This window comes from Streptomyces sp. NPDC051561 (assembly GCF_044454195.1).
Taxonomy (GTDB): Bacteria; Actinomycetota; Actinomycetes; order Streptomycetales; family Streptomycetaceae; genus Streptomyces.
In genome coordinates this window covers 115,344-171,465 of record NZ_JBITDM010000010.1, presented here as the reverse complement: position 1 = coordinate 171,465, position 56,122 = coordinate 115,344, and the positions used below count along the sequence as shown (strand labels likewise).

Here is a 56,122-nt window from a genome sequence, read left to right as displayed (position 1 = left end):
CACCAACGCCCCGGCCGACCCGCGCCCCGCCCGTCCCCCCGCGTGCAGCACCTCGTCGTCGGGGTGCGCGAAGAAACTCACCAAAGTTGCCGTGCGACCCGAGTGAACCAGTAGGCCCCCGATTCACGTCATCAAAGGTGGAAGCTTTACGCGGACCCTACGCAGGCGGCGCGCACCACGCAGACCACGTGGACCGCATCGACCAAAGTCACCGCAAGGCCGACCTTCGGCCGATACCTCCCGGAGCACCCGAAACCTAGGCTCCTGAAGGACACCGCACCACCAACGACCAACACACGGGGGAACGCAGAGATGAGCCGGCTACCGAATACGACCGTCCTGGGTTACCCCCGCGCCCGGCTGCTGCGCATCCTGCTCGGCTTCCCCGCCCTCGGCCTCGCCCTCGGCTTCGCGCTGCCGCCGCTGGCCCGTTGGCTGGACGGGGCCTCGATGCTGCCGCTGCGCGATGTGCTGGCGTTCGTCGGCGACATGGAGTCGGCCTGGCAGACGGTGGCGTTCGCGCTGGCGGCGACGCTGATCGGGCTGCTCGCGGCGTTCGTGGCGGTCGCCGACTCGGTGAAGGTGACGCTGACCGAGGACACCCTGAACGTCGAGTTCGGCGACCGGCAGAAGCCGTTGTCGCTGCGCCGCGAGCGGGTCGCCGCCGTCTTCGTCGAGGGCAAGGACCTGGTCGTACTGGACTCGGCGGGCCGCCCGCTCGCCCTGGCCCCGCACCGCGCCTCCCGCACCGCTCTGGCCCGCGCCTTCCGCGCCCACGGCTACCCGTGGCACGACTCGCGCGCGGAGTCCGGCGGCTTCGACACGGCCGGCACCCCGCTCGCGACGTCCGCGATGGCGTCGGCGACGTCACCCCTGGCCTCGTCCTCGTCGGCCGCGCTCCCGCTGAAGACCGCCGTCTCGGCCTGATCCGTCCGAAGCGCCGACCGGCCACCGGGGCCCCACTCCATCGCACGGAGTCGGGGCCCCGCCCCGTCACCACGCCGCGTCAGCCCTCCCCGCCCCGTAGCCGCACCCCGTCAGCCCTGCCCGCCGTACCCCCGCGCCCACTCCCGCACCAGTGACTCGAACTCCCTGGCCGCCGCGCTCAGATAGGCCGACTCGCGGCGCAGCAGTGCGGCTGTGCGCACCGGAGGCGCAGGCTCCACGGGCATCTGCCGCAGCCGGTCCTGGCCCGCCGCGATGGGTTCCGGGAGGACGGTCGCCAGGCCGCCCCGGCCCACCACCTCCATCAGCACACTGAGCGAGTTCGCCGCTACCGCGATGCCGGGACGCACCCCGTGCTGTTCGAAGTAGGCGTCCAGCTGTCGTCTGGTGGCGAAGTCGTCGCTCAGCAGAGCGAGTTGGCGCTTGCCGAGCTCCGCGACCGGAACCGCAGTCTCCCGTCCGGCCCACTCATGCCCCGCCCCCACCACCAGCACCAGCGCCTCCTCGAAGAGCGGCACCGCCTCCACCCCGGCCGCCCCCCGCTCCCCCGCGAACGCGATGCCCACATCCAGCCGGTCCGCGAGGAGTTCGGCCTCGATCCGGTCCTGGGTCATTTCGCGTACGTCGAGCTGGATGCCGGGGTGGCGGGCATGGAACTCCGCCACCAGCGGCCCCACCAGATACGTGGTGAACGTCGGCGTCATCGCCACCCGCAGCGTCCCGCGCGACAGGTCACCCACGTCCAGCACCGCCCGCTCGCCGGCCGCCAGGTCCTGGAGCGCCCTGCGTGCGTACGCCGCGTACGCCTCACCGGCGTCGGTGAGCCGCACCGACCTGCCCGTGCGGTCCAGCAGCTGCACCTTCAGCGCCTTCTCCAGCTGCTTGACCTGCTGGGAGAGGGTCGGCTGCGAGATGTGCAGGGCCTCGGCGGCGCGGGTGAAGTTGGCGTGCTCGGCGACGGCGAGCAGATAGCGGAGGTGCCGGAGTTCCAGAGCCATGACCTGACTATAGATGACATCGATAGCACCTATCCGAAGCAGCTCTTGGACGCTATACATCCAGCTCATGCATGGTGGAACACGTCGGACAACAGCCCGGCGGAACGGTTCACCGGCCGCAGCCCCCTGCGGTCAGTCGCAGGCAGGAGTGGTCCCATGCAGGAGATCGCAGCAGGAGTCGAGCGCTTCCGGCGCGAGGCCTTCCCACCCAGGGAGGAGCTGTTCCAGCGGCTGGCCACCACCCACACACCCGACGCCCTGTTCATCGGCTGCTCGGACGCCCGGGTGGTACCGGAACTGATCACCCAGCGGGAACCCGGTGAGCTGTTCGTCATCCGTACGGCGGGGAACCTCGTCCCGCCGCACGGCCAGGGCGCGGACGGCATCGCCGCCAGCATCGAGTACGCCGTGAACGCCCTCGGCGTCCGCGACGTCATCGTCTGCGGCCACTCCGCCTGCGGGGCCATGACCGCACTCGCCTCCGGCACCGACATGTCCCACCTCCCCGTCACCGCCTCCTGGCTGCGGCACGCCGACGCCTCCCGCGCCCGGCTGGACGCCACCGGACCCGAGGACGGCGACCGCCTCTCCACCCTCATCCACCACAACGTCACCACCCAGCTGACCAACCTGCGCACCCACCCCTCGGTGGCCCGCGCCCTGGCCCGCCGGGAACTGACCCTGCACGGCTGGGTCTACGACATCGGTTCCGGCCGCATCACCACCGTCGACACCGAAACCGGCGCCACCGCCCGGCTCGCGTAATCCCCGCACCCAAAACCCCCACCACACACGAAACCCCACCACACAAAGGGCCTCTCCCCATGAACAACCTCCACGCCCAGGCCGACCAGTCCACCCGCCAGCAGCTCACCCTCACCGCCATCGAGGCCAAGACCCGCCGTGACCTGTCCTGGAAGGAGATCGCCGAGCCCACCGGCCTCTCGGTCGCCTTCGTCACCGCCGCCCTGCTCGGCCAGCACCCGCTGCCGGCCGACGCCGCCCGCACCGTCGCGGACCTCCTGGGCCTCGACGACGACGCCGTACTGCTGCTCCAGACCGTCCCGATGCGCGGAAGCATCGTCGGCAACGGCGGCATCCCCACCGACCCGACCATCTACCGCTTCTACGAGATGCTCCAGGTGTACGGCACCACGCTGAAGGCACTGGTCCACGAGGAGTTCGGCGACGGCATCATCTCCGCCATCAACTTCCGTCTGGACGTCAAGAAGGTGGCCGACCCCGAGGGCGGCGAGCGCGCCGTCATCACCCTGGACGGCAAGTACCTCCCCACCAAGCCGTTCTAGTCGCACCCTCACCCCCACGAGCGGCGTTTCACGTGAAACACGACGTTTCACGTGAAACATCGCCGCTCATCCCCGCACCCCAACTCCGGGAGCCGACCGTGGACTTCGCACAACGCACCATCGACCTCGCCCGCGCCAATGTCGCCGAGGGCGGGCGCCCCTTCGCCACCGTGATCGTCCGCGACGGCGAGATCATCGCCGAGAGCGGCAACCAGGTCGCGCAGACCAATGACCCCACCGCCCACGCCGAGATCCTGGCCATCCGCGAGGCCTGTACCAAGCTGGGCACCGAGCACCTCACGGACTGCACGATCTACATCCTGGCCCTGCCGTGCCCGATGTGCCTGGGAGCGCTCTACTACACCTCGCCCGCCGAGGTGGTCTTCCTGACCACCCGCGACGCCTACGAGCCGTTCTACGTGGACGACCGCAAGTACTTCGAACTCGACACCTTCTACGGCGAGTTCGCCAAGCCGTGGCAGGAGCGCCGGCTGCCGATGCGGCACGAGGAGCGCGCGGAAGCGGTCGACGTCTACCGCGACTGGAACTCCCGTAACGGCGGCGAGCGCCGCGTCCCGGGCATGCCGACCGCCTGAGCACCCGTGCCCGAACCCCGGACGGTCACGAGCACCCACCGGTCACGAGCAACTCACCGGGCGCCCGCCCACCCCACGTCCGAGGCCGGAACCCGTCACTGCGGGTCCCGGCCTCCGCCGTGCACGACCGGCACACCCGACCGCCGGGCATGGCCGCCGCGCCCGCTACTGCCCCGCGTGCGCCCTGCGCACCGCCGCCAGGTCGATCTTCTGCATCGTGTACATCGCCTGAGTGGCCCGCGTCGCCGCCGCCTGGTCCTCGTCACCGATCAGGTCGATCAGCTCGACGGGCGTCACCTGCCAGGACACCCCGAACTTGTCCTTGAGCCAGCCGCACTGGCTCTCCTGGCCACCGTTCTCGGTGAGCCGGGACCAGTAGTGGTCGACCTCCGCCTGGTCCGCGCAATCGATCTGGAACGACACCGCCTCGCTGAACGTGAACATCGGCCCGCCGTTCAGCGCGACGAACTTCTGTCCGTTGATCTCGAACTCGACCGTCACCACCGACCCAACGGGCCCGGGGCCGGCCTCGTTGTACCGCAGGACGCGGCCGCGCCCGGAGTCCTTGAAGACGGACAGATAGAAGTCCACCGCCTCCTCGGCCCGGCCGTCGAACCACAGACAGGTGGTGAATCCGCGTGTGCTCATGAAGTGCTCCTCACCGGAAGGGACTGCTTCGCCTGCTGCACATGGAGACCCCCGCCGCCCCCGAAACTCATCGCCGCCGCCGCGACGTACCGAAAATCGACCGGCTGATCTCCCGCCCCAGCTGCGTCCCGATCGACCGCGCGAGCGACTTGAACATCCCGCTTCCCACCACCTGCTCCACCAACGACGGATCGTCCTTCTCCGGTGCCGCCGCCACCTCGGGCGCCGCCTCCACCACCGGTGTCTGCAACTTCTCGTACGCCGACTCCCGGTCCACCGCGTCCGCGTAGCGCCCGTACAGCAGCGATGACTTGACCGCCCGGTCCAGCGCCTCGTCCCCCACCGGACCCATCAGCGACTCCGGCGCCCGCAACCTGGTCGCCGCCACCGGCGTCGGTGCCCCCTTCTCGCTCAGCACGGTGATCACCGCCTCGCCCGTGCCCAGCCCGGTCAGCACCTCCTCCAGGTCGTACGGCGAGTGCGGAAAGGTCTTCACGGTCGCCCGCAGCGCCTTCGCATCGTCCGGCGTGAACGCCCTCAGCGCGTGCTGCACCCGGTTTCCGAGCTGCGCCAGCACATCCACCGGCACGTCCTTCGGCACCTGCGTCACGAAGAACACCCCGACCCCCTTGGACCGGATCAGCCGCACCGTCTGCGTGATCGACTCCAGGAATGCCTTCGAGGCCCCGTTGAACAACAGATGCGCCTCGTCGAAGAAGAACACCAGCTTCGGCCGGTCCAGATCCCCGACCTCCGGCAGATCGTTGAACAGATCCGCCAGCAGCCACATCAGAAACGTCGAGAACAGCTGCGGTTTCTGCTGCACGGCGGCCAGCTCCAGCACCGACACCAGCCCCCGCCCGTCCGGCGCCTGCCGCAGGAACTCGCTCGTGTCGAACTCCGGCTCCCCGAAGAACTCCCCCGCCCCCTGCTGCTCGAAGGCGGTCAGCGCCCGCAGGATCACCCCGGCCGTCACCGACGAGAGCCCGCCGATCCCCTTCAGCTCCGGCTTCCCCACGTCCGAGGTCAGAAAGGCCACCACCGCCCGCAGATCCTTCAGATCCACCAGCTCCAGACCCTTGGAGTCCGCGTAGTGGAAGATCAGCCCGAGCGACTGCTCCTGCGTCTGGTTGAGCTGGAGAACCTTCGACAGCAGTACGGGACCGAAGCTGGTGACCGACGCCCTGAGCGGGATTCCGGGCCCGATCCCGCCGAGTGCGTAGAACTCGCACGGGAAGCCCTTGCCCTGCCACTCCTGCCCGACGGCCGCCGCCCGCTCCCGTACCTTCTCGTTCTCCTCGCCCGGCGCCGAGATCCCCGACACATCACCCTTGATGTCGGCCAGAAACACCGGCACACCCTGCGCTGACAGCTGTTCGGCGATCAGCTGGAGGGTCTTGGTCTTTCCGGTGCCGGTCGCGCCCGCGACCAGGCCGTGCCGGTTGAGCATGGAGAGCGGAATGCGGATCTGCGACTCGGGCAGACAGACCCCGTCCCACAGCAGCGCACCAAGATCCAGGGCGGGGCCTTCGAAGGCATACCCGCCCGCAATCGTCGTCGCGGCGTCACTCATGTCACCGGAGGGGGTACTTCCGCTCATCGTTTGCTCCCGTTCTGGCGCTGAATACGACCTTTGCATCCCTGCTTCATGGCTGCGCCCGGAGCCCCTTCCCCGGTAGGCTTTCCGTGTGATCTTCAAGCGCATCGGAAACGGCCGGCCGTACCCCGACCACGGCCGGGAAAGCACCCGGCAGTGGGCGGATGTCGCGCCGCGCCCGGTCCGCCTCGATCAGCTCGTCACCACCAAGGGCCAGCTGGACCTAGAGACCCTCCTCGCCGAGGACTCCACGTTCTACGGCGATCTCTTCGCGCACGTCGTGAAGTGGCAGGGCGACCTCTATCTGGAGGACGGACTGCACCGCGCGGTCCGCGCCGCCCTCCAGCAACGCCAGGTGCTGCACGCACGCGTCCTCGAACTGGGCTGACCTGCCCGTCCGTCCCGGACGGGTTGCTGACCTGCCGGTCCTTCTCGGACGGGTTAACACCTCAATGCCCCATTGACCCTTTCGGGTTGGGCATGGCCGGTCATTGACCCATTCGTTGATCATTTAGTACGCAATGCCGCCGGTCGGCACTACGCTGCGCCCATGAGCATGCTGACTCCCCCCGGCATGGGCGGAAAGTACCGCATCACGGGTAACGCCTATCCCCGGATGCGCCGCCCCCGTAGCCGCCGCCGGATCATCCTTCTGGTGGTGGCCTCCGTGGCTGCCCTGGGCCTGATCGGCTGGGGAACGATGCAGCTCATCGACGTCTTCACCGGCGGCGAGAAGAAGGCCGTGGCCGGCGGAAAGCACCCCGACTGCAAGCCTGCGGGGACCCCCGCGGCGGTACCCGGGAAGAAGCTCCCCAAGCCGTCCGCGATCAAGGTCAACGTCTACAACGCGACCGCCCGCAGCGGCCTCGCCAAGCAGGTCGCCGACGAGCTGAAGAAGCGCGGCTTCACGGTGGTGCAGTCGACCAACGCGCCCAAGGAGTACGACAAGAAGGTAAAGGCCGCCGCCCTGCTGGTCGGCGCCCCCAAGTCGCTCGACACCCAGCTCCCCGTGCTCGGCACCCAGCTGAAGGGCGCCGAGAAGAAGGCAGACGCCCGCGCGGGCCAGGACGTCGACCTGATCATCGGCGACGCCTTCAAGTCCCTGGACGCCAAGAAGGACGCGGACACGGCCCTGGCCACCCTGGCCAAGCCCGCACCCGCGCCCTCCGGCGACAAGTGCTGAGTACCGCTCCCGCCTGACTACTCCGCGGTGCCGTACATCCGGTCGCCCGCGTCACCCAGACCCGGCACGATGTAGCCCTTGTCGTTGAGCCGCTCGTCGACCGAGGCGGTCACCACGGTGACCGGCGTGCCGGCCAGCTCGCGCTCCATGACCTCGACGCCCTCCGGCGCGGCGAGAAGCACGACCGCGGTGACGTCGTCCGCACCACGCTTGATGAGCTCCTTGATGGCCGCGACCAGGGTGCCGCCGGTGGCGAGCATCGGGTCCAGGACGTACACCTGGCGGCCGGAGAGGTCCTCGGGCATCCGGGTCGCGTAGGTCTCAGCCTGGAGGGTCTCCTCGTTGCGGATCATGCCGAGGAAGCCCACTTCGGCGGTCGGCAGCAGCCGGACCATGCCGTCGAGCATGCCCAGACCGGCCCGCAGGATCGGCACCACCAGGGGGCGCGGGTAGGACAGCTTGACGCCCGTGGTCGGGGTGACCGGCGTCTCGATGTCGACCTGCTCGGTGCGCACGTCCCGGGTGGCCTCGTACGCGAGCAGGGTGACCAGCTCGTCGGCGAGGCGACGGAAAGTCGGGGAATCGGTGCGCTTGTCGCGCAGCGTGGTGAGTTTGTGCGCCACCAGCGGGTGGTCAACAACGTGTATCCGCATGTTTCAACAGTAACCGGGCGGGGCGTCCGGCCGCCTGCCGCGGGCCCTCCGGGGTACCGGGGGCCACACCCGGGTCGCCTGCGGTCGCATCATCCCGGTTCCCGGAGGGAAGGTGAAGACGTACCAATCCCGCCTCATCAGGACGGTGCGGCCGATGACGCAGCAGCCAGAACAGGACACCTCCGGGCAGCGGTCCGAGGAGAGTGACGCGGCCCGCAGGCGCCGACGCGCCCAGTTCCTGCGCGAACTGAACGAGGCCAAGGAGCTGCGCGACCGCGTCCAGCCGAGGCGGGCCAGGGCGGCCCGAATGCGCCAGCAGATGCGGATGCGGACCTTCCGCTGGTAGCCGTCACCACCCTTCCCGGACACCGCCGGACAGTCCATGCTTCGGACCGATGCACGACGCAAGAGCGGAAGACCTCTCGCTCGGCCCAGGTTTCTGCCACGATTCCGAGTGGGCGGGGCCGAGCGGAGCACCGCTGAATCGTCACACCTCTGATCAGTGGGAGAGTCACGGTGTACATCGCCGCACTGCTCGCGCGCACCGAAGACGGTTGGCAAGCGAGCGACACAGAGCTCGACGACGTGGAGACCCTGTCGGATCTCGTCGAACTGGCCCGGGAGGGCTCGGTGGACGAAGACACGGTCCTCGTCTTCATCGAGCAGGAGGACGCCTGGTTCGGCGTCGTCCGCACGGAGGACCTGGAGGACCCGCGGATCTACGTCTCCGACGCAGCCGCTGCGGCCCGCTCCAGCTACGGAGAGATCCTCACCAACGAACTGCTCGGCGGGAACGACGACGACCCCTCCGCCGACCTGGACTCGCTGGACCTCGACGGCACCGAGGACGGCGAGAGCGAGACGTCCGACCCCGACGAGGACGGCGACAGCCTGAGCGGCGGCCTCGCGGGCGACACCGGCACGACGGCCTCCGCCGCGGCGGGCCCGGTCGGCGACCGGCAGATCCTGGACGACCTGGGCATGACCGAGAAGCAACTCCTGGGGCTCGGCAGTGATGCACTGTCCGAGATCGCGGACGCACTGGGCGCCGCGGAAATCCTGGAGGCAGTGCGCTAGTGCACGACCCGCAAGATCCGAATCACCCGCAGGACCCGCAGGACCCGCAGGACCCGCAGGAAATGGTGCGCACCTACGACCTCGTACGGGAGCCATGGCAGCCCGCCATGGCCCTCGCCCTGGCCGAGGCGGCCGCCGCGGCACTGGCCGGCGACGTGCCGGTCGGCGCCGTGCTGCTGTCCCCGGCCGGGGAGGTGCTCGCCCTCGCCCACAACGAACGAGAACTGCACGGCGACCCGACCGCGCACGCCGAGGTACTGGCGATCCGCCGGGCCGCCGAAAAGCTCGGGGAATGGCGGCTGACCGGCTGCACCCTGGTCGTCACCCTCGAACCGTGCGTGATGTGCGCGGGCGCTCTCGTCCAGTCCCGTGTCGGTCGTCTGGTCTACGGCGCCCGCGACGAGAAGGCGGGCGCGGCGGGCTCCCTCTGGGATCTCGTACGGGACCGGCGGCTCAACCACCGCCCCGAGGTGATCGCGGGCGTACGCGAGGAGGAGTGCGCGGCGCAGCTGACCGCGTTCTTCCGGGACCGGTAGCCACGTCGGGCCCGGTCCGGCCCCGACCGGCACTTATCGGTTTCGGAGCACTGCCTCCGGTGGGCTAGACTCTGTCTCGGTAGCGTGTCCGAGTGGCCTAAGGAGCACGCCTCGAAAGCGTGTGATGGTGCAAGCTATCCGTGGGTTCAAATCCCACCGCTACCGCTCTTGAGCAGTACGAACGTGAAGCCCCGCCCCGCAAGGGACGGGGCTTCCGTCGTTCCCGGACCAGGCGTCCGCCACCCTCGGCCACGCAGCCCTCGGCCACGCAGCCCGGTGAACCGCAGCCATGTGAACCGCGGAAAGCCAGAAGCCCCGGCCTTGGGGGAGGCCGGGGCTTCTGGTGGTCAGGGATGCGGAGAAAAGCTGAGGACGGGGGAAGCGGCATCGGGGGGACAAGCCGCTTCCCCCGATGAGAACGGGCCTCAAAGTCCGTGCCGCAGTCAGGGGAATTGCGCGGCGCGGACCCCGCAGTGAGGCCCTGTTCCTCGCCCGGTGGATTCCTGCCAGATCCCTCCGGGCTCATGGACAATCCTGCTCCTGCCCGAGCCCCGCCGACCACGCCAAAGGGCCCGCATGGAGGGGTCCTTGGTCCTTAAAGACGAAGTGAAGTTCTCCGTAAGAACTCGCTGGGTGATCGCGTACGCCCACTTGAGTTGCCCGGTCGTACGGTTAGACTCTCGCGACTGCTCGGCGGACCACAGGGGAGGGTCTGGGCGTGGACATCAAAAAGGCCATTCTCTACATTTTGATCGTTTTCGTGCTCTACACGATCATCGTCTCCCCCGAGAAGGCGGCAAATATGGTCGGGCTAGGCTTCCAGGGCCTGTCCGACGCGGCCCGGGGCATCGGCACGTTCATGACCAATCTCGTGAATTGACCGAGCTTTTGCACTGAGCAACAGGGCCGCCTCCCTTCCCCAAGGAGTGCCCCGTGATCCGCCATCTGGTCCTCTTCAAGCTCAATGAGGGCGTCGACCGCGACGAACCGCGCGTCCAGGCCGCCGCGAAGGCCTTCTTCGAGCTCGGTGACCTCGTCCCGGAGCTGGAGTTCTGGGAGTGCGCCTGGAACATCACGGACCGCCCGATCGCCTACGACTTCGCCATCAACTCGGCCGTCGCGGACGCCGATTCGCTGAAGTCCTACATCGAGCACCCGGCCCACCAGGCGGCCGCCGGACAGTGGCGCGAGTTCGCCACCTGGATCATCGCGGACTACCCCTTCTAGCCCCTCCTCAGGCTTCTTCCGTACGGGAGAAACGCCCGGCCCCGCATCTCATGGATGCGGGGTTTTTGTATTCCTATGCCCCAACTTGCCCTCAACACGGCGCTATACGGTGCTTGCACACAGTGCACATGTCTTGTGATGCTATGACCGCTTTTGACGGATCAATGAAGCGAAGTGTCCACGTAACGACCGAAAAAGGGGTGGCGTGACTGTGCCGGCCAGTACTGCTCCGCAAGCGCCGCCCTCCCAGGGGAAGTCCCCGGAGGGGCACTCCACAGGGATTCCGACCGCCACAGGGGCCCCCGGAACCACACCCGGGACCCCTCCCGGCGGGACCCCCGCCGGGACCGCGGAGCCCTCGCAGACCGAGACCACCCTCACCGAGACCCCCGAGCGCATCCCGGGAGCCCCCGCCGCCCGCACCCGCGGCGCCGACACCCGGGCGCTCACCCAGGTCCTCTTCGGCGAGCTCAAGCACCTCACGCCCGGCTGCCGCGAGCACGGCCGGGTGCGCGCCGCCCTCATCGAGGCCAACCTCCCCCTGGTCCGGTACGCCGCCGCCCGCTTCCGCTCCCGCAACGAGCCGATGGAGGACGTCGTCCAGGTCGGCACCATCGGCCTCATCAACGCGATCGACCGTTTCGACCCGGACCGCGGCGTCCAGTTCCCCACCTTCGCGATGCCCACCGTGGTCGGCGAGATCAAGCGGTACTTCCGCGACAACGTCCGCACCGTGCACGTCCCGCGCCGCCTCCACGAGCTGTGGGTGCAGGTCAACGGGGCCACCGAGGACCTCACCACCGCACACGGCCGCTCACCCACCACCGCCGAGATCGCCGAACGGCTGCGGATCACCGAGGACGAGGTGCTCGCCTGCATCGAGGCCGGGCGCTCGTACCACGCGACCTCGCTCGAAGCCGCCCAGGAGGGCGACGGCCTCCCCGGGCTGCTCGACCGCCTCGGCTACGAGGACCCCGCGCTGGCCGGGGTCGAGCACCGGGACCTGGTCCGCCACCTCCTCGTACAGCTTCCGGAGCGCGAGCAGCGGATTCTGATGCTGCGTTACTACAGCAATCTGACGCAGTCTCAGATCAGTGCGGAGCTGGGAGTTTCCCAGATGCATGTGTCACGGCTACTTGCCAGAAGCTTCGCGCGACTGCGATCCGCAAATCGGATCGAGGCGTAACCCTCGCGGGTGGAACCTGCGGGGGGCAGAAAAGCCGCACACCCCCTCTTTCCTGCATGTATTTGTCGACTTGGCGCTACAGCGTGTTGCCGACATGTGACATTCTGCTGGAACCGCGTTTGCAGCAGCCCCGCCGCCGGTATTCAGGGGGAGGCTGCTTCCTCCGACGGGAAGCGTCTGCCGCTACCGTCCGCGACCCTAAGAGGGGGTGGCATGTCCGTAGAACAGGGCAGTTCGAAGGTGCTCATCAAGGATGCGCCCGACATGCTCGACCGTGCTCCGGCGATCCAGATTCCGGTGCAGCCGGTTCCGGATCAGGAGGCGCCCGTACAAGCGCCGCCGATCGTCTCCCAGCCGGAGGCACTCGACACCCGCACGCTGTCCCGCTCCCTGTTCCTGCGGCTCGCCGTCCTCGAAAAGGACAGCCGGGAACGCACGTACGTCCGCGACACCCTCATCGAGCTCAATCTGCCGCTGGTGCGGTACGCCGCCGCGCGCTTCCGGTCGCGCAACGAGCCGATGGAGGACATCGTCCAGGTCGGCACCATCGGCCTGATCAAGGCGATCGACCGCTTCGACTGCCATCGCGGGGTGGAGTTCCCCACCTTCGCGATGCCAACGGTGGTCGGCGAGATCAAGCGCTTCTTCCGCGACACCTCGTGGTCGGTGCGCGTCCCGCGCCGGCTCCAGGAGCTGCGGCTCGCGCTGACCAAGGCCAGTGACGAACTGGCGCAGAAGCTGGACCGCTCGCCCACCGTGCCCGAACTCGCCGCCGTACTGGGCGTTTCCGAGGACGACGTGGTCGACGGTCTCGCGGTCGGCAACGCCTACACCGCCTCCTCGCTGGACTCGCCCTCCCCCGAGGACGACGGCGGCGAGGGCTCCCTCGCGGACCGCCTCGGCTACGAGGACACCGCGCTGGAAGGCGTCGAGTACCGCGAGTCGCTCAAGCCGCTGCTGGCCAAGCTGCCGCCGCGCGAGCGCCAGATCATCATGTTGCGCTTCTTCGCCAACATGACCCAGTCGCAGATCGGCGAGGAGGTCGGCATCTCCCAGATGCACGTCTCCCGGCTGCTCACCCGGACCCTCTCGCAGCTGCGGGAAGGCCTGATCGCCGACTGAGCAGAAGCATGGGACTTGGCGTTCTCCAGAGGCGCCAAGTCCTGCTACCCACTGGTTATTTGACGGGCCGTCAGCCAGACTGGCGCGATGCGACGTCAGCGTGTGGCAGTGGGGGCCGGTGCCGCTGTGCTGTGCCTGGGCGGCCTTCTCGCCACTCTGGGCGACGGCGGCGGCGAGGACGGCTTCGTAGCGGTGGGTGCGGCCGGAGCGGGGCCCGAGGGGGCGCCGACGCGGGCCGTACCGCCGGAGGGCGGCGTGGAGTTCGTACCACTGGACTCACCGAGGACGCCCACGTCCAACTCGCCTGCGGTCCCGGGAAGTTCAGCCCCGGGAGCATCCGCGGGCTCTTCTGCCGGCTCACCGGCCGGATCCCCGGACGGTCCTTCCGCCGGTTCAGCCGCTGGCTCATCCGCAGGTTCTTCCGTGGGTTCTTCCGCAGGCGGTACGACGCCGGGCGCGCCGCCCGGTGCCGGCGGACCCGCCACCCGTACCCCTGAGGGCGGCGCTGCGGGCGGCACCGGCGGGGCACCCGGAAGTGGCGGCAGTGCGCCCTCCACCGGTCGGCCCGCGCCCCCGCCCGAGACCGGGCCCGCTCCGAAGCCCGGGCCCGCCAGCCTCTCCGTGGGCGCGCCCGTGCGCGCGAAGGCGGACCGGCGGTGGTGCGAGAAGGTCACCGTGACGCTGCGCAATTCCGGCGGAAGCGCGGTGCGCTCGGGCACTCTGACGTTCGCGACGCACATCATCGGTGCGCTCGGCGTCGACTGGGGGACGCGTACGTCGTCCCAGCCGCTGCCCGGACCGATCGGCCCGGGCGCGGCCAGGAACGTGACGTACACAGTCTGTGTGGACGCGTGGCGGGTGCCCCTGGGGATGCACGTGGAGACCCGGAAGGTCACCGCCGCCTGGAAGTAGGGACTAACGGAGCCAGGGACATAACGGAGCCGGCGGACGTGCCGGAGCCGGCGGACGTGCCGGAGCCGGCGGACGTGCCGGAGCCGGCGGACGTGCCGGAGCCGGCGGACGTGCCGGAGCCGGCGGACGTACTAGCCGAGGGCGAGCCAGGCCACCGCGGCCAGGACGACCACGACGGCGACGATTCCGACGATCAGGCCGGTCTTCGGGCCTGACGACTGGGCCGCCGGCTGCGAGCGGCGCTGCTGCTGGGGCTGCTCCTCGTCCACGAACGCGCGGAACATCTGAGTGCTGCCCGCCGGGTCGTAGTTGCCCTCGGGACCTTGGCCTTGGGGGGCGTGGGGGTTGTGTGCCATGCGCGAGACCCTAGCGAAGGTGACCCCTCCAGCGACACCCCAGGGGCCTGCTCTCTCCTGAGCTGCGGCTTTACCCGGGGTACCCGACCGCTTGACCGGTCGATCACGGAGCCTTTTGGAATCCTTTGCCCCAGAGGCCCCAAATTAATTTGTCTGAAGCAACCATCTACTCATATGGTTGCCCTAAGCAACAAGATGCCCCGAGTGTGCAGCGGGCATGAGGTTCAAGGGCTTGAAGGTTTCAGAGGAGGTGCCGTCGTGGCCGCCAAGAGTCAGTACGAGGAACTGGCCCGTCAGCTCAGCGCCTTCGGTGCCGTGAAGAGGGGGCTGGCCCGCATTCTTCCCCTGGAGTGCCCGCCCGCTTCCGCCGCCGTACTCACCCTCCTCGACCGGAAGGGCGAGATGCGGCTCAGCGGTCTCGCCGAGCTGATGGCCATCGACATGTCGGTGACCAGCCGCCATGTCGCCCACGTCGCCGAACGCGGCTGGATCGACCGCTCGCCCGACCCGGGTGACAAGCGGTCGAGGATCCTCCGCCTCACCCCGGCCGGGAAAGCCGTCCTGGACGACCTCTCCCGGCACACCACCGATTTCCTCGCCGAGACCCTCGGCGACTGGTCCGACGACGAGGTCGGACAGTTCAACGCGATGCTCGCCCGCCTGCGCGACAGCTTCGGCGACTGCCGTTCCTGGACGCCCGTGCCGCTCGACTGCACCGCGCCGACCGCAACACCCACCGCGCCCGACGCTTCCGCGCCCGCGCCCACCACCTCGGCGCTCACGACTTCCGCTATACCCGCAACACCTGCGTAAAGGACAAGGATTCAATTGGCTACGACCACACCTACCGGTGTGCGGGGCGGCCACGCCAAGCACGGGGCGTCCGCCCCCGGCTCCGACAGTGCCGCACCAATGACACACCGCCAGATCATGGAAGCCCTCGCGGGCCTCCTGCTCGGCATGTTCGTCGCGATGCTGTCGTCGACGATCGTGTCGAACGCCCTTCCCGAGATCATCCGTGACCTCGACGGCACCCAGAGCGCCTACACCTGGGTCGTCACCGCCGCCATGCTGTCGATGGCGGTCACCACCCCCATCTGGGGCAAGATGGCGGACCTCTTCAGCAAGAAGCTGCTGGTCCAGATATCTCTGGTGATCTTCGTGCTCGGCTCGGCGCTCGCCGGCCTCTCGCACAACACCGGCGTCCTGATCACCTTCCGGGTGCTTCAGGGCATCGGTACCGGTGGTCTGGTGGCGCTCACCCAGATCATCATCGCCGCGATGATCCCGCCGCGTGAGCGCGGCCGGTACTCCGGTTACATCGGCGCCACCTTCGCGGTGGCCACCGTCGGTGGCCCGCTGCTCGGCGGCGTCATCACCGACACCGACTGGCTCGGCTGGCGCTGGTGCTTCTACGTGGGTGTGCCGTTCGCGGCCATCGCGCTGGTCATCCTGCAGAAGACGCTCCACCTGCCGGCGGTCAGCAAGCGCAAGGTCAAGATCGACTGGTTCGGCGCGTTCTTCCTGGCCGCCTCGGCCTCGCTGCTGATGATCTGGGTGACCCTCGCGGGCGACAACTACGCGTGGAACTCCTGGCAGACCTATGTGATGACGGGTGGCTCGGTCCTCCTCGGCGTCATCTTCGTGATCATCGAGTCCAAGGTCGCGGAGCCGCTGATCCCGCTGCGCTTCTTCCGCAACCGCACCATCGCGCTGACCGCGGCGGCGAGCCTGTTCGTCGGTGTCGCGATGTTCGGCTCCACGGTCTTCCTGAGCCAGTACTTCCAGCTCGCCCGGGACAAGTCGCCGACGATGTCCGGCGTCATGACCATCCCGATGATCGCCGGTCTGTTCCTCTCCTCGACGGTCTCCGGCGCGATCATCACCAAGACCGGGCGCTGGAAGGGCTTCCTGGTCGGCGGTGGCGTGGGTCTGACCGCGGGTCTGGGTCTGCTCTCCACGATCGCGTACGACACCGAGTACTGGCAGGTCGCCATCTACATGGCCGTCCTGGGCCTGGGCCTCGGCATGATGATGCAGAACCTGGTGCTGGCGACCCAGAACCAGGTCGCCCCGCAGGAGCTCGGCGCCGCCAGCTCGCTGGTCGCCTTCACCCGTACCCTCGGTGGCGCCATCGGCGTCTCCGCGCTCGGTGCGGTGCTCTCCAGCCGGATCACGCACTACGTCGAGGACGGTCTGACCGCCCTCCACATCAAGCTCCCCGGCGGCGGTGCCAGCAACGGCATCCCGGACATGGACGCGCTGCCCGCTCCGATCCGCAAGGTGATGGAGAGCGCGTACGGCGACGGTGTCGCGGACGTCTTCCTGTATGCCGCCCCCATCGCCCTGCTCGGTCTGCTGCTGGTGCTGTTCATCAAGGAGGTCGCGCTGAAGACCTCCAACGACAGCGAGATCCCCTCCGGTGCCACCGCTGAGGTTCCGGTCGGCGCTCCCGCGGTCGAGACGACCGTCGAGGGCATGGCGGGGGTCACCCCCGGCGCCGTCGAGGAAGCCCCGGCTGCGCTGCTCACCCCGCCCACCGGGCGGACCCTGCACGGATCCGTCCGTACCGCCGAGGGTGTCTCGGTGCGCGGCGCGGCGGTCACGCTGATCTCCCTCGCGGGCCGTCAGCTGGGCCGCTCGGTGGCCAGGCCCGACGGGAGCTACCAGGTGGACGCCCCGGCAGCCGGGTCGTACGTCCTGATCGCCTCGGCGGACGGCTTCCAGCCGCAGGCGTCGACCGTGACCGTCGGCGACGAGCCGATGGCGTACGACATCCTGCTCTCCGGCACCAGCGGCCTCAGCGGCGCGGTGCGCAGCGCGGCCGACGGGACCGGCGTCGTGGACGCGATGGTCATCGTGACCGATGTGCGCGGCGATGTGCTGGCGACCGGCAAGTCCGGTGAGAGCGGCGAGTTCGCCTTCGGTGAGCTGGTCCCGGGTCCGGTGACGGTGGCGGTCAACGCAGCCGGCTTCCGGCCTATGGCACTGCCGGTGGAAATCGGCGGCCAGGGTGTGACCCGCGTCGAGGCAGTCCTCGCCGCCGGTGCGCTGGTCCAGGGCACGGTCAAGGCGGGCACCGCCCGTCGGCCGCTGCCGGACGCCCGCGTCACGATCATGGACGCGGCGGGCAATGTGGTCGCCACGTCCACCACCGGTGAGGACGGCGCGTACGCCTTCACCGACCTGGACGCGGGCGAGTACACGGTCATCGCGACCGGTTACCCGCCGGTCGCGGGCAATCTGACGGTGGCGGGGCGCGGCGTGGACGCGCACGACATCGAACTCGCCCACCCGGGCGAGTAGCTGAACCTCCGGCACGGGGCGCGTTCTTGAGCGGAGGCGCGCCCGGTGCCGGGGAAACGGGGCCAGGTCCGGCGGACCGGCTCCAGGGGGGCGGCAGGCAGGGGACGGCCTGCCGCCCCCCTCTTCTCTTTTCTCATCAGTACGTACGAGAGCAGGCAGGTAGCGGTATGGGACTTCGCGCACAGGTACGGACCCGGGACGGCTGGGCCGTGCAGCACGCGGTGGTGACCGTCACCGACATGACCGGCACCCAGGTGCTGCGGGCGGCGGCCGACGGCGACGGAGTCGTCAACGACACGACCGCGCTGGCGACCGGCCCGTACACGGTCATCGTCACCGCGGTGGGCTATGCGCCGATCGCCTCGACCGCGCTGGTCACGGCCTCGGGCCGGATCGACGCGGGCAATGTGACGCTGCTGCGCCAGGGCGGTGTGGAGCTGCCGCCGCCGGGCGTGTGGACCATCGACCCGGTGCACTCGGCGGTCGGCGCGGTGGCGCAGCACCTGGGGATCTCCAGTGTGCGCGGGCGGTTCACCGAGTTCGGTGGACGGATCGAGATCTCCGAGGACGTGGCGAAGTCGCGCGTGGAGGCGGTGATCTCGGCAGCGACGATCGACACCGGCAACGGGATGCGTGACGGCCACCTGAAGTCGCCGGACTTCCTGGACGTGGAGACGTACCCCGAGATCACCTACCGGAGCACCGCACTGGTGCCGGCCGGGCCCGACCGGTGGACGGTGAAGGGCGAGCTGTCGCTGCACGGAGTGGTGCGGGAGGTCGACCTGGACCTCAGTTACCTGGGCACGGGGCCCGACCCGTGGGGCGGGGTACGGGCCGCCTTCCACGCGACCGCCGACCTGCGGCGGGACGACTTCGCGATGAACTACAACCAGGTGGTGCAGGCGGGCATCTCGGCGATCGGGGCGACGCTGCGGGTGGAGCTGGACATTCAGGCGGTGCAGGGGGAGGGGCTGCCGCAGGGGTAGCGGGGGCTGGGCTCGGGCTGGGCCTGGGATCGGGATTGGGATCGGGATTGGCCGATGTTTCACGTGAAACAGCGCTGCTGGCTTGTGGCTGGAGCCGTGTTTCACGTGAAACGGCGCAACTGCGCTGCGCCCGCTTTCAGTTGCGGTGGGCGAAAGTGCCCGGGGTCGGCGGTTGGCCGCCCGTCTGCAGGACGAGTTCGTAACAGAGATCGCGAAGCTTGAGGTTCCGGCCCTGGGAGGCCCGGCGCAGGGTGTCCAGGGCCACTCCGGCCGGGCACTTGCGACGGGCCATCACAATGCCGATCGCCTGGTCGATGACGTACCGGGACTCCATCGCGGCCCGCAGATCGTCGGCCGTCGCCGATTCCCGCTCGATGCGCTCGGCGACCGCCACGGCGCCGGCCGCCTGTTCTGAGAGGCGGCGGGCGGTCTCCCGTTCGTCCTGGAACGCCTTGGGCGTCTGGGAGTAGAGGTTGAGGGCGCCGACCGTATTGCGGCGGACCTCCGCGGTACGCGGGGCGTGGGGCGCGCGGACCGTGACCGACAGGGGGGCGGCGAAAACGGAACGGATGCCCTGGGCGGCGGCGAGCCCCGGGTAGGGGCCCCAGCGCTGCTCGCCGATGGTGTCGGCGACGTACTCCTCGACCCCGTTCTCCAGACTGCAGACGCACGGCCCCGCCTCGACCTCGTACTGCATCGCATCGAGCAGCAGTGCCTCGCTGTCGCTGCTCGCGGTGGTGACGAGGCGGCCGTTCCTGCGCATGGTCACGCTGCACGAGCTGGCACCGTCGACCGCGGACACCGCGTGCATGGTGAGTTCCTGGAGGAAGGAGTCCAGGCCCCTCCAGTCGGTAAGTGCGTCGTGCACCGTCCCGAAGTCGAATCCGATGTGTCCGTGGTCGTGGCCGTTGCCGAGGCCGTCGCCCCGGCTGATTGTGTGGCTCGGCTCCGGGCCGTTGTCGCGGCTGGTCTCGTGGCCGTTCTCGCGACCGGGGCCTGCGTCTGTCGTCTCGGTCATACCTCCGCTGGTGCCCCGGAATCGGCCGGAAACGCGACATCGTGGGGCGTGGGCGCGAGCCGCACCCCCTGGTGCTCCGCTCACGCGGGTGCGTGCGCCGAGGCGCGTACGGGTGTAATTCACTCCCTCGACCGGGCGCTTTCCCCATGCTCCAATGGAGACCCCAGGTCAGGAAGCGGCCCCACCGACTCGACGCGCAGCTGTTGCCGTCGGCATCGGACAGGTGAGCACTGTGCCCTTCCGCATGACCCCTTGCGATCTCCCTCACGCGCCGCGCCGGTGCCTGGTTCTCGTCATGCCGCGTGAAATCGACATAGCCAACATCGAAGAGCTGGACGGGGAGATGCGCAGGTCCTTGGACCTGCGGCGCGGCCGGATCGACGTACTCGTGCTGGACTTCACGGGTACGTCCTTCACGGACAGCCGTGGCGCCCGGTTTATCTCCGCGACGCTGGAGTACGCGGGGCGGTCGGGCGTCGCGGTGCGGCTGGCGGCCGGCGAGGGCAGGGGCGAGGGCGGGGCGGTGCGCCGGGTGATCACCCTGACCGGCCTCCGCCGGGACGTGCCGGTGTACGGGTCGGTGGCGGAGGCGGTCGCCGGGGTGGATGAACTGGGCTTACGGGTCGGGGGGTTCGGCGGGATCGAGGGGTGACGGGCACCGAGGAGGACGCCGGGGGCAGGCGCCGCCGCTCCCGGGCCCGCTGCTCGGCTGCTCGGCTGCTCGGCTGCTCGGCTGCTCGGCTGCTCAGCTATTCGGCTGCCCGGCTATTCGGCTATTCGGCTATTCGGCGGAGGAAGCCGCGCTCGTGGCCTCGATGCCCGCGATCAGGACGTCCAGTGCGATGCGGAAGTCGCGGTCGTACATCTCCGCGACGGTGGAGCCGCCGCGCGCCTCCATCACGGCCGTCGAGTCGCGGAACAGCTCCGTCCCCTCGACCGCCCCGGAGATCGCCCCCATCGCTTCGGCGTACAGCTCGTCCGGGGTGATTCCCGAGGCGGCCGCACGCTGGTGGAACTCGCCCTCGATGGTGGCGAATCCGTACACGAACTGGAAGACGGACGCGACCGTGCCGCCCTGTCGGTCCAAGGGCATCCCGGTCTTGCGCATCAGGCCGAGGGTGGCGCTGGAGAACTCCATCATGCGCGGCCCGATGCCGAGGAAGCGGCCCACCAGGATGCTCGCCCAGGGGTGCCTGACCAGCACCTCCCGGTAGGTCTGCGCGAGTTGGCGCAGTTGGTCGCGCCAGTCGGTTGCGGCGGCGGGGTCGGGCAGGTCGAGTTCGCCCATCACCCGGTCCACGGCGAGTTCGAGGAGGTCGTCCTTGGTCGCCACGTACCAGTAGAGCGACATCGCGGTGACCTTCAGCTCGGTCGCCAGCCGACGCATGGAGAACTTGGCCAGTCCCTCGGCGTCGAGCAGGGCGACCGTCGCGGCGGTGATCTTCTCGCGGTCGAGCCCGGCGACGGCGGGATCCGCCTTCCGGCCGGTACCCGTGCCTGTGCCGCCGCCGGCGCTGCGCGGCTTCTTCGCGTCCAGCCAAACGCTGCTCATTCCGGGCTTCTTGACGCGGTCGGCCGCCGACACCATGGGGCACACTCCTCGGTTCTGTTCGGCCCCGCCCGACACAGCCCGGATCAGTCAGTCCGGTTCCGTCAGGCGGGACGGACCGTGTTGTTCCGGTTCGTCCCGCCGATGGTATTCCGTTGGCTTCTCCGGCGGTATGGGGACGGACCCATTGACCTATCGTTCAACGATCCTCTCAGCCCGGTGCAGCAGCAGTGCCGCGAGGAGGCCGCCGACCAGGACCGCGACGGCTCCTACCAGCTGACTGGTCTCCAGGCCGGAGGCGAAGGCGTCGCGGATCTGCTCCCGCTCCGCCGGACCGCCCGCTGCCGCCATGGCCGCGGGCAGGGACACCGCGCCGACGGCGGCCGGGACAAGGCCGGCGAAGCGGGAGTTGAGCACGGCTCCCAGAACGGCGACGCCCAGGCCGTTGCCGAATTCGGCGAGGGTGCCGTTGACGCCCGCGCCGACACCGGCCTTCTCCGGCGGGATGGCGCTCATGATCGCGTTGGCCATGGCGGGCCCGGAGAACGCGATGCCCGCACCCATCACCACTAGCCCCAGCAGCATCCCCCCGTAACTCTGGCCCCCAAGCGTCGCGATGCTCGCCAGTCCGGCAGCGATCAGCGTCATACCGCTGGCGATCGTCACCGGCGTACCGAACTTGGCCAGCAGCCGTGCGCCCACGCCCAGCAGGTTGAGTACGACCACGGAGACGGCGAGCGGGGCCGTACGCAGACCTGCCTCCAACGGCTCGTATCCGAGCACGAACTGAAGGTGCTGGGTCAGCAGATAGAGCGAACCGCCCATGCCGAAGGCCACCAGGATCGAACCCGCGACGGCGCCGATGAACCGCTCGTTGCGGAAGAAGTGCATATCGAGCATCGGATACTCGATCCGCAGCTCCCACCAGACGAACGCGGCCAGCATCACGGCACCGAAACCCGCCGCGAGCAGCACCTGGCCGGACTCCCAGCCGTGCTCGGGACCGGAGATGATCGCGAAGACGACCGCCCCCATGCCGAGGGTGGAGAGCAGCGCCCCGAGCAGGTCGGGCCGGTCACCCGCCGGGTTCTTCGACTCCGGCACCAGGGCGAGCACGGCGACCAGCGCGAGCACCGCCACCGGAATGTTGATCAGGAAGATCGCGCCCCACCAGAAGTGATCGAGCATGAACCCCCCGAGCAGCGGCCCCGCGGCGAAGCCCAGCGAACTGACGGTCGACCACAGAGCGATCGCCTTCACGCGCTCGCTCTCGTCGAAGATCTGCATGATCACGGCGAGTGTGGTGGTCATCAGCAGCGCGCCGCCGACGCCCATTCCCGCGCGGGCGGCGATGAGCTGGGCGGACGACTCGGCGAGCCCGGCGACCAGTGAGCCGACGCCGAACAGTACGAGTCCGGCCGCCAGCATCTTCTTGCGCCCGTACCGGTCGGCGGAGCTGCCCGCGGTGAGCAGCAGGCCCGACTGGACGAGCGAATACGCGTTGATCATCCACTGGATGTCGGCGCTGGAGGCGTTGAGTTCGGTGGTGAGGGAGGGGATGGCGACATTCAGAACGGTGTTGTCGAGCAGCACCGTGAGCTGCGCCAGGCAGATCACGCCGAGGATCAGCCAGCGCTGCGGGTGCCCACGGGGCCGGAGGGCCTGCTGGTCGTGGGCGCCGGGACGGGGGTGCGGGTTCGTGCCAACGGCGGGCGAGGTCACGCGAAGACTCCTTTACGGTGTACAGGGTGTTCCTGTACACCGTAGAGGAGATTCTTATACACCGTAAAGGTGATTACTTGGAGAGAGGCTTCGTCAGGTCGTAGAGGGTGGTCCCACCTGCGGAAACCTTGGTGTAATTCGCCTTCACCCAGGAGGAGATGGCGCTGCTGGTGCCGCCTCCGGGGCCGGCCGTGACCAACCGGAGGCCTTCACCTCCGGTCCGGGCGGATTCGGGGCCACCGCGGTTGCCGCCGGGTCCTTCGCCGCCCTCGATGAAGTAGTGGATCTTTCCGTCACGTACGTACTGCTGGAAGGCAGCCAGGGTCGGGGAGGGGTCGCTGCCGTTGAAACCACCGATGGCCATGACGGGCTTTTGGGTGGCGAGCTGGTAGCTGGCGGCGTTCTGGGAGCCGGTGGAGGCGGCGGCCCAGGTGTAGTCGTCGGCGTTGGCCGAGATGAGGGCCTTGGCTTCGGCGTCCACTTGCTGGCCGTCGAGGAGGCCGTTCATGGGGGATTTGGGGGTGGTGGTGTTGCCGTTGGGGGACTGACCGTTGGGGGCTCCGGGGCCGTTCTGGTTGCCGCCGTTGCCGTTGTTGCCCTGGTTGCCGGGGCCGCCTTGGGGGGCGGATCCGTTGGGGGGCTGGGTGCCGCCCGGCTGCCCGCCGTTCTGGCCTCCGGGCTGGGTGCCGCCGGGGCCGCCGGCCTGTCCGGCCCCGGGGCCGCCGATCCACATTCCAGGTCCCGCTCCGCGTTCCATGCGCATGCCGCCGCCCGGGCCGCCGAAGCCGCCCCGGGTGGAGGGGCCCGCGGTGACGATGGAGCCGGTGTGGGCGGAGTTGACGGTTTGGGCCGCGTACGCGGCCGGGCCTGCCAGGGCGGTGATGAGGCCTAGGGCGGCGGCGCCCACGGCGACGTACCGTACGGGCCTTCCCTGCGCGAAGCGGCCTCGCAGCAGGCCGACGGCGAGCAGACCGACGACGGCCAGCACGCCGGTGACCAGCAGCGTGGTGCGCAGCCAGGGCAGGTGGTCGGGGGTACGGCCGAGCAGGACGTACGCCCAGTAGGCGGTGACGCCGACGGACGCGGCCAGGGTGACGGCGGCGGCCGGGGTGCGGCGTTCCTCCCAGAGGATGCTCGCGCCCATGCCGACGAGGGCGGCGACGTACGGGGCGAGGGCGACCGTGTAGTACTCGTGGAAGATGCCCGCCATGAAACTGAAGACGACGGCGGTGGCCAGCAGCGCCCCGCCCCAGACCAGGAACGCGGCCCGTGCGGTGTCGGTGCGGCGGGCCCGCCAGGTGATCACGAGGCCGGCGATCAGCAGGATCAGAGCGGCCGGGAGCAGCCAGGAGATCTGACCGCCGACGCTGGATCCGAACATACGGAGGAGCCCGGACTCGCCCCACATGCCGCCACCACCGCCACCGCCTCCGCCGCCGGGGCCTCCGCCGCCGACGCTGCCCGCTTCGTTGCCGTTGATGCGGCCGAGGCCGTTGTAGCCGAAGGTCAGCTCCAGGAAGGAGTTGGTCTGCGACCCACCGATGTACGGGCGGGAGGCGGCCGGCCACAGTTCGACGAGGGCCACCCACCAACCGGCGGAGACGATCATCGCCAGCGCGGACAGGGCGAGTTGACCGAGGCGGCGGGCGAGACCGGTCGGTGCGCAGACCGCGTACACCACGGCCAGCGGCGGCAGGATCAGGAACGCCTGGAGGGTCTTGGTCAGGAACGCGAAACCGACCGCGACCCCCGCCCACACCAGCCACTTGGTCCGGCCGTCCTCCAGTGCGCGCAGCACGAAGTAGACGGTGACGGTCATCAGGAGGGCGAGCAGCGCGTCCGGGTTGTTGAAGCGGAACATCAGCGCAGCCACCGGCGTCAGCGCCAGCACCGAACCGGCGATGAGCCCGGCGGCGTGCGAGAACCGCCGGCGTACGGCGGCGTACAGCACGGCGACCGTGCCCACGCCCATCAGCACCTCAGGAACGAGGATCTGCCAGGAGCCGAGGCCGAAGAGCCGGACGGAGAGGGCCATCGGCCACAGGGCGGCCGGGGGCTTGTCGACGGTGATGGAGTTCGCGGCGTCGGAGGAGCCGAAGAAGAACGCCTTCCAGCTCTCACTGCCGGCCTGCACGGCGGCGGAGTAGAAGGAGTTGGCGTAGCCGGAGGAGGAGAGGTTCCAGAGGTAGAGGGCGGCGGTGGCCAGGAGGAGGAGTACGAGTCCCAGGTTCAACTTGGGGATGCGGGGGCGATTCCCTGGGAGGACGGGCGGGCGATCCTCCGAGGAGGCTTGTCCACGATCCTCCGAGAGGCCGCGTCCACGATCCTCCGAGAGGCCGCGTCCACGATCCTCCGAGAGGCCGCGTCCACGATCCTCCGAGGGGGCGTGGGGATTGCCCTCCGCGGGAGCATGAGGATTGCCCTCCGCGGGGACGCGTGAACGATTCAATCGTCGGATATTCACAGCGGGTTCAGTTCCTCTCGGGCCCGGTCGGCCCTTCGGGGCTTGTCGGGGAAGACCCAGGCGCGGAGCAGCAGGAAGCGCAGGACGGTGGCGGCGAGGTTGGCGATGACGAGGACGGCGAGTTCGCTGCGGTGCGAGGCAGAGCCGGTGGCGGTGCCGAGCGCGGCCAGGGAACCGCTGGTCAGCGCCAGCCCGATGCCGAATACGACGAGCCCCTGGGCCTGCTGGCGGACGGCTCGGCCACGGCCTCGTACGCGGAAGGTGAGGCGGCGGTTGGCCGCGGTGTTGGCGATGGCGGACAGCAACAGTGCTGCCGCATTGGCGAGTTGCGGACCCGAGGCCGTCCGAGCGAGCGAGTACAGGGCGAGATAGAGCAGCGTGCTGAGTACGCCGACGCAGCAGAAGCCGATCAGCTGGCGCACCAGCCCCCTCGGTACGGCGTCGAGTTCGCGGTCACGCGGATCGTCCCCGAACGGCCTGGCCAGCCGGTCAAGCGGTAGCGCCCCGACCGTGAGCGCCCGCCCCACCCGCCACACCCCCTTGAGGTCCTCGACGGCGGTGCGGACGATCCGCACGCTGGAGTGCGGATCGTCGACCCAGTCCACCGGGACCTCGTGGATGCGCAGTCCGGCGCGTTCGGCGAGCACCAGCATCTCGGTGTCGAAGAACCACCCGGTGTCCTCGACCATCGGCAGCAACCGCCGCGCCACATCCGCCCGTATCGCCTTGAACCCGCACTGGGCGTCGCTGAAACGGGCGGAGAGGGAGGAACGGAGGACCAGGTTGTACGCCCGTGACACGAACTCGCGGCGCGGGCCGCGCACCACCCTCGACCCATTGGTCAGCCGGGTGCCGATCGCCAGGTCGGAGTGTCCGGACACCAACGGAGCGACCAGGGGGAGCAGCGCCTTGAGGTCGGTGGACAGGTCCACGTCCATGTACGCGAGTACGGGCGAGTCCGAGGCCTCCCACACGGCTCGCAGCGCCCTCCCACGCCCCTTCTGCCCCATCCGCACCGAGCGCACCTCGGGCATCTCGGCTGCCAGACCGGTGGCGATGTGCGGGGTGCGGTCGGTGCTGGCGTTGTCGGCAACGGTGATGCGGAAGGCGTAGGGGAAGTTCTGGGTGAGGTGCTCGTGGACGCGTCGTACACAGGGTTCGAGGTCGTCCTCCTCGTTGTAGACGGGGATGACGAGGTCGAGCAGGGGGGAGCCGTCGGGGCGGGGGGTCATCGGCCGACGGGCGGGGAGGGTGATGCTGTCCCGATCCCGGTCCCGGCCTTGGTCCCGGCGGTCCCAGCCCTGGACCTGGTCCTGGTCCCGATCACGGTCCCGGTCCCGGGGGTCCCGGAGGGAGCTTTCGAAGGGTGGCCTCATGGGAACGACGTTGGTCGAAGAGGCTGTTGAGGGGGTGTGGTGAGGCTGTGGGTGGGCTGTGAGGTGGGGCGGGGCGGCCGACTGCGGGGCTAGGGGTGCGGCCCGGCTCAGCGCCGCCCTACCGGAACCGCGCCGTCCGCCACATCGGCACCGGCACCCTCCCTCACATCCGCCGGCAGCCGCACCGAGAAAACCGTGCGCCCCGGCTCGCTCTCCACGCCCACGGTGCCGCCGTGCGCGCCCACCACGGCCCGGACTATGGCGAGACCCAGTCCCGTCGAGGCAACCGGCATGCCGGACGCAGCAGCTGAGCCGCCTCCACCCACCGTCGCGCCGGCCCGCGTCCGCGACACGTCACCCCGGGCGAACCTCTCGAAGACCCGTCCCACCAGCTCCGGCGCGATGCCGGGCCCGTCGTCCCGTACCTCCACGACGACCTCACGGCCGGCCTCTTCCGTACGTACACAGGCGGTGACCCGGGTTCCAGGTGGCGTGTGGGTACGGGCGTTTCCCAGGAGATTGACCAGGACCTGCTGAAGGCGGGCGGGGTCACCCCGTACGAGAACAGGCTCGTCCGGCAGCTCCAGCCGCCAGAGGTGTTCCTGCCCGGCCGCCCTGGCGTCACTCACCGCATCCACCACAAGCGGAAGGAGGTCAGTGCTCTCCCAGGAGAGCGGTGTCCCAGGCGACTTCGCGAGACCGGAACCGGAACCGGAATCACATCCGGAATCGCAACCGGAATCGGAGCCGGAATCGGAATGAGAATCAGCGCCAGGCTTCCCGGCCACCCCCTCCGCCCCCGCATCCAGCCTGGCCAGCAGCAGCAGGTCCTCCACCAACCCCGTCATCCGCGTCGCCTCCGACTCGATCCGTCCCAGCGCATGCCGGGTGTCGGGCCCGGTGGCCGCCGCCTCCCGGCCACGCCGGGTGAGCTCGGCGTAGCCCCGTATCGAAGCCAGCGGCGTACGCAGCTCATGACTGGCGTCCGCGACGAACCGGCGTACCCGCATCTCGCTCTCCTGCCGTGCCGTCAGCGCGGAACCAACGTGCCCCAGCATCCGGTTGAGTGCCGCGCCCACCTGCCCCACCTCGGTACGCGAGTCCGCCTGCGCCTGTGGCACCCGCTCGTGGAGCGCCACTTCCCCCCTGTCCAGCGGCAGTTCGGACACCCGCGTCGCGGTCGCCGCGATCCGCCGCAACGGCCGGAGAGCGGCCCCCACCAACGCATGCCCGGCCAGCCCGGCAGCCACCAGCGCCGCGAGCGTCACACAGACGACCACCACGACGAGGGTATGAACAGTCCCCTGGACCCCCTCCAGCGGAAACCCGAGGACAACGGTCCGCCCCTCAGCACTCCCGTCGGAACCAGAACCGGAACCAGAATCGGCCTCGTTACCGGAACCCGCCTCGGTTCCGGAACCAGAGCTGGACCCCTTACCGGAACCAGAATCGGAACCAACCCCAGAACCCGATCCGGAATCAACTCCGGAATCAGCCCCATCCACATACCCCAAAACCCTCCCCGCCCCAGGCCCCACCCCGGGAAACCCACCGGGCCCCCCGCCCCCGCTCCCAGTCCCGGCCAGCACCCGGTAGTCCCCGAGCCCCGGTACCGACACCGTGTGCGGCTTGCCGTCCCTGGGCACCGCCTCCAGTGCCTTCACCTGCGCCGCGTCCAGCTGCTTCAGCTGCGCCTTGTAGCGCGCACCACCCGCCGCGGCCGACTCCTCCTTCACATCCACACTGGTCACACCGGCACCGTTGCGCACACCCACGGCCTTGAGCGGGTTCCCGGGAGCGGCCACGAACTCCATCCCCCACCCGTGGTCCCGCTCCACACTCGCGTTCAGTTGGTCGTCCACCTGCCGTTCCAGGTACGACTGCAACGCGACGGACGTCACCGCTCCGACCACCACCGCCACCACCGCGACAAGCGCCACGCAGCACACCACCAGCCGCGCCCGCAACGACAGCCCACCAGCCCGAATCCGCCGCACCGGACCCTGTCGACTCATCAGTCCCCGCGCCCACCCCGGAACCGAGACCCGCACCTCACCCACCCGGCTTGATCAGATACCCGGCCCCACGCCGCGTATGGATCATCGGTGTGCGCCCCGCGTCGATCTTCTTCCTCAGGTACGAGATGTAGAGCTCGACCACATTCGCCTGGCCCCCGAAGTCGTAGTTCCACACCCGGTCCAGGATCTGCGCCTTGCTGAGCACCCGCTTCGGATTGCGCATCAGGAACCGCAGCAGCTCGAACTCGGTCGCGGTCAGCCGTATCTCTTCCTCAGCGCGCCACACCTCATGGCTGTCCTCGTCCAGCCGCAGATCCCCCACGACCAGCTCCGACGCCGACCGCACACTCGCTCCTGCCCCACCTCGCGCACCAGCCACACCAGCGCTCCGCCGGATCAGCCCGCGCAGCCGCGCCACGACCTCCTCCAGGCTGAACGGCTTGGTTACGTAGTCGTCGCCGCCCGCGGTCAGCCCCGCGATCCGGTCCTCCACCGCGTCCTTCGCCGTCAGGAACAGCACGGGCACGTCCGGCAGGTCCTCGCGCACCCGCCGCAACACGGCCAGCCCGTCCATGTCCGGCAGCATGACGTCCAGCACGACCGCGTCGGGCCGGAACTCACGCGCCCCACGCACCGCAGCCGCCCCATCGGCCGCACTGCGCGTCTGCCACCCCTCGTACCGCAGCGCCATACACAGCAGCTCGGCAAGCGGAGCCTCGTCGTCCACCACCAGGACGCGCACGCCACCGTCCTCGCCGGCCGTGCCCGCACTCACGCGCGCACCCACGCTCGCCCCGGCCGGGCCGCCCGTCCCCGCACTCACGCCCGCGCCCACCCGCGCCATCTCTGTTGTCCGCATGCGGCCAGCCTGTCCGGGGCCGGTGAGAGTGCCCTTTTCCGTTCCTGTGAATCAGCTGAGAACCGTGAGAGCCCATCGCCCGGACGAAAGGCGGAAGGACGCGGGCTCATCGGCCGGACAGGAGGACCTGAACGCACCGCCCGGACGGAGGCCTCAAGCGCTGGGCCGAGAAGAAGCACCCGGGACCGGAATAGCCGCCCGGACCACCCTGTTGCCCCCACATGACCTCCGACACCACCCCCTCCGCCCACTCCTCCACCTACGGTCGCCTCGGCATCTGGAGCGGAGCGCTCCGGGCCGCCACGCCCGCAGAGCACCTCGAACTGTCCGACGCGGTGACCGAGTTGGAGGACCTGGGATACGGAACGGTGTGGTCCGGCGGTAGCCCGTCTCTGGACGACGTCACTCCGCTTCTTGAGGCGGCCGGTCGGATCAAGGTCGCGACCGGCATCCTCAGTCTCTGGGAGCACACCGCCGAGGCGGTCGCCGCTCAGGCCGCCCGCTTCGAGGAGCAGTACCCGGGCCGCTTCGTGCTCGGCCTCGGGGTCAGCCACGGCGCCTTCGCCCCGCAGTACGCCAAGCCGTACTCGGCGATGGTCGCCTACCTGGACGCGCTCGACGCGGCCCCGGTCCCGCTGCCCGCCGGACGCCGGGTGCTGGCCGCACTCGGCCCGAAGATGCTGGATCTGGCCGCGACGCGATCGGCCGGCGCCCACCCGTACCTGGTCACCGCCGAGCACACGGCCCAGGCCCGCGCCGCACTCGGCCCCGACGCCTTCCTGGCCCCCGAACTCACCGTCGTACTGAACCCGGACCTGGACCAGGCACGCACCGTCGCCCGCACCATGCTCACCATGTACCTCCAGCTCCCCAACTACACCAACAACCTCCTCCGCCTCGGCTTCACCGAGACCGACTTCGAGGACGGCGGCAGTGACCGCCTGCTGGACACGCTCTTCGCGCTGGGCGACGCGGACCGCGTACGGGCGAAGGCCGAGGAGTTCTACGCCGCCGGCGCCGACCACCTGGCCCTCCAGGCCCTGACCTCGGCCGACCGCCACGCATCGCTGCCGCGCGAGGAGTGGCGCGAGCTGGCCAAGGCGCTGCTCTAGGCGCTGCCGCAGGCCCGGGAGGGGAGAGGCGCCACTCGCGACGGGTGGCCACCCTCACCCAGAACAACTCCGAGCACGTCGGGGGCGGGCCGCGCGGTGGCGGCGTGCCCCCGGCCTCCCCTGCCCCTCACAGCCCGAAGAGCCGCGCCCCGTTCCCGTAACAGACCGCCCGCAGCCACTCGTCCCCCAGCCCGAGCCGTTCCAGCGACTCCAGCTGGTGCAGGTATCCGTACGGAATGTTGGGAAAGTCGCTCCCCAGCAGCACCCGTTCTCCCAACTGCCCCAGCCGCCCCAACTCCTCCGTGGGGAAGGGCGCCATCCGCTCGCTGAAGTCCGTGAACGCCATCGTCGTATCGAGCCTGACCTCCGGATACCGCTCCGCCAGATCCATGAAATCGGCGTACTCCGGCATCCCCATGTGCGCGACCACCAACCGCAGCCGCGGGTGCCGCTCCAGCAGCTCCCCCATGGGCCCCGGCCCGGTGAACTTCCCCGGCATCGGCCCCGACCCGCAGTGCGTCACCACCGGAATTCCCGCCTCCGCGAGCAGCCCCCACACCCGGTCCAGCTCGCTCGCATTGGGGTCGTACGCCCCGACCTGCAAGTGCGCCTTGAAGATCCGCGTCCCGCTCTCCACTGCTTCTCGTACGTACGTCTCGGCGCCCGGCTCCGGGTAGAAGGTCGCCGTCCGCAGGCACCCCTCCACCCGCGCGGCGAATTCCGCACCCCACCTGTTCAGCCACTCGGCCATGCCCGGCTTGTGCGGATAGATCATCGAGGTGAACCCCAGCACCCCGAACTCCCGCAGCAGCGCGATCCGCCGGTCCTCTTCCAGGCGGTACGTGATCGGCCACGCGACCCCGGTCATCGGCCCGACGGCGTCGAAGTACTCCCACACCTTGGTGAGCACCCGCTCCGGCATGAAGTGCGTATGCACATCCACCAGCCCAGGAACGCCGATCCGCGCCGCGAACTCCCGTACCGCATCTGCCTCATCGCTCATCCCCGCACGCTACGTGCCCCCCACACACAAACGCACCCCTCAGAACAGCCCGTCCTGCACCCCTGCCCCGCGCCCCTCCACCCCTTTCACCGGAACCGTCACTCCACCCCCGGCATCCCCTCTCCCCAACTCCCACCCCTCCATCAACCGACTGTCCAGCACCACCACCTCGCCACCCGCCTCCAGATACACATCCGGCCCCGCCACCGCCACCACCCGCCCCGCCACACTTCCCCCAGTTACCAGTTCCCCGATCACTCCCGTCACCTCAGTCCGCCCACCCCCTCCAGCCTCTCCGCCCCTGCCGTCCCCCTGAACCGCATCCAGCCCGTACACCCCCACCAGATCCACCACCACACACGCCACCCGCTCCAGCGCCTCCGGCCACCCCATCAGCCTCACCGACCGCTCGTGCAACTCCCGCACCTCCGCAGCCCGTTCACCCGGACCCGGCAAGGCCCCCCGCACCGCCCGCTTCCGTACGTACGAGATCCGATCGGGCACCCCAAGAGCCGCCCGCAACAACTCCTCGCACCGCCGCGCCGCCATCAACGGACCCCGCCCGAGCCAGCTGAACGCCACCGCCCCCTGCTCCCGCAGCCGCGCCGCCCCACGGTCCTCCCGCGTGATGCCGACCTTCACCAGCCCCGGCCCGAACCACGCCAGATACACGGCGTACGGCCGCGGATCGTCGGCCATCGTGTCGGCCGCCACCGACCGGGACCGGTCCAACTGCGCACACTCCGCGCACTGCGCCCGCGTCGCCCGCCCCTGCGCGATCACAGCAGAAAGGGGGCACGGATTCCCCCGCACCCCCACACACCGCCGCTCCCCAACCACCCGGAAGGCAATGCTCCGGCCGTACGTCGTCACCCGGGCCGCCCCGCCCTGCCCCGGCTCCCGCACCTCACCGGACACCTCCGCCCCCCGCTCCTCCGCCCCACACTCCTTCGTCCCGAACGAAAGCGGACTGACCCGCTCCTCGCCCACCCACCGCAGCACGGGCCCCTCCTCCGGCCACCCCATGCCCGCAGTGCGCCACACCATCTCCCCGCTCACCTCTCCTGCCACTCCGACCTCCCCTGCCACTCTGGCGTCGCCACTGCTCCAGCTGCCCGGTCCAGCCCGATCAAGCCTCTTCGCCAGCCACCGAAGGGAGCTGATCAACTCACCCCGACCTGAGTACCTGCGCGCTCCCCCGCGCCCACCCGGGGCGCCATCCTGAAGCCATGAGCCCCCAAGGACGCACCCAGTCCCTTCCGCAACCGCTGCCGACCCTCATCCTCGCGGTGATCACCCTCGGCACCTGGGCAGCCTGCCTCGGCTGGGACCAGACCCGCGATGCGCACCCCGACGGCTCCACCACCGGCCCCTACGAGGCCTGGCAGGTCATCGCCCTGGTCCTGGTTCTGCTGGCCCCGCTCTACTGGACGGCCTCCCGCCACCAGGTCGCCTCCGGCGTCCTGGGCACCACCCTCGGCCTCACCGCCGCAGCCTTCATCGACTGGTCCGACGACGCCAGCGGCCTCTTCCTGATCGGCACAGTGATGGTCGCCCTCGGCAGCCTTGCCGCCACCACAGCCGTCTCCACCCTGATCGCCGTCGCGACCCGGAACCGCGCGCACTCCACGGTCTGACGCCCTCGCCGAACCCACCAGGGCAACGCAAGAGGCCCCGGACGCGATGTCCGGGGCCTCTTATCAATGTGCACTCGGCAGGATTCGAACCTGCAACCTTCTGATCCGTAGTCAGATGCTCTATCCGTTAAGCTACGAGTGCTTGTCGCTGTGCTTCCGGGCCGTTTTCCGCCCCGTCGGCGTTGCAAGAAGAACATTACATGACCTGCGCCGTCATGCGAAATCCATTGCGCACACCCGGCCTGAGCTGCGAAAACACTCGGACGAGTGACGGCCGACACCGCCATCTGCGCCGCTGCGCCAACCACCCGCCGGCGGCCTCACAGCAAGATCCGAACCGGCTTCCGCCCCCGGGAACGACCGAAGCCCCGGTCCTGGTGGACCGGGGCTTCGTGTGCTGGCGGAGGCGGAGGGATTTGAACCCTCGATGGGCTTTAAGACCCAAACCGCATTAGCAGTGCGGCGCCATAGACCGGACTAGGCGACGCCTCCAGCACGACCCGAAACGCCATCGCTTGCGCGATCGCGAGTAGGTGCGTTGCAGATGATGGCACAGCATTGCGCGGTGTCACCAATCGCACCCCACGGTACTAGGCGTCGGGGCCGCAGGGCAAAGCACTTCCGACGCGAGTGCCGACCGGCCGGAAGGGGTGGCGGAGGCGGCAGGAGTGGAGGGTCTTACCCCGGGTATGCGCCAGGGGTACGTGCCTGTCGCGTCCGCTCGGGTGCGCGTTCAACAGCGCTCCGGTTGCACGTCCGGGGGCGCTCCGAGTGCGCGTTTGGGGGTGCCGCGGGCGCGCGTCCGGGATCGCCCACAAGATCCACTTAGGGCGGGTCCGATGCTCACACTCATCCGCCGTCACGCCCGTATCCCCAGCCTTTAGACTTCATCCAGTGACAACGCGCGGCCCGAGGGGAAAAATTGGGGTCGCCGGAGGGTCACCGACTGGGCAAGTTGCAGTAATCAGGGAGGAACCGTCGTCGTGAGCAGCAGGCCATCCCGAGGCGCTGCTCGCCTCGCAGCGATACTCGACGCACTTCCGGACGGGCTTGTGCTCGTCAATTGCAATGGGACTGTCGTCAACGCCAACACCATCGCGCTGGAGACCTTCGAGACTCCGGGCACCGCACTGGTCGGGCGCGGACTGCTCGACCTGTTGCCGGAGTTCGACTCCAAGCTGATTCCCGGCTCGATGCGCCGCCCGGACAACGCCGACGCGCAGGGCCGCACCAAGCCGACCCGGATGATCGCGCGGCGGACCGACGGGACCGAGTTCCCGGTCGAGGTGACCAGCGCGAACCTGGAGGACGGGCGGGACGCGTTCAGCGGCGAACGGGCGGCCGGTTCCACTTCGCTGACCGGTGACGAGCTGCTGATGCTCGTCGTTCGGGATCTTTCGGGCACCGTGGACACCGAGGCCGAGCTGGCCCGTTCGCAGCGGCAGACCGAGATGATCCTGCGGGCCGCGTCCGAGGGCGTGGTGGGGACGGACAACGACGGGCGGATCGTGCTCGCCAACCCGGCCGCCGCGCAGATCCTCGGCTTCCGGGCCAGCGACCTGGGCGGCAGGTCGCTGCACGAACTGGCCGTGCACTCGCGGGCGGACGGCACGCCGTTCCCGTACGAGGAGTCGCCGCTCGCCGACACCCTGAAGTCGGGGCGCAAGCACCGGGTGCGGGGGCAGGTGCTGTGGGCGAAGAGCGGCAAGGCCGTGCCGGTCGACATGACGACGGCGCCGGTGCGCGACGGGGAGCAACTGGTCGGCGCGGTGATGACGTTCACCGACCGCCGCCCCTACGACGAGCTGGTCGCCCAGCACGCCGAGGAGCTGGACGCGGTCGCCGCCCAGCACACCGAGGAACTGGCCACCACCCGCGAGCGGTACGACGCGGAAGTCGCGATGGGCCAGGAGCGGTACGAGGAGCTTCAGAAGCAGCACGCGGAACTGTCCGCGCGGCACGCCCAGTTGAGCGCGGTGCTCGACGGCTCGCTGCGTGGGCCGCTGCAGGAGCTGCGTGGTGAGCTGGGGACGCTGGCCGCCGACCCGGCGGGGCAGCTGTGGCCCGAGGCCAATCAGGTGCTGCACCATCTGTCCGCCGGATATGCCCGGATGACCACATTGGTCGACAACGTGCTGGGTTACCAGCGGCTGGCCGCCGGTGTTGAGCCGTTGGTCAAGGCGACGGTGCTGGTGGACGGGGTCGTCGCGGCGGCCGTGGAGGGTGCGGTCGAGCTGATCGGGCCGGGGCGCGTCCAGTTCGCCGTGCACGCACCTGCCATTGAGGCAGAGGTGGACGGCGTACGGCTGGCCACGGCGCTGGCGCACCTGGTGGCGGATGTCGCCGGGGTCGACTCGACCGGCAAGGCTCCGGCGGCGCTGGCGGCTTCGGCCGGTGGGGGTTACGTCGACTCGACGATCGTGGTGGCCGCGGCCCAGCGCGGAGAGGTCGTGCGCTTCGAGGTGCGGGGGCCCTACGCGGGCGGCGATCCGGTGCACGAGCCGATCGTGCGGGGCATCGTGCGGGCACACGGCGGGGTGCTCCAGACGCACGAGGTGCCCGGCATGAACGGCAGCGCGTATGTGCTGGAGGTGCCCCTGGGGGCGGGCTCCGGAGCGGTCCAGGCCGCTGCTTCACAGGCGGCTCCCGTCGCCGAGGAGCAGGCGGCTCCCACCCCGGGGGCGCAGGCCGCTCCCGCCCCGGGGGCGCAGGCTCCGGCGGGCGAGGGTGCTGCGGTGCCGGCTCAGCAGGGCGGCGGGCGGCGGGCCCGGCGGGCCTCCACCGACGCGTTCCTGGACAGTGGCCAAGAAGAGCACACGGGCGGTTCCGGCGAGGCGGGTGCGCCGGGCGGGGACACGCGGGGCGCCGAGACGCAGGCCGCTCCGAGCGGTCGGCGGCGGGCCAGGCGCGGTCCGGTCGAGGAGCCGCAGGAACTGATTCCGGCGCAGGGCACCGGCGAGGGTGCCGGCGGCGCGGGTGGCGGTACGGGCCGCAGGCGCGGTCGTCCGAGCCCGGCCGAGGGGCCGGAGGGCAGTAGCGACTTGGGTGCGGGCATGGGCACGGGCTCAAGTGCCGTTGTCGGTACGGAGGCTGGGGCCGGCGCGGGTGCGGGTGTGGGCGCCGGGGCAAGCAGCGGTGCGGGCACTGGTGCGGGCGCCGATGTCAGTGGCGTTGACGGCGGTACGACGGGTCCTGGCGCAGGGCTCAACGGCGGTGCGCCCGGTGCGGGTGACGGCGGGGGCGGGCAGGCTCTGGCGCTGCCCTCTCCCGCGCGGTCGGCCGAGAGCTCCGGTGAGCGGCCCGATGGCGGCGCCGAGGGGTCCGTGGTGACGGCCGGTGAGGGTGCTGCGGCCGGGCGGGCGGCACTCGGTGACACGGTGCCCCCGCAGGGAGTGCCGCAGAGCGTGCCGCCCCACGGGATTCCCGGTCAGAGCACCGAGGCGCAGGCGCCGACGGGCCGTCGTGCCCGCCGTGCGGCGAGCGCGATGCCGGCGCTGCCGCCCGCGGGTTCCCCGGACCAGGGCTCGATGAATGGGCAGGCACGGCCGGAGTCCGCTTCGGAGGCTGGTCACGGAGACGCCCAGACGCCCGGGGCCCTTCGTGCGAATGCCCCCGGAACCGCTCAGGGTGAGGGCGGTGCCCCCGCCGGGCCTCCGTTCGCCCTGCCGCAGTCCACCGCTCCCGGTGGCGGCCAGGGGGCCGCTCCCGCCGACGGCGGGCAGCCCGGCGACGACAGTTCCGGGCACGGTCAGGTGCTCGCCTCCGCGGGGGCCGTACAGCAGCGCGGTCAGAGCCAGAACCAGGGACCGAACCAAGGCACTTCGGGTGGCAGGCGGGCGCGTCGTGCGCTGGCCACCGCTCCGGCTGCAGAGGCGGAGGCTCCGCGCGGCCCGTTCGCGCTGCCGCCCGCCGAAGCGGACCGCCACCCCGGCGACGACACCCGCAACCCGTCCGGCGAGCAGCAGGCATCCTTCGCCCACGGCGGATGGCCCACGCCCTCCGCGCAAGTGGCGAACCCGGCGCAGCCGCAGCCCCTGCCTCTCCCGCAGGCGTCGCCGCACACCCAGTCGCAGCCGCTTCCGCTGCCCGCGGAGGCCACCCACTCGACCCAGGGGCGTGCCTTCAGCGTGCGGACCCTCGGGCAGGGCATGCCGTTCGCGCAGCAGATCGCGCAGCAGCAGAACCAGACCCTTGGCTCCGGGCGGCGGCGCAAGCTGGCGACCCCCTCGGAGGACGAGCGTCCGGTGGCATCGTCGCTTCCGGACGAGCCGGAGGCCCGGCCGCATCCGCACACCGGATCCCAACAGGGTTCGCCCGGACCGCAGTCGGGCACTCAGGGCGGCGCCCCACAGCCGGGTGCGACGCCCGGCCCGGCGGCCGTACAGATGCCGCACCAGCAGTTGATCTCGACGCCGTCCGAGGGTCGCGCCTATGCGATAGGCGCACCCGACGAGGGCAGCGAGGGCCCCGAGCCGCTGGACGGCCCCAACGGTGCCGTCGAGGTCGCCAACCGGCCCGTGCCGCAGCCCGTCGACGACGAACTGCCTCCGGAACCGCTGGACAACCCGCGCCGGCTGCTGGTGTGGCCCGCGCCGGACGTGTCCACGGAGCAGGCGCTCAGCGACCGCGGCTACCGGCCGGTGATCGTGCACTCCCGCGAGGAGGTGGACGCGCAGATCGCCGCCTTCCCGGCCGCGCTGTTCGTCGACCCGCTGACCGGGCCGATCACCCGTACCGCCCTCCAGTCCCTGCGCCAGGCAGCCGTGGCGGCCGAGGTTCCGGTGCTGGTCACGGCAGGCCTGGGGCAGGCGACCCGGGAGGCCGCGTACGGAGCGGACCCGGCGGTGCTCCTCAAGGCGCTCGCCCCGCGTGACAGCGAGCAACACCCGCCGAGGGTGCTGCTGATCGAGGAGCACGAAGAAATCGCGCTCGCCCTCAACGCCACCCTGGAACGGCGCGGCATGCAGGTCGCACGCGCCGCGAACGACGACGAGGCGGTGGCGCTGGCCACCCAGATGCGGCCGAACCTGGTCGTGATGGATCTGATGCTGGTACGTCGCCGGAGGGCGGGCATCGTCGACTGGCTGCGTGCCAACGGGCAGTTGAACCGGACCCCGCTGGTTGTCTACACCTCCGCCGGGCTCGACCAGGCCCAACTCCCGCGCCTCTCCTCGGGAGAGACGGTGCTCTTCCTCGCGGAGCGCTCCACCAGTTCCGAGGTGCAGGGGCGGATCGTCGACCTGCTGGCGAAGATCGGTACCAACTGACGTACGGGCATGGATGTTTCACGTGAAACGGTGCGGCGCTGTTTCACGTGAAACGGGCGGGTGAGTGTTTCACGTGAAACGCTCACCCGCCCGTTCGCATCCGGCTCCGGCCGGAACTACAGCTCGGTGACGTCCAGCTCCCCGTCCGCGTAGCTCTTGCGGATCACCTTCTTGTCGAACTTGCCGACGCTTGTCTTCGGCACCGCCGGGACAATCGCCCAGCGTTCCGGCAGCTGCCACTTGGCCACCGTTCCGGCCAGGAAGTCCCGCAGGTCGTGGTACGTCACCGTGGCGCCCTCCGTGAGGACCACGGTGGCCAGCGGACGCTCACCCCACTTGTTGTCCGGAACGGCCACCACCGCGGCCTCGGCCACCTCCGGGTGCGCCATCAGGGCGTTCTCCAGATCGATGCTGGAGATCCACTCACCACCGGACTTGATGACGTCCTTGGTCCGGTCGGTGAGGGTCAGATAGCCGACCGGGCTGATCACTCCGACATCGCCGGTCTTCAGCCAGCCGTCGGCACTGAACTTGTCCTCCGGCTTGAAGTCCTCGCCGCCCGCGCCGCCGTAGTAGGCACCCGCGATCCACGGACCGCTCACCTCCAGCTCACCGGCCGACTCACCGTCCCAGGGCAGCAGTTCACCGGCGGGGCCGACCAGCCGGGCCTCGACGCCCGCGGGGAGGCGGCCCTGGGTGATGCGGTACGGCCACTCCTCCTCGGCGGTGAGCCCGGCCGGCGGGTGCGCCATGGTGCCCAGCGGGGAGGTCTCGGTCATGCCCCATGCGTGACACAGCCGGACGCCGAGCCGGTCGTACGCCTCCATCAGCGCAGGCGGACAGGCCGCGCCGCCGATGGTGACGTTGGCCATCGAGCTGAGGTCGCGCGGGTTCGCGGTGACCTCGGCGAGCAGGCCCTGCCAGATGGTGGGGACCGCGGCGGCGTGGGTGGGGCGCTCGCGCTCGATCATCTCGGCGAGCGGGGCGGGCTGCAGGAAGCGGTCGGGCATCAGCATGTTGATGCCGGTCATGAAGGTGGCGTGCGGCAGGCCCCAGGCGTTGACGTGGAACTGGGGGACCACGACAAGGGTGGTGTCCTTGTCGGTGAGGCCCATCGACTCCTTCATGTTGACCTGCATGGAGTGCAGGTAGATGGAGCGGTGCGAGTAGGTGACGCCCTTGGGGTCGCCGGTGGTGCCGGAGGTGTAGCAGAGGGCGGCGGCGCTGCGCTCGTCGATGTCCGGCCAGTCGTAGGTGGTCGGCCGGTCCGCGATCAGCTCCTCGTACTCGTGGACCCGGGGGGTGCAGCCGTCGAGCAGGGAGCGGTCGCCGGGGCCTGCCAGCACGACGTGCTCGATGGTCGGCATATGCGGCAGCAGCGGGGCGAGCAGCGGCAGCAGCGAACCGTTGGCGATGACCACGCGGTCGGCGGCGTGGCTGACGATCCAGGCCAGCTGCTCGGCGGGGAGCCGCAGGTTGAGGGTGTGCAGTACGGCGCCCATGGAGGGGATCGCGAAGTACGCCTCGACATGCTCGGAGTTGTTCCACATCAGGGTGGCGACCCGCTGGTCACCGACGACGCCGAGTTCGTCGCGCAGGGCGTTGGCGAGGCGGGTGGCACGTTCGCCGATTTCGGCGAAGCTGCGTCGCTGTGGCTCGGCCTCACCGGTCCATGTCGTGACCTGCGACTTTCCGTGGATGGTCATCCCATGCTTCAGGATGCGGGTCACGGTCAGCGATACGTCCTGCATGGTGCTGAGCACGGCGTCCTCCCGGTGGGCGCGCGAATGGCACTGGCACTGGGCGTCACTCGCCCGTGCGTGTCTGGCCGATTCTGCGCACGTACCCAGCGGTATGTCACTACCTGGGGGTAACCAAAAAGGAGAGAGATCTTTGCCGGTCAGCGGGCCGGAGTCAGTTCCGGGTCCTCGCGGAGCTTGCCCAGCGCGCGGGAAACCGCGCTCTTGACCGTGCCGACGGAGACACCGAGCACCTCGGCGGTCTGCACCTCGCTCAGGTCCTCGTAGTACCTGAGGACGACCATGGCGCGCTGCCGGTCCGGAAGCTTCATGATCGCGCGCCACATCGCGTCGTGCAGCACCTGCTGCTCGGCGGGGTCCGGGGCGGGCGGTGCGGTGGAGCCGGGGATGCTCGGCTCGGGAAGGTCCTCGCAGGCGAACTCGTCGACCTTGCGCTTGCGCCACTGCGAGGTGCGGGTGTTGACCAGCGCCCGGCGGACGTAGCCGTCCAGGGCCCGGTGGTCCTCGATGCGCTCCCAGGCGACATACGTCTTGGTCAGCGCGGTCTGCAGCAGGTCCTCGGCGTCGCACGGGTTGGCGGTCAGCGAGCGCGCGGTGCGCAGCAGGACCGGTCCGCGGGCCCGGACGTAACTGGAGAACGACGGGTATCCGGTGAAGGAGGTGGCGTGCCCGGCGTGCCCGGTGGCGGCCTTGGATGCGCTGGTGCAGACAGGCGTGGTCATGTGTTCCACGCTAGAAGCGGCCGCCGCCCCGGGGATCGGCCCCAGGTCCCGAAGACATGTCCGCCTCAGGTTGTAGAGGTGGGGCAGGCCCCACCTCCTGAAGGTGGAGGGGGGCCCGGGGGGTATCAGGGTCGGGTCTCGGGGGCGGCGCCTTCCCACCCACGCCCCCGGGGAGGAGGCGAGGTGAGGGTGGGGTGGGGGCGAGGCAGGGGCGGTCGCTCATCTCCGGGTGCGGGCCACCAGTGCGTCGACCCGATTGCGGTCGATGTTCAGCCGGTGGCCGCCGTGGGTCTCACGCACCTGGCCCGCGTACTGATGGATCCGGCGGTGCGGTGTCCAGGCGTTCCCGGCCAGCACCGGCTCGCGGTGCGGTGCCGGAGGGGTGTGCCAGCGGGCGAACCACATGGCGGTGGGCAGATCGGCGGTGCGCGCCCGCCGGGCCAGCTCCATGTGCCGCACGCCTGAGTTGGCACTGCTGTAGAAGCCGGGAAAGTAGCCGTGCCGACGGACTTCCCGGTTCCAGGCGCGGACGAAGGCGAGAGTGCGCTGGGCGCAGGGCTTGTTCCCGATGTCGTACGCCTCCATGTCCAGGTAGAGGGTGCTGCCACGGAACAGACCGAGCCGGCCGGCCCGCTCCACCGCGTCGCGCGCCTGGGCCGTGCCCTGCTGCCAAGGGTTGCGGCCGATGACAAAGCGCCGCTTGTGGCCCGCGTTGACGCAGGGCGCCTGGGACCCGACGTACACCGCAAGGATGTACCAGCCCATCCGGCCGACGGACTGGACCCACTTCCTGCCGAGGTGTTTCTGGCGCGGGCAGCCCCGGGCCGGGCCGCCGAAGTAGATGCCGACCGCGCGGTAGGAGGAGGAGCGGCGCCAGGCCCTCATGGTGGCCGGCGAGGGGGCTTCACAGGTGTCGAAGGCCCAGCCGTTGAAGTAGACGGGCTTCCCGGACCCGGCGCTGGACTGCCCGGGGTCCGCATCCCCCGCCGAGGCGTCGACCGGCAGCACCAGGGTGGCGAGTGAGGCGACCAGCGCGGCCACCAGACCCACCGCCCGCCCGGGTGCCTTTTGTCGTACGTACGCAGAAATTCTCATTAGGTACATACGGTGAGCTAACGGTCATCTGGTGGTCGCGTCCACGACTCACGCCGAGGCGGTCAGCAATCCGCCCCCAGGATCAACCCGGATGTGGGAACCCCGGTGCCCGCCGTCACCAATGCCCGCTCCGCGCCCGGCACCTGATTGACCGAGGTCCCCCGGATCTGCCGGACCGCCTCCGCGATCCCGTTCATCCCGTGCAGATACGCCTCCCCCAGCTGCCCGCCGTGTGTGTTGAGCGGCAGCGCGTCCGCCGCCACAAAATCTGCCGCCTCTCCGGGCTTGCAGAACCCGAACTCCTCCAGCTGCATCAGCACGAACGGGGTGAAGTGGTCGTAGAGGATCCCCACATCGATCCCGGTCGGCGACAGCCCCGACGTCCGCCACAACTGCTGTGCCACCACGCTCATTTCGGGAAGCCCGGTGAGATCGTCCCGGTAGAAGCTCGTCATCTGCTCCTGACCGCGCCCGGCGCCCTGAGCCGCGGCGACGATCACCGCGGGCGGCTTGGCGAGGTCACGGGCACGCTCGGCCGTCGTCACCACGATCGCCTGCCCGCCGTCCGTCTCCTGACAGCAGTCGAGCAGCCGCAACGGCTCCACGATCCAACGCGACGCCGCGTGTTCGGCGAGCGTGATCGGCTTCTGGTAGAAGTACGCCGCCGGATTGCGCGCCGCATGCCGCCGGTCGGTCACCGCGACATGCCCGAACGCCTCCGGCGTCAGCCCGTACGCGTGCAGGTAGCGCTGCGCCGCCATCGCCACCCAGGACGCCGGCGTCAGCAGCCCGAACGGCAGCGCCCACCCCAGCGCCGCCCCCTCCGCCGACGGCTCCCGCCGCTGCACCCCGGACCCGAACCGGCGCCCCGACCGCTCGTTGAACGCCCGGTAGCAGACCACCACTTCGGCCACCCCGGACGCCACCGCCAGCGCCGCCTGCTGCACGGTCGCGCAGGCCGCACCTCCGCCGTAGTGCACCCGCGAGAAGAAGGACAACTCGCCGATACCGGCCGCCTGGGCGACGGTGATCTCCGGGCTGGTGTCCATGGTGAAGGTGACCATGCCGTCCACATCGGCGGGGGAGAGCCCGGCGTCGTCCAGCGCCGCGTGCACAGCCTCCACGGCCAGCTTCAGCTCACTGCGCCCGGAGTCCTTGGAGAACTCGGTCGCCCCTATCCCCACGATGGCGGCCTTCCCGCCGAGACTGTCGGCCCTGCGGACACTCATGCCGACCCCCCGTCCTGGGACGCAGCGCCCTGGAACACAGCCCGGGAGGCGTCCTCGAAGGCCCCCTCGAACGCGACCTTCACCGTGCCGGTGACGTGGTTCCCGATGCCGTTGGCCCCGACGACCGTGATCTCCGCCGTGCCCGCCGCCCCGTCGACCTCCGCCACCGTGCCGCGCAACACCATCGTGTCCCCCGGGTAGTTGGGCGCCCCGAGCCTGATCTTTACCGCGCGCAGCCGCACTCCGGCCCCGAGGCTGTCGGTCACATACCTCCCGACCAGGCCATTGGTCGTCAGGATGTTCATGAAGATGTCAGGCGACCCCTTCTCCCGCGCGGCCTCGGCATCGTGGTGCACGTCCTGGTAGTCGCGGGACGCCACCGCCCCGGCCACGATCAAGGTACGGGTCACCGCTATCTCCATCGGCGGCAGTTCCTCACCGGCCTTCATCCCTCAGCCCCTTCCTCCACGAGCAACCCACCGAGTTCTTCGAGCGCTTGTCCCGCACCGCCCAGATACGCGTCGATCTGTCGCCCCCACAGGAAGTGCCGGTGCACCGGATACTCCACATCGGCCCCTATCCCGCCGTGCAGATGCTGTCCGGCATGCACCACCCGCCGGCCCGCCTCCGACGCCCACCAGGCGGCGGTGAGCGCATGGCTCGCACAGCTCAGCCCCTGGTCGTACCGCCAGGCCGCCTCGTACGCCGTGACCCGGATCGACTCCGTGTCCATATGTGCCTCGGCCGCCCGGAGCTGGACCCCCTGCTTGGTCGACAACGGCCGCCCGAACTGCTCGCGCTCCGAGGTGTACCGCACCGCCTGCGCCACCGACCCCGCGCACACCCCGGCCTGGAGCCCCGCGAAGGCGATCCGCGCCGCGCCCCTGACGCGCCGGTACGCCGCCGGACCCGGCCCGCCCAACCGCTCGCCCCGCGCCCCGTCCAGCCTGAGCCGCCCCGCCGACCAGGGCGCGGTGGTTTCGACCGGCTCGACGCCGACCCCGGTCTCTCCCGTACGTACGACCCACAGCCCCCGGTCCGCGTCCGGCACCACCACGTGGGTAGCGTCCCGCAACCACGGCACCGCCGGGACCGACCCCGACAACGCACACACGTCCGACTCCGCGCCGGCTTCCGCCCGAACGGGGCCCACGCCGGTGGCCGAAAATGCGCCTACGGCCACCACAGACCCGTTTCGCAGCCCTGGAAGCAACAACTCCCGCTGCTTTTCGGACCCGTAAGCACCCACGGCGAGCAGTCCGTAAACACCGGTGGCCGCCAGCGGAACCTGCGCGGTGGTCCTGCCCTGTTCCTCCAGGAGGAGTACCAGCCCCAGCAGTCCGACTTCCTCGACCGCCTCCAGCAGACCGGCCCCCACCAGCCGCTTCCACAGCTCGGCATCCGTGCCGGTCCCGGCGGCTGCCAGCCGCTCGTGCGTCGAAAGATCACCGAGGATCTCTGCCGCCAGGTCCCGCACGGCCTGCTGCTCCTCGCTCGGAGTGAAGTCCATCCCCGTCACTCCCCACCCTCGGCACTGACCCCGGCGACCGGCCGGAACACCGGCAGCTCCAACTCCGCGTCGAACCGCTCGAACTCCGCCCGCACCCGCATCCCGATCCGCACCTCGCCGGGCTCCACCCCGACCACATTGCTGATCATCCGCACCCCCTCCGCCAGCTCGATCAACCCCACGGCACAGGGCGGGGAGAAGGCCGGGAACGCCGGGTGGTGCATCACCACGTACGAGAAGACCGTCCCCTCACCGCCGGCCTCGACCGTGTCCCACTCGGCCGAGCCACACGCATTGCAGCCGGGCAGCCACGGGAACCGCAGCGTCCCGCACCCCTCGCCCGAGCACCGCTGGATCAGCAGCCGGTGCGCCGCGACCCCTTCCCAGAAGCCCGCGTTGTCCCGGTTGATCACCGGCCGGGGGCGCAACGCCTTCGTCTGCTCGGGCGCAGACGCCTTGCCCGCATCCCCGCGAGCCGCTTCACTCCCGTGCTCGCGAGCCACCGCCCCCGCATCGCCGCGCACCGTCCCGTCCACGACACCCTGTTGAGTTGTCAAAGTGCCCGCGTCGCCCTTCCCGCGCGGCGCGTACTTGAGGATCCGGAATCGGTGCGTCCCCGCCAACTTCCCGTTGCCGTACACATCCATCCGCGTCGTGACGAAGTGACCGGCGCCCAACTTGGTCGTCTTGCGGTCCGACACCGACTCGATCACCGCGTCGAAAGTGATCCGGTCGCCCGGCCGCAGGTCCCGTACGTACTCCTGCTCGCAGTCGGTGGCGACCACCGAGGTGCACCCCGCGCCGTCGAGCAGCGCGAACAGGTCGTCGTACGCCGACGTGCGACCGGCCCCCGACCCGTGTCCGGACAATCCGCCCATCGTCCAGGCCTGGAGCATGGTCGGCGGAGCCGTCGCGTCCGGCCCTTCGTATGCCGGACTGGTGTCTCCCATCGCTTCGCACCAGTGCCTGATCATCGATTCGTTGACCAGGTCCTTGCCCACTGCCGAGGTGGCTGCCGCCAGCCCCTCGTACTTCTTCAAACGGTCGAGGAACTCGCCCCGTTCCCCCATCCCGCTACTTTCTGTAACCAATTTCGCGCCCACCGCACCCACCGCCTCTCCCATCACTTCCCTCACCGCTTCCCCCTGCGCATCCCAAGCCGCATCGTCGCGACGATCTCCCGCTGCACCTCGCTGACCCCGCCCCCGAAGGTGTTGATCTGCGCGGCCCGGTTCATCCGCTCCAGCTCGCCGTCCCCGAGCACCCCCGGCGATCCGGCCCGCACCAGCCCGACGTCGCCCACCACCTCCTGGCACAACTGGTAGACCGCGACCGCACTTTCGGTTCCCACGAACTTCACTCCGCTCGCGTCCCCCGGCGCCAGCGTCCCCGCGCCCACATCCCCCACCAACCGCCAGTTCAGCAACCGAACCGCCGCGAGCCTGGCGTGCGCCTCCGCCAGCCGAGCCCGCACCCAGGGCCTCTCACCTGGCCTTTCGCCCGTCGCGGGGTCCGTGGTCCGGGCGTATGCGAGCGCCTCGGCGAAAGCGTCCTGGGCCTGCATGCCGATTGCCGCGAGCGCCACCCGCTCATGGTTCAACTGGTTGGTGATCAGACCCCAGCCACCGTTCTCCTCACCCACCAGATTCCCGGCCGGCACCCGGATCCCGTCGTAGTACGTCGCCGTGGTGGTCAGCCCGCCCACCGTCTCGATCGGCGTCCAGGAGAAGCCGGGCGCATCCGTCGGCACCAGCAGAATCGATATGCCCTGGTGCTTCGGCGCCTCGGTGTCCGTCCGGCAGGCGAGCCAGATCCAGTCCGCGTGCTGGGCGTTGCTGGTAAAGATCTTCTGCCCGTCGATCAGCCACCCGCCGTCTCCGGCAGCCGCGCCATCAACCGCGCCGACACCTCCGCCACCAGCCCCGTCACCTCCCCTGCCGTCACCCTCCGTACGCACGGCCCGGGTCCGCAGCGAAGCGAGATCGGTGCCGGCCGACGGCTCGCTGTACCCGATGGCGAAGACGAGCTCGCCGCGCAGAATCCGCGGCAGGAAGAAGTCCCGCTGCTTCTGGGTCCCGTACTTCATCAGGGTCGGACCCACGGTGTTCAGCGTGACCATCGAAACCGGGGCGCCCGCCCGGTACGCCTCGTCGAAGAAGACGAACTGCTCGTCCGGGCCGCGCCCCTGGCCGCCGTACTCCTCGGGCCAGCCGATCCCGAGCATCCCGTCGCCACCGATCCGCCGCAGCAGCGCCCGCTGCTCAGCGGGGTTCTCGGGCGCCCCGTCCGGCATCACTTCACGGAAGTACGAGCGGAGTTCGGTGCGCAGCCGCTGCTGGCGCCCGGTCGGTGCGAGATGCACGGCGGTGTCCTCCGGCGGGTTTGCCCGGTCGTACGGGGAAGCGCACGCGACCCGTGTCGTACGGGAAGGCGGCGCGGCCGGGTCGTACGACGGAACGTACGGAACGAGGTTTCTGACTGTCCGTCAGATTTGGCCGCCCTGTCAAGGTCACGGACATTGCCGGGCCACACCCGCCCGCAAGCCGACGCGCACCGGTCCGCAACGGTGCCCGGACGCGGAAATGCCTGTGCGGCGGCGCCGAAGCACCGCCGCACAGGCAGTTGTTCACCCCGCAGCACAGACCCTCATCGGGTCGAGCGGACTACCAGAGCTCGGTGAAGTTCACCGCGACGTTCTCGTTGCCCTGGTTGATCGAGGTGAAGCCGGAGCCGTTCACGCTCGCGTTGTTGCTCTGGTTGGAGGCGCCGGCACCGTTGGCAACCTGCTGGGTGGTGGTGGCGTTGCCGTTGTTCGTACCGCCCACGCCGCTTCCGTTCACGGTGGCGACAGCCGCGTTGGAGCCGTCGTCAGCGAAGGACCCGTTGTCGGCAGTGGCGACACCCGTGAAGAGGGCGGCGGCGAGGGGGAGCGCGGCAACAGCGGCGAAGATGCGGGCATTACGCATGGTCAATTCCTCCAGGAATTGTTAAGTACGGCTGATTCCGAGGAAGTTGGCCGGCTGCCTCGGTGCTGGTGACGACGTCGCAGCACCAGAGTTGCCCACCGAACCCCGGCGAACCACCCACCACGCCCTTATTCACGCTCAAGCGTGAGGTTTTGTCGATAAACCCCCAACCTCACCCCAAAACATCCAGCTCAGTGCCAAATGGCGCATGAAACCCAGTAACCCCATAAGAGGAAGCGTTTCGGCAGATTTTCAGCCAAATTTCCCCACTTCCCTTGTTCGAACATTCGTACGACTATGGAGTCATGGCCTCTCCAGACCGGCTCACCGCCACCCTGGCCCTCGCGCACGCCCTCTCCGCGGCGGAGCGCGGCCTCCCCGTGATTCCCCTGTCCCGCACCAAGCTCCCGGCCCTGCGCTCCCCGCACCACGACGAGGACACACCCGGGGCCACCCCAGGAGCCACCCCCGAGGGCTCGCGCGTCGGCCCGCCCTGCCGCGGCGAGTGCGGCCTCCCCGGCCATGGCGTGTACGACGCCTCGACCGACCCGGCCGTCGTCCGCGCCCTGTTCGCCGCGGCGCCCCGCGCCACCGGTTACGGCATCGCCTGCGGCCGCCCGCCGCACCACCTCATAGGCATCGACCTCGACACCAAGCACGGTGACGATCCCGTCGCCGCCCTCGAACGCCTGGGGAGCGAACACGACTTCACGCTTCCCCCCACGGTCACCGTCCTCACCCCCTCCGGCGGCCGCCACCTCTGGCTCACCGGCCCCGCAGGCACCACGGTCCCCAACTCCGCGAGCCGCCTCGCCCCCGGTATCGACATCCGCGGCACCGGCGGCTATCTGGTCGGCCCCGGCTCCCTCACCACCCACGGCGTCTACCGTCTGGCCCCCGGCACCGCCCAGCTCCCGGCAGCCCCCTGCCCGCCCTCACTCCTCGCCCTCCTGGCCCACCGCCCCCGCCGGCCCCCGCCACCCCCCTGGTCCCACTCCTCCCACTCCTCCCACTCGTACAGTCGGGGCCACGGCCTGGTGGAATTCGTCCGCACCGCCCGCCCGGGCCAGCGCAACACCCGCCTCTTCTGGGCAGCCTGCCGCGCCTACGAGAACGACCTCGGCGAAACCCTCGCCCCTGCCCTCACCGAAGCCGCCCTCCACGCCGGCCTCACCCTGGCCGAGGCCCGTTCGACCCTGGCCTCTGCGGCCCGCCTCACCTTGGGGACGCGGGCCTGACCCCACGGCATCGGGAAACCGCACGAGTGCGGCGGGGGGCGCTACGGTGTGCGTCCCCACGACGTCGCCGGGGTCCCGTCGATAGCAGCCCCCGGAAAACGCGACGGCCCCCGACCAACTGCTGGTCGGGGGCCGTTCACCTGCGGTGGGTGTGGGATTTGAACCCACGGTGACATCGCTGCCACGACGGTTTTCAAGACCGACTCGCGTGCAGCACGAAAAGGAGGTCTGACCTGCACGGGAACCTCAGCCAACGACACTCATGGGCCGCCTGGCCCACACATGGCCCACAGCCCTCCGAATCGCTACTTCAGCGGGGGAGTCATCAGCACGGCCTCTTCCGTTCGCCAGACGACTGCATACCCTTGGGATCAGTCCAACCCGACGGAGGGAAACGGGTGAGCGCGACACGAGGCAGCAGGACCGGCTATCGGGACATCGCGAAGGATCTGCGAGTCCAGATTGAGAACGGCGACCTGCGCACGGGGGATGCCCTGCCTTCTGAGGAGAAGCTCAAGGAGCAGTACGGCGTCGCGCGGGACACGGCGCATCGCGCCCTGGTCCTGCTGCAAGACGAAGGGCTGGTCGACTCGGTCAAGGGGCGAGGGCGGTTCGTCCGTGGCGCGGACGGCACGAGTCCCGTCGTGACGGAGCGCGAGCGGGTGGTGGCGGAGCTTCGGGGGCGGATCGCGAGCGGGCGTCTCGCGATGGGCGCGCAGTACCCGTCCGAGTCCGACCTGCACAAGGAGTTCGGGATCTCACGGAAGACCGCGGGGCAGGTGTTCAAGGAACTAGAGGCGGCCGGCCTGGCCAGCAGCACGCAGGGGGCCCGGAGGACCGTGACCGTTCCGGCGTCGTTCCACGACGATGGCGACCGCTCGACCGCGTGGAAGGTCTTCGGAGAAAAGCCCATCTATGAGAACCAATGGGTGACTGTCTCCAAGGCAGATATTCAGACCCCGGATGGTGAGCGGTTCGAGCACCACAAGGTGTACCTTCCGGCTGCGGCCATGACCGCCATGTTGGATGACCAGAACCGCGTCTTCATGATGTGGCGCCACCGCTTCGTCTCCGACACCTGGAACTGGGAACTTCCGGGTGGGCTCATCGACGACGGCGAAGACCCAGCGGTCACCGCTGAGCGCGAAATCCTGGAAGAGACGGGGTACCGCCCCAAGGGTGAACTGGAACACGTTGCCAGTTTCGAGCCGATGATTGGGACGGTCACAAGTCCTCACCATGTCTACGTCGCGCGCGGGGTGGAATACGTAACGGCGCCGACAGAGGTCAACGAGTCCCAGCGCACCGCGTGGGTACCGCTGTCCGAAGTCCCTGCGCTTATCCAGCGCGGGGAGGTCGCAAACTCCGGAACCCTGGTTGCGCTGTTGCACCTGCTTGCCACGCAAGAGGGAAACTCACGCAAGGTCTAGAATCCGCTGAATTCGGATGCGCTGACGGACGGAACCCGTCAGCGCCGCCAATTCGCGAGCCTTCTCGGCCTGCACCGTGGCTTCGCTGGTGTCGCCCCGCTTCAGGAGCGCCCCGGCGAGGTCACACCGCACCCCAGCCTCCGCGCGATTGAACCCCTCGTCCATCGCGGACAAGGCCCCGCTGAGGTCCTCAATGGCCTCGTCTGCGCCCAAGCGAGCCAAGCAGTTACCGCGCCATCGGGCCAGGTGAGAGCCCGCCAGGAAGAGGAACGGCAGCTCGGGGTCCGCAGCGTCGACGGGAAGAGAAGCATCCGCGCGATCCAAGGAACGGCGGCACGCTGAGCTATTTCCTGCAACGGCATGGGCTTCGCCTTCTGCCGCATGCAGCCACGTCGTCATAAGCGCCGGAACCTTCCCCTCGCCATGGGCGACCGCTTGCTGCACGAGCTGTACCGCTTCGGTCGGCTGTTCCAAGTCCATCAGGACGTAAGCCTGTTGTGCGGTGGCGTGGGCGAGGAGGGTGCTGTTGCCCGCTTCGCGGGCTGCTGCCTTGGCAACTTCGTGCAGATTCCATGCGTCGCCATAGCGACCCAAGTCCAATGCCTGCCACCCGGCTAGGGCGGCTGCTTCGGTGAGTGCGCCCGCGACAAGCTGGCGCGCTCCCGAAGCAACGCCGTGCTGGAGAAGCTTCTCCATTTGGCCCACGTGCGCCACGATCTGTGGCAGCAGAGACTCTGCGCCGAGACGTCGATCCATTTGCCGCAGATTCTCCGTCTGCGACTCAAACAGCTTCACCATGGACGTGTCGACGCTGCGGGCAGCTAACAACTCGCGCTTGAGAGAACTCACTTCGTCGAGTTCGGGTTCCGGTGCGTCCTCCGGGAAGCATCCGAGTTCTGCCGGAGAGCATCCGTATACGGCGCAGAACAGTTCCAGGTAGTCGCCCACCAGAGGGCGCCGCCCGGACTCCCACTCCCGGATCATCCGGTTCAGGCTCTCGTCTGAAGCGACGGGTATTCCACGTGTGGAAGCAGCGCGCTTCAACTCCAGTACGAGCCGGGCCTTCTTCCACTCCCGCGCCGCACGCCGATCGGCAATTGCAGTCATGAACCATCCCTGGGTGTCAACAACCCTCGCCTCAGTGTGACTTGGAACGCGCGGCGGCGACAGGGGGGACAGTCCCCCTCTGTCCCCCTCGCTCCTCTGCCGCGACCGGCCGACGGGCGGCAGTCTCAGAGCAGAGGAGCCGACACGGCGCCTCACGAAAATCCCGGACCGCCTTGACGGGGAACCAGAGATGCGTAACCTGTAACTAGACGTCGACGAACAAGTCGAAGTCTGCAAGTCCTGCATGACCCGTACGACCTGCGCAAACGCCCGGAGAGGTCCGTATCGGCGGATCGCCTCGAAGGAAGCGAACGGCTCCACTTTGAGAACTCAACAGCGTGAACCACCACCGCAGTACCGGCCGCGACCACACCGGCCGGAGGTGAGTGGAGAACAGTCGGTCGAGAACGGGCCCCCGTCACAAGGCGCCCAACACCCCTCTTAGGGGGACACGCCACCGACTCAAAGCAACCGCACGGCATACGACCTCAGTGACTTCCGGGACTGCGGAACTCCCCGGACCGAGAGGCCCCGTACGAATCAGGAGATCCGTGCACGTCTCCCCCCTTCCTACCGAGGGAGTTGCGATGCACCAACGACAGCTCAGGGCGCGGCCGTGATCGACCGGCACGGCGGCGCCGCTTCACCCCCAGGACCGTGAGCGTGAACATGCGCCGTGGCCAACCGGTCCGCACCGTTTCGCAGCGCCACAACATTGCTGCGCCGGCTGCTTCCCCCGGCCGTCCGGTCCGCATCTGCGGAGCCGTACGGCCGGGGTGGCAAGGAGCCGGGATAGTCCCGGTCCATCTGCGCCCCAGGGACGTACTCATGGACCAGCACGACCTCGACAACATCGGCCGCAGGATCGGCGAGGCGGCCCGCCAGTTCGCACCCGCCCACCAGCCGACCCCGGAGCAGACCGCGACCGCGGCGTCCGTACTGCGCGACATGGTCGACGCCACCCGGATCTACGGGTTGCAGCTCTCCGACTTCGACGCCGTCGCCGACTTCCCGCGCATGGCCATCCAGCTCGTGCAGCAGCGCGACGAGGGCAAGTAGCCGTGAACGCTGCCGCCACCTTCGCCGCCGTGTTCGCCGCCTTGTACGTCGCTCACAACGTGGGCGACCACTGGGTGCAGACCTCCTGCCAGTCGGCCCGCAAGGGCCTGCCCGGCTGGGGTGGCCGTCTGGCCGGTGCCCGCCACGTCGCCTCGCTCACCGCCACGAAAGCGGTCCTGCTGGCGCTGGTGGCGGCGGTGCTTGGGCTTCACCTCTCCGTCCTCGGGCTCGTGCTCGGGTTCGGTGTGGACGCGCTCACTCACTGGTGGGCCGACCGCCGCAGCACGCTCGCCTGGCTGGCCAAGGTGACCGGGCAGAGCGAGTTCTACTCGCTCGGTACCGGCGCCCACCCTGCCCACCCGGTCAGCGCCCAGGGAACCCCCGCCGCCCACCTCGGGACCGGCGCGTACGCGCTCGATCAGTCCTTCCACCATCTGTGGCTCCTGGTCGCCGCACTGCTCATCACCGCTGTCTGATCCACCGCCACTCACCACAACTTCCGCTCCCACCGGCTGGTGAGGGCCGGACACCACACACCAAGGAGGCCGTCCATGAGCAAGCACGGAAGTACGCGCCAGGCAACGACCGCCAAGCAGCTCCGCGGGTACAGCGTCGTGGCGTTCGAGCGCGGTAAGTGGGTGTGCCAGACCGGCTTCGCGGGGCTTGGCTTCGACGGAGCGGAGGCATCCCTTGCGGCTCGCGACCTGCGGGAGGAGTTCCCGGAGGCGATCGTGGCGATCCTTCCGCAGACGCTTCTGGACTAGGCGCATCGCGCTGATCAGCCCCGATGGTCTCAAGGCCGGGTTCGACTCCCGGCCGGGGCACTGGCCGCTCCCACCGGCAGCGGCCCTGCAGGTCCGGCTTCCTCTCGCCAGATGGTCGAGCCGCCCTGCCCTTCTTCTCTCCGTCCCTTCGAGTTCTGGAGTTCCCATGCGTGCGTACATCGGCAGCCAGCACGCTGCCTCGGTAGATGAGTTCGTGGAACTGGCCCTGGGCACCCCGCTGGAGTTGTGGCTGGGGGTCGAGGGCGAGAGCGAGGAAGAGGCCGCCGCCCGCCAGGCCGCCGCCCGCGACATCCTCGCCGACGACCCCACCCTGGTGGACCGCTCCTCCTGGGTGGCCGCGCAGATGGTCGAGGACCACCCGGAAGTCTTCAACGTCGCCCCGCTGGTGAGGCCGGCCGCCAAGACCCGCCGCCGCCAGGTGCGTAAGGCGGTCGCGGCGTGAGCACCGAAGAGACGCTGCTGGCCATCCGCTACACCGCCGACGTGGTCGTCACCTCGACCGACGGGCGTGTCCTGCTCGTTGAGCGCGGCTGGGACCCGTTCAAGGGCCAGTGGGCGCTGCCCGGTGGCTTCGTTGACCCCGGTGAGACGAGCCGTGCCGCCGCCGCGCGTGAGCTGGCGGAGGAGGCCGGGGTGTACGCCGCTGAGTACGAGCTGCACCAGGTAGGCGTCTTCGACGCACCCGACCGGGACCCGCGCGGCCGGTACGTCACCGTCGCCTACCACCTGGAGGTCCACTCCGGGCTGCCCATCGAGGCGGGCGACGACGCGACCAAGGCTCAGTGGTGGCCGCTGACCGATCTGCCGCCGCTGGCGTTCGACCACGCCGAGATCATCGCCCACGCACTGGAGGTAGCAGCATGAGCGAGCTGACCCTGACCGGCCTGTATGCCCCGCTGCGGACGCTGAGTCTGCTGGAGAGCGAGTTCCCGGGGCTTCCGGCCCCGGACGTGCACATCTCCCGGTTCTACCCCGGACGGGTGGAGCTGGCCTTCCACGACGACCTCGGTGCGTTCGAGGCGTGGCGGGCGGCCCTGCACGTGCCTGCGGACACGGTCCGCTTCGGTGCACAGGGTGTGGACAACTCCACGATGCGCCTGCGGGCGGAGGGCCCGTACGGGGCCTGCACCATCAGCCTGGTCGCCTACGCCCCGGCCCCGTCCACCCTGTCCGCAACGGAGGTGGCGGCATGATTCGCCTTGTTTCGTCGTCTCGTCTGGCAGGTCTGGCCGCTGAGGCAGACGACGCACGCGCCGTGGTCCGCCAGGTGCTGGAGCGGGAGACCGCTTCCTACCGCGAGCATCTGCGTGCGGTCTACGCCCTGGTGGCCCGTGCCGAGTCCGCTGAGGCGGAGGCCGTACTGCTGCGGGACGACAACGTGCTTCTGCTGCGCGACACCGCGCACCTGGCCCAGGAACTGGAGGAGACGCAGGAGGAGCTGGCCGCCAAGCCGGTGAGCCCACGCCCGTCCTTGGACCGTCCGGCGTTGCTGCTGTACCGCGGGCAGCCGCACAGCATTCACGCCGACGCCGACGCTGCCCGTGCCCACGCGGACTCGCTCGGGGCCTTCGAGAACAGGTGGATCACCACCCGTGAACTCGGTTCGGCCGCCGCGCTGTGGGAGATCCAGACGTTCATCCGCGCTGACGACGGGCGTCACTTCACGAGCACCGTCGCCCCGGTGGTGCGGCCCCTTGAGGGGGCGGGATGAACATCGCGATGAACAGTGTTCAGCTCCGTTCAGCGGAGAAGGCACTGTCGGTCGGCACCTGGCTGATCGTGGCCGGGGCGATGCTCTACTCCATCCTGACCGTCACCCCGCTCATGAGGGCCCACACCGCCCTCGAGTGGCGCTGGACGGCCCCGATCCTCCCGCTCGTCGTGGACGCCGCAGTGGTCATCGTGGTCCGCCTCGACTCCGTCCTGGCCCGCTTCGGCGGGAAGGGCGGGAGGTGGCCGGTGGTCCTGCGGTGGATGACCGGGGGGATGACCCTCGCCCTGAACACCGCCGACTCCGCACTGAAAGGTGACCTGGTCGGAGTCGCCGTCCACGCGGTCGCCCCGCTCCTGCTGATCGTCACGGCAGAGACCGGACTCGCCTACCGGCGGGCCCTGAACGCCGCCGCGAACGCCCTTGAACAAGAACAACGGGCAGAGCGGGAACGCCGCGAGCAGGCGGCCCGCGAGCAGGCCCAGGAAGCGGCCGCGCTGGCCCGTGAAGAGCGCGACCACGCCGCCACGCTGGCCCGTGAACAGCGCGAGCACGAAGCCCTCCTGGTCCGTGAAGCCGCTGAACGCCAAGAGCGCGAACGGGCCGAGGAACGCGCGGCGAAGGTGGAAGCCGAACGCGTGGAGCGGGAGGCGGATGAACGCCGTGAACGCGAACGTGAACAGGCCGAGCGTGATCGTGAACAGCGTGAACACGAGGCCGCCGAACGCGCAGAAAACGAGCGCCGTGCGATTGCTCAGCGCGCTGCCCGTGAACAGGCGGAGCGTGAGGAACGGGCGGAGCGTGAACGCTCCTCGCTGCTGGAGCGGGGGCCGGCCACCGAGAAACTCCC

At 69.9% G+C, this 56,122-nt stretch carries 55 protein-coding genes and 3 tRNA genes (1 of these 58 running past the window's edge); 32 read left to right on the top strand and 26 right to left on the bottom strand.

Going from position 1 to position 56,122, the window contains the following annotated elements; genetic code table 11:
• Positions 1 to 312: 312 nt before the first annotated feature.
• Positions 313 to 927 (top strand): hypothetical protein, encoded by a 615-nt coding sequence (locus tag ACIA73_RS23085; protein WP_399440527.1) that lies wholly within the window; start codon positions 313 to 315, stop codon positions 925 to 927.
• 110 nt (positions 928 to 1,037) lie between these two features.
• Here ACIA73_RS23085 and cynR read toward each other — a convergent pair whose 3' ends face one another.
• Positions 1,038 to 1,943, bottom strand: coding sequence for a transcriptional regulator CynR (gene cynR, locus ACIA73_RS23080; RefSeq protein WP_399440526.1), 906 nt, complete (start codon positions 1,941 to 1,943; stop codon positions 1,038 to 1,040).
• A gap of 156 nt (positions 1,944 to 2,099) precedes the next feature.
• On the opposite strand from cynR, the gene ACIA73_RS23075 reads away from it, so the two are divergent.
• The 3 genes from ACIA73_RS23075 (at position 2,100) to ACIA73_RS23065 (ending at position 3,846) form a co-directional block, all read left to right on the top strand.
• The gene (locus ACIA73_RS23075) at positions 2,100 to 2,708 is read left to right on the top strand and encodes a carbonic anhydrase (RefSeq protein WP_399440525.1); all 609 of its coding nucleotides are present in this window, start codon (positions 2,100 to 2,102) and stop codon (positions 2,706 to 2,708) included.
• Between the two features lie 59 nt (positions 2,709 to 2,767).
• Positions 2,768 to 3,250, top strand: a complete 483-nt coding sequence (gene cynS / locus ACIA73_RS23070; RefSeq protein ID WP_399440524.1) for a cyanase — start codon at positions 2,768 to 2,770, stop codon at positions 3,248 to 3,250.
• 98 nt (positions 3,251 to 3,348) lie between these two features.
• Positions 3,349 to 3,846: a nucleoside deaminase gene (locus tag ACIA73_RS23065; protein ID WP_399440523.1), complete on the top strand. Its 498-nt coding sequence runs from the start codon at positions 3,349 to 3,351 to the stop codon at positions 3,844 to 3,846.
• 165 nt (positions 3,847 to 4,011) lie between these two features.
• Here ACIA73_RS23065 and ACIA73_RS23060 read toward each other — a convergent pair whose 3' ends face one another.
• Both ACIA73_RS23060 and ACIA73_RS23055 read right to left on the bottom strand, forming a co-directional pair.
• Positions 4,012 to 4,494, bottom strand: a complete 483-nt coding sequence (locus tag ACIA73_RS23060; protein WP_399440522.1) for a VOC family protein — start codon at positions 4,492 to 4,494, stop codon at positions 4,012 to 4,014.
• A 67-nt stretch (positions 4,495 to 4,561) separates the two neighbouring features.
• On the bottom strand, positions 4,562 to 6,094 hold the full coding sequence (locus ACIA73_RS23055) for a helicase HerA-like domain-containing protein (protein WP_399440521.1): 1,533 nt from the start codon (positions 6,092 to 6,094) through the stop codon (positions 4,562 to 4,564).
• Between the two features lie 88 nt (positions 6,095 to 6,182).
• Between ACIA73_RS23055 and ACIA73_RS23050 the strand changes: the two genes are divergently transcribed.
• Together ACIA73_RS23050 and ACIA73_RS23045 are read left to right on the top strand one after the other, a co-directional pair.
• Complete coding sequence (locus tag ACIA73_RS23050) at positions 6,183 to 6,479, top strand: type II toxin-antitoxin system VapB family antitoxin (RefSeq protein WP_003955420.1); 297 nt, start codon at positions 6,183 to 6,185, stop codon at positions 6,477 to 6,479.
• Positions 6,480 to 6,641: 162 nt separating this feature from the next.
• Positions 6,642 to 7,274 (top strand): LytR C-terminal domain-containing protein, encoded by a 633-nt coding sequence (locus tag ACIA73_RS23045; protein ID WP_399440520.1) that lies wholly within the window; start codon positions 6,642 to 6,644, stop codon positions 7,272 to 7,274.
• A gap of 17 nt (positions 7,275 to 7,291) precedes the next feature.
• Here the strand turns inward: ACIA73_RS23045 and upp are convergent, their stop codons facing one another.
• Complete coding sequence (gene upp, locus ACIA73_RS23040; RefSeq protein WP_399440519.1) at positions 7,292 to 7,927, bottom strand: uracil phosphoribosyltransferase; 636 nt, start codon at positions 7,925 to 7,927, stop codon at positions 7,292 to 7,294.
• 154 nt (positions 7,928 to 8,081) lie between these two features.
• Between upp and ACIA73_RS23035 the strand changes: the two genes are divergently transcribed.
• The 9 genes from ACIA73_RS23035 (at position 8,082) to ACIA73_RS22995 (ending at position 13,987) form a co-directional block, all read left to right on the top strand.
• Complete coding sequence (locus tag ACIA73_RS23035; protein WP_399440642.1) at positions 8,082 to 8,273, top strand: hypothetical protein; 192 nt, start codon at positions 8,082 to 8,084, stop codon at positions 8,271 to 8,273.
• Positions 8,274 to 8,443: 170 nt separating this feature from the next.
• Positions 8,444 to 9,004 (top strand): hypothetical protein, encoded by a 561-nt coding sequence (locus ACIA73_RS23030; protein WP_399440518.1) that lies wholly within the window; start codon positions 8,444 to 8,446, stop codon positions 9,002 to 9,004.
• A 62-nt stretch (positions 9,005 to 9,066) separates the two neighbouring features.
• Entirely contained in the window at positions 9,067 to 9,540 is a 474-nt protein-coding gene (gene tadA, locus ACIA73_RS23025) for a tRNA adenosine(34) deaminase TadA (RefSeq protein WP_399440636.1), read from the top strand.
• Between the two features lie 78 nt (positions 9,541 to 9,618).
• A tRNA-Ser gene (locus ACIA73_RS23020) sits at positions 9,619 to 9,705 on the top strand.
• A gap of 553 nt (positions 9,706 to 10,258) precedes the next feature.
• Entirely contained in the window at positions 10,259 to 10,420 is a 162-nt protein-coding gene (locus ACIA73_RS23015) for a hypothetical protein (RefSeq protein ID WP_185032280.1), read from the top strand.
• A 53-nt stretch (positions 10,421 to 10,473) separates the two neighbouring features.
• Positions 10,474 to 10,767, top strand: a complete 294-nt coding sequence (locus ACIA73_RS23010) for a Dabb family protein (RefSeq protein WP_399440517.1) — start codon at positions 10,474 to 10,476, stop codon at positions 10,765 to 10,767.
• Between the two features lie 280 nt (positions 10,768 to 11,047).
• On the top strand, positions 11,048 to 11,953 hold the full coding sequence (locus ACIA73_RS23005; RefSeq protein WP_399440635.1) for an RNA polymerase sigma factor SigF: 906 nt from the start codon (positions 11,048 to 11,050) through the stop codon (positions 11,951 to 11,953).
• 213 nt (positions 11,954 to 12,166) lie between these two features.
• Positions 12,167 to 13,075: an RNA polymerase sigma factor SigF gene (locus ACIA73_RS23000; protein WP_399440516.1), complete on the top strand. Its 909-nt coding sequence runs from the start codon at positions 12,167 to 12,169 to the stop codon at positions 13,073 to 13,075.
• Between the two features lie 423 nt (positions 13,076 to 13,498).
• Positions 13,499 to 13,987, top strand: coding sequence for a hypothetical protein (locus tag ACIA73_RS22995; protein ID WP_399440515.1), 489 nt, complete (start codon positions 13,499 to 13,501; stop codon positions 13,985 to 13,987).
• Positions 13,988 to 14,118: 131 nt separating this feature from the next.
• On the opposite strand, the gene ACIA73_RS22990 is transcribed toward ACIA73_RS22995, so the two are convergent.
• The gene (locus ACIA73_RS22990; protein ID WP_399440514.1) at positions 14,119 to 14,343 is read right to left on the bottom strand and encodes a hypothetical protein; all 225 of its coding nucleotides are present in this window, start codon (positions 14,341 to 14,343) and stop codon (positions 14,119 to 14,121) included.
• Between the two features lie 258 nt (positions 14,344 to 14,601).
• Between ACIA73_RS22990 and ACIA73_RS22985 the strand changes: the two genes are divergently transcribed.
• From ACIA73_RS22985 to ACIA73_RS22975, 3 genes are all read left to right on the top strand, one after another.
• Positions 14,602 to 15,156 (top strand): MarR family winged helix-turn-helix transcriptional regulator, encoded by a 555-nt coding sequence (locus ACIA73_RS22985; protein ID WP_399440513.1) that lies wholly within the window; start codon positions 14,602 to 14,604, stop codon positions 15,154 to 15,156.
• A 15-nt stretch (positions 15,157 to 15,171) separates the two neighbouring features.
• Positions 15,172 to 17,649, top strand: a complete 2,478-nt coding sequence (locus tag ACIA73_RS22980) for an MFS transporter (RefSeq protein ID WP_399440512.1) — start codon at positions 15,172 to 15,174, stop codon at positions 17,647 to 17,649.
• 167 nt (positions 17,650 to 17,816) lie between these two features.
• Positions 17,817 to 18,635: a YceI family protein gene (locus ACIA73_RS22975; RefSeq protein WP_399440511.1), complete on the top strand. Its 819-nt coding sequence runs from the start codon at positions 17,817 to 17,819 to the stop codon at positions 18,633 to 18,635.
• Positions 18,636 to 18,771: 136 nt separating this feature from the next.
• Here the strand turns inward: ACIA73_RS22975 and ACIA73_RS22970 are convergent, their stop codons facing one another.
• Entirely contained in the window at positions 18,772 to 19,653 is an 882-nt protein-coding gene (locus ACIA73_RS22970) for a GAF and ANTAR domain-containing protein (protein WP_399440510.1), read from the bottom strand.
• Positions 19,654 to 19,807: 154 nt separating this feature from the next.
• Between ACIA73_RS22970 and ACIA73_RS22965 the strand changes: the two genes are divergently transcribed.
• Positions 19,808 to 20,305, top strand: a complete 498-nt coding sequence (locus tag ACIA73_RS22965) for an STAS domain-containing protein (protein WP_399440509.1) — start codon at positions 19,808 to 19,810, stop codon at positions 20,303 to 20,305.
• A 129-nt stretch (positions 20,306 to 20,434) separates the two neighbouring features.
• Here the strand turns inward: ACIA73_RS22965 and ACIA73_RS22960 are convergent, their stop codons facing one another.
• The 6 genes from ACIA73_RS22960 to ACIA73_RS22935 form a co-directional block, all read right to left on the bottom strand.
• Positions 20,435 to 21,241 (bottom strand): TetR/AcrR family transcriptional regulator, encoded by an 807-nt coding sequence (locus ACIA73_RS22960; protein WP_399440508.1) that lies wholly within the window; start codon positions 21,239 to 21,241, stop codon positions 20,435 to 20,437.
• A gap of 153 nt (positions 21,242 to 21,394) precedes the next feature.
• Complete coding sequence (locus ACIA73_RS22955) at positions 21,395 to 22,831, bottom strand: MFS transporter (protein WP_399440634.1); 1,437 nt, start codon at positions 22,829 to 22,831, stop codon at positions 21,395 to 21,397.
• A gap of 166 nt (positions 22,832 to 22,997) precedes the next feature.
• Entirely contained in the window at positions 22,998 to 25,157 is a 2,160-nt protein-coding gene (locus ACIA73_RS22950; protein WP_399440507.1) for an ArnT family glycosyltransferase, read from the bottom strand.
• Between the two features lie 227 nt (positions 25,158 to 25,384).
• A complete protein-coding gene (locus tag ACIA73_RS22945) occupies positions 25,385 to 26,620 on the bottom strand; it encodes a glycosyltransferase (RefSeq protein ID WP_399440633.1) in 1,236 nt (411 codons plus the stop codon).
• 251 nt (positions 26,621 to 26,871) lie between these two features.
• The gene (locus ACIA73_RS22940; RefSeq protein ID WP_399440506.1) at positions 26,872 to 28,704 is read right to left on the bottom strand and encodes a sensor histidine kinase; all 1,833 of its coding nucleotides are present in this window, start codon (positions 28,702 to 28,704) and stop codon (positions 26,872 to 26,874) included.
• Positions 28,705 to 28,816: 112 nt separating this feature from the next.
• The gene (locus ACIA73_RS22935; RefSeq protein ID WP_399440505.1) at positions 28,817 to 29,641 is read right to left on the bottom strand and encodes a response regulator transcription factor; all 825 of its coding nucleotides are present in this window, start codon (positions 29,639 to 29,641) and stop codon (positions 28,817 to 28,819) included.
• Between the two features lie 221 nt (positions 29,642 to 29,862).
• Here ACIA73_RS22935 and ACIA73_RS22930 point away from each other — a divergent pair, with 221 nt between their 5' ends.
• Entirely contained in the window at positions 29,863 to 30,753 is an 891-nt protein-coding gene (locus ACIA73_RS22930) for an LLM class F420-dependent oxidoreductase (protein WP_399440504.1), read from the top strand.
• 127 nt (positions 30,754 to 30,880) lie between these two features.
• Here ACIA73_RS22930 and ACIA73_RS22925 read toward each other — a convergent pair whose 3' ends face one another.
• Both ACIA73_RS22925 and ACIA73_RS22920 read right to left on the bottom strand, forming a co-directional pair.
• Positions 30,881 to 31,756, bottom strand: a complete 876-nt coding sequence (locus tag ACIA73_RS22925; RefSeq protein WP_399440503.1) for an amidohydrolase family protein — start codon at positions 31,754 to 31,756, stop codon at positions 30,881 to 30,883.
• 39 nt (positions 31,757 to 31,795) lie between these two features.
• Positions 31,796 to 32,803, bottom strand: coding sequence for a DUF2797 domain-containing protein (locus ACIA73_RS22920; RefSeq protein ID WP_399440631.1), 1,008 nt, complete (start codon positions 32,801 to 32,803; stop codon positions 31,796 to 31,798).
• A 182-nt stretch (positions 32,804 to 32,985) separates the two neighbouring features.
• Here ACIA73_RS22920 and ACIA73_RS22915 point away from each other — a divergent pair, with 182 nt between their 5' ends.
• Complete coding sequence (locus ACIA73_RS22915) at positions 32,986 to 33,393, top strand: hypothetical protein (RefSeq protein WP_399440502.1); 408 nt, start codon at positions 32,986 to 32,988, stop codon at positions 33,391 to 33,393.
• Between the two features lie 69 nt (positions 33,394 to 33,462).
• Here the strand turns inward: ACIA73_RS22915 and ACIA73_RS22910 are convergent.
• Together ACIA73_RS22910 and ACIA73_RS22905 are read right to left on the bottom strand one after the other, a co-directional pair.
• Positions 33,463 to 33,535, bottom strand: a tRNA-Arg gene (locus tag ACIA73_RS22910).
• 256 nt (positions 33,536 to 33,791) lie between these two features.
• Positions 33,792 to 33,885 (bottom strand) — tRNA-Ser (locus ACIA73_RS22905).
• Positions 33,886 to 34,376: 491 nt separating this feature from the next.
• On the opposite strand from ACIA73_RS22905, the gene ACIA73_RS22900 reads away from it, so the two are divergent.
• Positions 34,377 to 38,660 carry a PAS domain-containing protein gene (locus tag ACIA73_RS22900; protein WP_399440501.1) on the top strand — a complete coding sequence of 1,428 codons (4,284 nt, stop codon included), beginning with the start codon at positions 34,377 to 34,379 and terminating at the stop codon, positions 38,658 to 38,660.
• Positions 38,661 to 38,776: 116 nt separating this feature from the next.
• Here ACIA73_RS22900 and ACIA73_RS22895 read toward each other — a convergent pair whose 3' ends face one another.
• The 9 genes from ACIA73_RS22895 to ACIA73_RS22855 form a co-directional block, all read right to left on the bottom strand.
• Entirely contained in the window at positions 38,777 to 40,423 is a 1,647-nt protein-coding gene (locus ACIA73_RS22895; RefSeq protein ID WP_399440500.1) for a long-chain fatty acid--CoA ligase, read from the bottom strand.
• 137 nt (positions 40,424 to 40,560) lie between these two features.
• Positions 40,561 to 41,142: a SigE family RNA polymerase sigma factor gene (locus tag ACIA73_RS22890; RefSeq protein ID WP_399440499.1), complete on the bottom strand. Its 582-nt coding sequence runs from the start codon at positions 41,140 to 41,142 to the stop codon at positions 40,561 to 40,563.
• 219 nt (positions 41,143 to 41,361) lie between these two features.
• Positions 41,362 to 42,237, bottom strand: coding sequence for a DUF1906 domain-containing protein (locus ACIA73_RS22885; protein WP_399440498.1), 876 nt, complete (start codon positions 42,235 to 42,237; stop codon positions 41,362 to 41,364).
• 62 nt (positions 42,238 to 42,299) lie between these two features.
• Entirely contained in the window at positions 42,300 to 43,466 is a 1,167-nt protein-coding gene (locus tag ACIA73_RS22880) for a lipid-transfer protein (RefSeq protein ID WP_399440497.1), read from the bottom strand.
• Positions 43,463 to 43,915: a MaoC family dehydratase gene (locus ACIA73_RS22875; protein ID WP_399440496.1), complete on the bottom strand. Its 453-nt coding sequence runs from the start codon at positions 43,913 to 43,915 to the stop codon at positions 43,463 to 43,465. The genes ACIA73_RS22880 and ACIA73_RS22875 overlap by 4 nt, the downstream gene beginning before the upstream one ends.
• Positions 43,912 to 44,976, bottom strand: coding sequence for an acyl-CoA dehydrogenase family protein (locus tag ACIA73_RS22870; RefSeq protein ID WP_399440495.1), 1,065 nt, complete (start codon positions 44,974 to 44,976; stop codon positions 43,912 to 43,914). Before ACIA73_RS22870 ends, ACIA73_RS22875 begins: the two co-directional genes overlap by 4 nt.
• Before the next feature lie 5 nt (positions 44,977 to 44,981).
• Positions 44,982 to 46,046, bottom strand: coding sequence for a bifunctional MaoC family dehydratase N-terminal/OB-fold nucleic acid binding domain-containing protein (locus ACIA73_RS22865; protein WP_399440494.1), 1,065 nt, complete (start codon positions 46,044 to 46,046; stop codon positions 44,982 to 44,984).
• Positions 46,047 to 46,108: 62 nt separating this feature from the next.
• On the bottom strand, positions 46,109 to 47,338 hold the full coding sequence (locus ACIA73_RS22860; RefSeq protein WP_399440493.1) for an acyl-CoA dehydrogenase family protein: 1,230 nt from the start codon (positions 47,336 to 47,338) through the stop codon (positions 46,109 to 46,111).
• Between the two features lie 301 nt (positions 47,339 to 47,639).
• The gene (locus ACIA73_RS22855; RefSeq protein WP_399440492.1) at positions 47,640 to 47,942 is read right to left on the bottom strand and encodes a hypothetical protein; all 303 of its coding nucleotides are present in this window, start codon (positions 47,940 to 47,942) and stop codon (positions 47,640 to 47,642) included.
• A gap of 305 nt (positions 47,943 to 48,247) precedes the next feature.
• Between ACIA73_RS22855 and ACIA73_RS22850 the strand changes: the two genes are divergently transcribed.
• The gene (locus tag ACIA73_RS22850) at positions 48,248 to 49,180 is read left to right on the top strand and encodes a bifunctional DNA primase/polymerase (protein WP_399440491.1); all 933 of its coding nucleotides are present in this window, start codon (positions 48,248 to 48,250) and stop codon (positions 49,178 to 49,180) included.
• 398 nt (positions 49,181 to 49,578) lie between these two features.
• Complete coding sequence (locus ACIA73_RS22845) at positions 49,579 to 50,610, top strand: GntR family transcriptional regulator (protein WP_399440490.1); 1,032 nt, start codon at positions 49,579 to 49,581, stop codon at positions 50,608 to 50,610.
• Here ACIA73_RS22845 and ACIA73_RS22840 read toward each other — a convergent pair.
• Entirely contained in the window at positions 50,596 to 51,717 is a 1,122-nt protein-coding gene (locus ACIA73_RS22840) for a hypothetical protein (RefSeq protein WP_399440489.1), read from the bottom strand. The two genes, ACIA73_RS22845 and ACIA73_RS22840, sit on opposite strands and share 15 nt — an antisense overlap.
• Before the next feature lie 828 nt (positions 51,718 to 52,545).
• On the opposite strand from ACIA73_RS22840, the gene ACIA73_RS22835 reads away from it, so the two are divergent.
• The 8 genes from ACIA73_RS22835 to ACIA73_RS22800 all read left to right on the top strand — a co-directional run.
• Positions 52,546 to 52,776, top strand: a complete 231-nt coding sequence (locus ACIA73_RS22835; RefSeq protein WP_399440488.1) for a hypothetical protein — start codon at positions 52,546 to 52,548, stop codon at positions 52,774 to 52,776.
• Positions 52,777 to 52,778: 2 nt separating this feature from the next.
• A complete protein-coding gene (locus ACIA73_RS22830) occupies positions 52,779 to 53,252 on the top strand; it encodes a transcriptional regulator (RefSeq protein WP_399440487.1) in 474 nt (157 codons plus the stop codon).
• Positions 53,253 to 53,327: 75 nt separating this feature from the next.
• Positions 53,328 to 53,540, top strand: coding sequence for a hypothetical protein (locus ACIA73_RS22825; RefSeq protein ID WP_399440486.1), 213 nt, complete (start codon positions 53,328 to 53,330; stop codon positions 53,538 to 53,540).
• Between the two features lie 166 nt (positions 53,541 to 53,706).
• A complete protein-coding gene (locus tag ACIA73_RS22820) occupies positions 53,707 to 54,003 on the top strand; it encodes a hypothetical protein (RefSeq protein ID WP_399440485.1) in 297 nt (98 codons plus the stop codon).
• Positions 54,000 to 54,425: an NUDIX domain-containing protein gene (locus ACIA73_RS22815; protein ID WP_399440484.1), complete on the top strand. Its 426-nt coding sequence runs from the start codon at positions 54,000 to 54,002 to the stop codon at positions 54,423 to 54,425. The genes ACIA73_RS22820 and ACIA73_RS22815 overlap by 4 nt, the downstream gene beginning before the upstream one ends.
• Positions 54,422 to 54,754, top strand: a complete 333-nt coding sequence (locus tag ACIA73_RS22810; RefSeq protein ID WP_399440483.1) for a hypothetical protein — start codon at positions 54,422 to 54,424, stop codon at positions 54,752 to 54,754. Before ACIA73_RS22815 ends, ACIA73_RS22810 begins: the two co-directional genes overlap by 4 nt.
• A complete protein-coding gene (locus ACIA73_RS22805; RefSeq protein ID WP_399440482.1) occupies positions 54,751 to 55,272 on the top strand; it encodes a hypothetical protein in 522 nt (173 codons plus the stop codon). Before ACIA73_RS22810 ends, ACIA73_RS22805 begins: the two co-directional genes overlap by 4 nt.
• An 8-nt stretch (positions 55,273 to 55,280) precedes the next feature.
• Positions 55,281 to 56,122: the 5' portion of a DUF2637 domain-containing protein gene (locus tag ACIA73_RS22800; RefSeq protein WP_399440630.1), read on the top strand. The gene runs 154 nt beyond the window's last position; 842 of the gene's 996 nt are visible here — the first part of the coding sequence; its start codon is at positions 55,281 to 55,283; its stop codon lies beyond the right edge, outside the window.

What these genes read in the sequence shown, in the direction of transcription:
- ACIA73_RS23075 (WP_399440525.1), top strand. Translation starts at nt 2,100, where the DNA reads ATGCAGGAGATCGCAGCAGGAGTCGAGCGCTTCCGGCGCGAGGCCTTC.
- ACIA73_RS22935 (WP_399440505.1), bottom strand. Translation starts at nt 29,641, where the DNA reads ATGCGGACAACAGAGATGGCGCGGGTGGGCGCGGGCGTGAGTGCGGGG.
- ACIA73_RS22825 (WP_399440486.1), top strand. Translation starts at nt 53,328, where the DNA reads ATGAGCAAGCACGGAAGTACGCGCCAGGCAACGACCGCCAAGCAGCTC.
- ACIA73_RS22805 (WP_399440482.1), top strand. Translation starts at nt 54,751, where the DNA reads ATGATTCGCCTTGTTTCGTCGTCTCGTCTGGCAGGTCTGGCCGCTGAG.
- ACIA73_RS22930 (WP_399440504.1), top strand. Translation starts at nt 29,863, where the DNA reads ATGACCTCCGACACCACCCCCTCCGCCCACTCCTCCACCTACGGTCGC.
- ACIA73_RS23045 (WP_399440520.1), top strand. Translation starts at nt 6,642, where the DNA reads ATGAGCATGCTGACTCCCCCCGGCATGGGCGGAAAGTACCGCATCACG.
- ACIA73_RS22975 (WP_399440511.1), top strand. Translation starts at nt 17,817, where the DNA reads ATGGGACTTCGCGCACAGGTACGGACCCGGGACGGCTGGGCCGTGCAG.
- ACIA73_RS23085 (WP_399440527.1), top strand. Translation starts at nt 313, where the DNA reads ATGAGCCGGCTACCGAATACGACCGTCCTGGGTTACCCCCGCGCCCGG.
- ACIA73_RS22925 (WP_399440503.1), bottom strand. Translation starts at nt 31,756, where the DNA reads ATGAGCGATGAGGCAGATGCGGTACGGGAGTTCGCGGCGCGGATCGGC.
- ACIA73_RS22840 (WP_399440489.1), bottom strand. Translation starts at nt 51,717, where the DNA reads ATGACTGCAATTGCCGATCGGCGTGCGGCGCGGGAGTGGAAGAAGGCC.
- ACIA73_RS22990 (WP_399440514.1), bottom strand. Translation starts at nt 14,343, where the DNA reads ATGGCACACAACCCCCACGCCCCCCAAGGCCAAGGTCCCGAGGGCAAC.
- cynS (WP_399440524.1), top strand. Translation starts at nt 2,768, where the DNA reads ATGAACAACCTCCACGCCCAGGCCGACCAGTCCACCCGCCAGCAGCTC.
- ACIA73_RS22920 (WP_399440631.1), bottom strand. Translation starts at nt 32,803, where the DNA reads ATGGTGTGGCGCACTGCGGGCATGGGGTGGCCGGAGGAGGGGCCCGTG.
- ACIA73_RS22875 (WP_399440496.1), bottom strand. Translation starts at nt 43,915, where the DNA reads ATGAAGGCCGGTGAGGAACTGCCGCCGATGGAGATAGCGGTGACCCGT.
- ACIA73_RS22880 (WP_399440497.1), bottom strand. Translation starts at nt 43,466, where the DNA reads ATGAGTGTCCGCAGGGCCGACAGTCTCGGCGGGAAGGCCGCCATCGTG.
- ACIA73_RS22810 (WP_399440483.1), top strand. Translation starts at nt 54,422, where the DNA reads ATGAGCGAGCTGACCCTGACCGGCCTGTATGCCCCGCTGCGGACGCTG.
- ACIA73_RS22865 (WP_399440494.1), bottom strand. Translation starts at nt 46,046, where the DNA reads ATGGGGGAACGGGGCGAGTTCCTCGACCGTTTGAAGAAGTACGAGGGG.
- upp (WP_399440519.1), bottom strand. Translation starts at nt 7,927, where the DNA reads ATGCGGATACACGTTGTTGACCACCCGCTGGTGGCGCACAAACTCACC.
- ACIA73_RS22885 (WP_399440498.1), bottom strand. Translation starts at nt 42,237, where the DNA reads ATGAGAATTTCTGCGTACGTACGACAAAAGGCACCCGGGCGGGCGGTG.
- ACIA73_RS23035 (WP_399440642.1), top strand. Translation starts at nt 8,082, where the DNA reads ATGACGCAGCAGCCAGAACAGGACACCTCCGGGCAGCGGTCCGAGGAG.
- ACIA73_RS23055 (WP_399440521.1), bottom strand. Translation starts at nt 6,094, where the DNA reads ATGAGCGGAAGTACCCCCTCCGGTGACATGAGTGACGCCGCGACGACG.
- ACIA73_RS23000 (WP_399440516.1), top strand. Translation starts at nt 12,167, where the DNA reads ATGTCCGTAGAACAGGGCAGTTCGAAGGTGCTCATCAAGGATGCGCCC.
- ACIA73_RS22960 (WP_399440508.1), bottom strand. Translation starts at nt 21,241, where the DNA reads ATGGTGTCGGCGGCCGACCGCGTCAAGAAGCCCGGAATGAGCAGCGTT.
- ACIA73_RS22850 (WP_399440491.1), top strand. Translation starts at nt 48,248, where the DNA reads ATGGCCTCTCCAGACCGGCTCACCGCCACCCTGGCCCTCGCGCACGCC.
- tadA (WP_399440636.1), top strand. Translation starts at nt 9,067, where the DNA reads ATGGTGCGCACCTACGACCTCGTACGGGAGCCATGGCAGCCCGCCATG.
- ACIA73_RS22915 (WP_399440502.1), top strand. Translation starts at nt 32,986, where the DNA reads ATGAGCCCCCAAGGACGCACCCAGTCCCTTCCGCAACCGCTGCCGACC.
- ACIA73_RS22820 (WP_399440485.1), top strand. Translation starts at nt 53,707, where the DNA reads ATGCGTGCGTACATCGGCAGCCAGCACGCTGCCTCGGTAGATGAGTTC.
- ACIA73_RS22890 (WP_399440499.1), bottom strand. Translation starts at nt 41,142, where the DNA reads ATGACCACGCCTGTCTGCACCAGCGCATCCAAGGCCGCCACCGGGCAC.
- ACIA73_RS22970 (WP_399440510.1), bottom strand. Translation starts at nt 19,653, where the DNA reads ATGACCGAGACGACAGACGCAGGCCCCGGTCGCGAGAACGGCCACGAG.
- ACIA73_RS22965 (WP_399440509.1), top strand. Translation starts at nt 19,808, where the DNA reads ATGGAGACCCCAGGTCAGGAAGCGGCCCCACCGACTCGACGCGCAGCT.
- ACIA73_RS22855 (WP_399440492.1), bottom strand. Translation starts at nt 47,942, where the DNA reads ATGCGTAATGCCCGCATCTTCGCCGCTGTTGCCGCGCTCCCCCTCGCC.
- ACIA73_RS23060 (WP_399440522.1), bottom strand. Translation starts at nt 4,494, where the DNA reads ATGAGCACACGCGGATTCACCACCTGTCTGTGGTTCGACGGCCGGGCC.
- cynR (WP_399440526.1), bottom strand. Translation starts at nt 1,943, where the DNA reads ATGGCTCTGGAACTCCGGCACCTCCGCTATCTGCTCGCCGTCGCCGAG.
- ACIA73_RS22870 (WP_399440495.1), bottom strand. Translation starts at nt 44,976, where the DNA reads ATGGACTTCACTCCGAGCGAGGAGCAGCAGGCCGTGCGGGACCTGGCG.
- ACIA73_RS22835 (WP_399440488.1), top strand. Translation starts at nt 52,546, where the DNA reads ATGGACCAGCACGACCTCGACAACATCGGCCGCAGGATCGGCGAGGCG.
- ACIA73_RS22945 (WP_399440633.1), bottom strand. Translation starts at nt 26,620, where the DNA reads ATGACCCCCCGCCCCGACGGCTCCCCCCTGCTCGACCTCGTCATCCCC.